We start from the raw sequence: 57,671 nt of genomic DNA, 5'->3' as shown, positions 1-57,671 counted from the left end.
GGATTTAAAGCCGCTTGGCTCCTGTCGGATGTGTCTGGTAGAGGTAGATGGAGGGGATACACCGGTCACTTCCTGTAATTTAAAAGTAAAGGATGGAATGAATATCCGGACTGACAGTGAGGAAATTGCCAGACTTCGTATGCTTTCTCTGGAGCTGATCTTAACCGGTCATCCGGAGGATTGTTCCACCTGTCCCAAGTACGGCAATTGTGAACTTCAGACTTTGATCCAGTACATTGGTCCCAAAACAGGCAGGCTGAAAATGCGCATGAAAGGATTTAAGACAGAGGATGAAAATCCACTTCTGATCCATGACATGAACCGATGTGTTTTATGCGGCCGCTGTGTCAGAGCCTGTCAGGAGCTGCGGGGAGTCCACGTTTTGGACTATCAGAAAAAGGGGCTGGAAACTTATGTAGGCACAATTCACGGAAAACTTCTGGCTGATGCGGACTGCCGCTTCTGCGGTGCCTGTGCGGAGGTGTGTCCGACCGGTGCAATTCGTGATAAGTGGAAAGAGGGACAGGAGCAAAGAACAAAACCAGACAGAGTTGTTCCGTGCCGTTATGGCTGCCCTGCTCACATTGATATTCCAAGATATATCCGGTTTGCAGAGGAAGGGCGGTATGATGAAGCGGCTGCCGTAGTCAGGGAGAAGGCTCCATTTCCAGAGATTCTTGGACACATCTGCAGCCATGCCTGTGAACTGGAATGCAAACGGGGAGAGATCAATGAATCTGTTTCCATCCGAAATATAAAACGGGTTGCTGCAGAGCATGATACAGGAAGCTTTTGGAGAGGAAAAGGTAAGCAGCTAAAAGACAGCGGAAAAAAGGTATGTATTGTAGGTGCCGGTCCTGCAGGTCTGACTGCTGCATATTATCTGCGCAAACAGGGGCATGAGATCACAGTTAAGGAGGCACTTCCACAGATTGGAGGTATGATGAATTATGGGATTCCTTCTTATCGGCTGCCCAGAGAGGTTATAAGAAAAGAAATGTCCTTGATTACAGAAGCTGATGTCAGAATTGAAACATCTGTAAAAGTAGAAAATTCGTCACTGCTGTTAAAAGAATATGATGCTGTGCTGATGGCGGTGGGAAGCCATAAGGGAATCCGTCTTTCAATGGAAGGGGATCATCTTCCGGGTGTAGTTTTAAATACTGATTTTCTCAGACAGGTAAATCTGGGTAATCCGGTTGATACCGGCAGCCGGGTGATTGTTCTGGGCGGCGGAAACGTAGCATTTGACTGTGCCAGAACAGCAAGACGCCTGGGGGCAGAACAGGTTTATCTTGCCTGTCTGGAAGCCAGAGAGGATATGCCGGCGGATGAAGAGGAAATTCTTCAGGCCCAGGAGGAAGGGATTGAAATCTATCCTTCCCGCACCTTTGAGCGGATCACAGGAACAAACAAGGTTTCAGGAGTTGATTTCATGAAGGTGAAATCCTTTACCTTTGATGAGCACAGGAGGGCTGTGATCGAAAAAGAGGAAGGAACAAAGCTGCATCTGGAAGCTGACACAGTGATATTTGCTGTGGGGCAGAGACCTGATCTTGATGAAGCGTCAGGTGTGCAGCTGGGAAGAGGAAACTGTATACAGGTAAAAGAGCATTCCCTTAAGACTTCCACAGATGGCATCTTTGCCGCGGGTGATGTGGTATATGGGACAAAATCAGTGATTGCAGCCATTGCATCCGGAAGGGAAGCAGCTAAAGAAATAGACCGTTACCTTGGAGGAGATGGTGATATCTCGGAAAAACTGGCACCAGAAGATCTGGCATCTCCTTATCTCGGACCATGCCCTGGATTTGCTTACAGGGAGCGGGTATCGTGTGAAAACGGCCGCTGTCTGCAGTGCGATTTGCGTCTGCAGATTGCACAGCCCAGGCTTTGGGGAGATTATTCCGGACAGGAGGCGGAGAACGTATGAGCAGCCGTCGAGAAGAAGTGATAAAGGTACTTTCTGATTTCAATTTAAAGGATTATGGTACAAATGGCATTTCCCTTTCAGAACGTTTGGCAGAGGCACAAACCCAATGTCTGGCAGTGGGTCTGCGAAACAGTGATCAATTCGGCGTGCTGCTTCAGCTTATTGATACAGAGGAGGGCTTAAGACGGCTGATAATCGGAATGGAAGCGGCTGCTCTGGTTCTTGGGGCAGGGAAAAAACTTCTTTATATTCCTGAATATGCGCTCAAAGAGAAGGAATGGATTGAAAAAAGTTTGAATGCAGCCGGAATTGAATTGAGAACCGGTTTGATCGATGTAAGAGAACATGAGGATTCTGTTATCTGTCATCTGGTTACCATGCTTGCGCTTGCTGACTGTCTGGACGGTACCTACGAGGAGGGTATTTACATCTCTGTAAATGGCGGACCATTAAAGAAAGCAGCCCCTGATACCCTCATTGGAGATTTAACCGATCCTGACGTGGGTAAAGGTGTCCTTGCTGGAAATCATGTCTATAGCAACGGCGAATGGAATAAGACGCTTAAGGAAACAGAAGCATACAATGGAGTGCTGAGGATTCTTGCGGGAAATGAATGCATGGTTCAGCTGGCTCAAAAAGACCTTTTGAAAAACAGGGAAAGAAGCTGTGGGAAATGTGTGTTCTGCAGGGAAGGACTGCTGCAGCTGCAAGCCATGTTTAAAGATACTGCCGAAGGGAAGGGAAGAACCGAATACCCGGAGCTGATTAAGGAAATTGGTCTGGCGATGAAATATGGCTGCCTTTGTTCTCTGGGACAGAATGCAGCGGAACTTGCCTTGGGAGTTATTGAACAGTTTTCCGATGAATTCAGCGCTCATAATAAAAGAAAAAAATGCCCTGCAGGAGTTTGCTTTGTATCGACTGCGCTTTTCATCGATCCGGCTGTCTGCACAGGCTGCATGGAATGTATGGATCAGTGTGTTGCAGACTGCATCGAAGGTAAGTCAGGGTATATACATATGATAGACACCTCCGAATGTACCAGGTGCAGAGCCTGTATGAAGGTTTGTAAGGCAGGAGCAATTATTGAAACAGATGGAAAACTGCCGAAATTGCCTGAAAGACTGATTAGATGTGGAAAGTTTAAAAAAAGATAGAGAAACTGTTTGTGCAGTTATGAATAAAAAAGAGAAAAAACGCTTCATATTTGTTGCAATAAGGAGAAAATACCAGCAGTACCTTGTTGAATATTTCGCATAATGATAAAATAGCTGTGAAGTATATAATAAGGAAGTGTTTAATATGAAACGAATTATAAAAAACTATTGGCTCGGCTGGGTAAAATGTGCAGAAATTATGAAGCAGGGCGTTTATTCCATGAATCATTGTGCTTATGTACCTGATAAAAAAGCAAGATAATAAAAATCACCTTTCGTCTGTTTCGAAAGGTGATTTTTATATATAAGCTTACATTTCTTTTTTTACAAACTGCTTGTCAAATTCCGGATTGTAATAATAGAAGTTCTTAGGATTCAGCGTAGTCTTTATTTTTTCCAGTGCTTCACCGAATCTCTGGAAGTGAACCACTTCCCTTGCCCGCAAAAATTTTAGTGGTTCCCGTATATCAGGGTCTGGAATGATACGGATTAGATTATCATAGGTGGTTCTTGCTTTCTGTTCTGCTGCCAGATCTTCTACCAGATCGGTGATGGCATCGCCTTTTGACTGGAATTCACAGGCATTAAAAGGAACTCCTGCAGCAGCTGTTGGCCAGAGTGCTGTGGTATGATCCACATAATAAACATCAAAACCTGCAGTTTTAGCCTGCTCTGCCGTCAGATTTTTCGTCAGCTGATAGATAATGGAACAAACCATTTCCAAATGCCCAAGTTCTTCCGTACCAATATCGGTTAAAAGTCCTCCCACTTCCTTGCATGGCATGGAATACCTTTGGGAAAGATAACGCATGGAAGCTGCCATTTCTCCATCCGGACCGCCAAACTGACTGATAATCAGAGAAGCAGTTTTTGGACAGACATTTTTAATATTAACTGGAAATTGAAGCCTTTTTTCATAAGTCCACATCAGAATGCACCTCCTTCCCATGGAAGAGGACCGTCGCACCAGGTAAAATGCCTCTGGTCCGGATATTTAGTCAGGGTTTTTGTTTTGTTGTTGGAATCAGGGCAGATACAATTCATGGTAAGTGGCTCAAAATTATCTGCATAGGTCTGCAATAGCTGTTTCCTCTGTGTCATTGCATCCTTAAATGCATTCAGCGCATTTTCATCCAGAGGATGGGTGTCCAGATAAAGATTTAAATCATTTACGGTAAAACTGATTTCTGTTATTTGGTTGAGGAGACTTTTTTGATCGATCATGGCTGTTCCCCTCCTGTTACATAAAATGGCAAGTCCAGGCTGGGAAATATTGTTCCGTGTTTTAAGGCTGTCTTTGGATCAAAAGGCTGTTCCCAAGGCTGCATGGGAATGGTCGCAATGGCTAATACTACAGTTTGACTGGGTGTTGCAGTTTCACATCCGTTTACAGCTACTGAATTCATTTTAACACTCCCTTCTGTTGATGAATCATTAACTCTTTTTTATTATGATACAAATACAAATAAATACGCTGCAAAAATTATCCCAGTTAACCCAATGCGATGTTATTGTAATAAATGGAAAAATGAAATATAATAGATACAAAGTCAATGAATTGACAGAAAATGTAAAACAATATGACGGGAGAGCAGAGGATTGAGTGATAAAAAATTTGCAGTATTGATTGATTCGGATAATATATCCGCAAAGTACATTACGTGTATACTGGATGAGATGACCCGATATGGAGTAATTACCTACAAAAGAATTTACGGTGACTGGACAAGCGCCCAGATGGGCAAATGGAAGATGGAACTGCTTGAGAATTCTATTACACCGATTCAGCAGTTTTCCAATACAGTAGGAAAGAATGCAACCGATTCCGCTATGATTATCGATGCCATGGATTTACTATATACCGATAACGTAGATGGATTCTGTATTGTATCCAGTGACAGTGATTTTACCCGTCTTGCAAGCCGTTTACGGGAGTCCGGTAAGGAGGTCATTGGAATGGGAGAGGAAAAGACTCCCAAATCGTTTCGTGCTGCCTGCACTGTTTTTACCAATTTAGAGATTTTACTGGACCAGGATGAAGAGGGAACCGGAGGCGGAGCTATCGGCAAAGAGGTGATTGAGCAGGATATTGCTTCGATTATTCTGGAAAATGAGGATAAGAACAAAGCAACCGGTCTGGGAGAAATCGGGAACCGGCTTGTTAAGAAATATTCAGATTTTGACGTAAGAAATTATGGATACAGTTCTTTATCTAAATTTCTGGAGGAGATGGAAAGTTTCGAACTGAGAAAGACAAGCAATGTAGTTACTGTGCGGATCAAGGACAACCGGACCAGAAAACAGGAACTGGACGATTACGCAGTGAAACTGGTAAAAGGAAGCGGAAAGAATGGCATGGAGCTGGCTGCTCTTGGCAACGGCATGCATCGAAAATTTACAGATTTTAAGGTTAAGGATTACGGCTATTCTACATTTTCCAAGTTTGTACACAGTATTTCACAGCTAGAGGTCCGGGAGAATAAAAATAATAGTAAATCCGTTTATGTAAAATAATAAACAGGCTGTGACTGGGTGGCTTTTCTGCTCCCATCACAGCCTTTATGAATTTATACGAAATTACCAGATTCCAAGTACCTTTTGCAGGGTAAGGCTGACGGCTGAAATTCCTGCCCAGCAGCAAAAACCAAGGATAATTGGTTTTTTCCCCGTTTTCAGAAGATGGGGCAGATTTGTATTGGTTCCGATGGCAGCCATGGCGAGTATAATAAAAAATTTGCTTAATTCCCTGATCTGGTCTGTAATGGAATGAGGAAGGGAGAAGATAGTGGTAACAATGGAGGCCAGTAGAAAATACAGCACGAAAAATGGAAATATCTTAGCAAGCCCTGCTTTTTGCCCAGAACCATTTTGTTCTTTTCTGGTCCTGTGAAAGGCCAGAAACAGAGTTATGGGTATAATGGCAAGTGTACGTGTCAGTTTTACGATGGTTGCAGCCTCCAGAGTATTGCTTTTGTAGATTCCATCCCAGGCAGATGCGGCGGCTGTAACAGAAGAAGTATCATTAATGGCAGTTCCTGCAAACATACCGAAACCTTCATTACTAAGACCAAGTGCGCTGCCAAGAGCCGGAAATAAAAGGGCAGCGGCAATGTTAAATAAGAAAATAACGGAAATTGCCTGAGCTATCTCGTGATCGTCGGCATCAATGACAGGCGCTGCAGCTGCAATTGCGGAGCCGCCGCAGATGGAAGATCCGATTCCGATTAAGATGGCACTTTTTTCAGGAACCTTTAATTTGTGAAACAGCACATAGGCGATCACAAGGGAGACGGTAATAGTGGAGGCGATAATGGGCAGGGATTGTCTGCCTTTTTGCAGTACAGTGGATAAATTCATGCCAAAGCCCAGTAAAATCACAGCATACTGAAGAATTTTTTTGGAAGTAAAGGTGACACCTGGCCGGAACTGTTCCTTTCCGGTGATAAATGGTGCGGCTCCCATACCAAGAAGTATGGCAAAAACCGGCCCTCCCACAATAGGAACCAGTTTTCCAAGAAACCATGCGGGGATTGCAATTATCAGGCACATAAGAAGGCCTGGAACATATTTTTTCATTAGTGAATTCCTCCTTTTCAATCTGAAGCAATTATAAAGGAGATGTGCGATAAAATAAAATTATAAATATTTATTAAATGATAAAGATATGTTATGATTTGACTAATACTACCAAGGAGGATACAAGATGCTGGATTTTCGTATGGATACGTTTCTTGTTGTCTGCAAACATATGAATTTTACAAAAGCTGCAGGAGAACTGAATATTACCCAGCCTGCAGTATCCCATCACATCAGACATCTGGAGGAAGAGTACAAGGTCCGCCTGTTTGAGTTCAGCGGAAAGAAGATCAGCCTTACAGACAGCGGGAAAATGCTTCTGTCGGCAGCCATTACCATGAAAGATGATGAACTTCATTTGAAAAAGGTGATGAAACAGCAATCGGAGAGGAGCAGACAGCTGGTATTCGGAGCGACGATGACCATCGGTGAATATAAGATGCCCAATGCGCTGATAAAATTTTTAGAGATATATCCCGAATCAGCGGTTCACATGATTGTGGCGGATACGAAGGAGCTATTGCAGAGGCTGAATGAAGGTGAAATTGAATTTGCTCTTGTGGAAGGCTTCTTTCAAAAGAGAGAGTATGATTTTCTGGTTTATGATTCCCAGCCATTTGCAGCTGTGTGTGCGGTGGATTACGAGTTTCATAGGGAAGTTAAAAAGATGGAGGATCTTTTGGCTGAGCGTATATTTATCAGAGAATCCGGTTCAGGCACCCGTTATGTATTAGAACGGTATCTGGAGGGGAAAAATCTGCTTCTCCAGGATTTTACCAGCCGGGTGGAGGTCAACAACATCGGTGCCATAAAGCAGATGACTGCAAAAGGGCAGGGAATTACCTTTTTGTATGAGACTGCTGTGAAACGGGAATTGGAGGAAGGAATTTTAAGAAAAATACAACTGGAAGATTTTGATTTGTCTCATGATTTTTCTTTTATCTGGAGAAAGGGAAGTATCTATAAAAATTACTATAAAGATATTTTTGACTTGTTCCGAACAGAGGGATAAGAGGCGAAAACCACGCAGGAATCAGGGTTTTACAGGACCTGGTAAAAAAAGAAAATAATTGACAAAAAAGTGTTGACAATTGATACAATTCATATTATACTAATGAGGCAGTCGGGAACGAGAGAGAATAAAAGCCCCTGACAAGCACTGGGATCTTAGCTCAGCTGGGAGAGCATCTGCCTTACAAGCAGAGGGTCACAGGTTCGAGCCCTGTAGGTCCCACTGGTAAGCATAAGCTTATCGAAGAATTGAATATGGCGGAATAGCTCAGTTGGCCAGAGCACACGGTTCATACCCGTGGTGTCGAGAGTTCGAATCTCCCTTCCGCTACTTTAAAAACACATGAAAGTCTGATATTTAAGTCAGATCTGATGTGTTTTTTTGTTTGCAGGAATTGTACAGATTAAAAAAACTGACCAGCATCAGTGACACTGGCCAATCGTACCAGGCTTTTAAACCTGGTTAAAATCGTCTTGATATGCATTGGTAATATCTGTTTTTTCTACATCATAAAATTTGATCCAGTAAAAGTTGTTGTGATATACTGCGCCAAGCTCTTCTTTGCTTCCAAACCAGTCAACATATTTAATCCAGCCGCCGTAAGGAGCGCCAGCCGGATTCTGGGTAGCTGGATCGATGGGATTTTGACAGATTCCGTAGTCATTTAACTCATACCAGCCGGTATCAAGCTGTACCCAGCCTGTTTGGGCGTATCCGGATTCGTTGAAATAGTACCAGTATTCACCAGCTTTTTCCAGCTTGTTTGCAGGATAGGTACCGTCATCATTCTGATACCACCATCCCTGGTCGTTACTTTTCCAGTCGGCTGCATACGCAGTCATGCTGAATGCTGCGGCTAATAGCGCAGCAACGAGAAATAATTGTACTTTTCTCATGTAAAATACCCCCGTTAATTATATTTACTTGTAGTAGGTCTTAGACCTGACTGACAAATCTAAGAATATTATATAAAAAGTGTGGAAGAAACGCAATGAAAAATTAATATTAGTATAACAAAAGTTATAAAATACACGATTCGATCTATTTCGGCAGGAACCACGGACCATTTTCCTTTTTTTTTATATTCATTTCTGTTGTTTTATGTTATACTTACTAATAGCAAAAAGCGGAGGGATTCCATGTACTATTTTATTGTTAACCCAAACTCCTGTTGTGGACGGGGTAAAATTATCTGGGAAAAACTGGAACGGACTTTAAAAGATTCTGGCGTGGAATATCAGGCATATGTAACGGAACAACCGGGAGACGCAAAGATATTTGCAAAAAAAATAACAGACGGCTGTAAGGAATCCAATGTGATTATTGCAGTTGGAGGAGATGGGACAGTGAATGAGGTCCTTGACGGATTTTCCATGTGCAGCTGTGTTACACTTGGGTATATTCCAGCAGGATCGGGCAATGATCTGGCAAGAAGCTTAAAACTTCCCCATAATCCGGTCCGGTGTCTGAACAAGATCCTGCACCCCAAATATTATAAATTGATGGACTATGGTGTATTATCCTATGGAGACAGTGAGATCTCCCACCGCCGTTTCATGGTCAGTGCCGGAATCGGTATGGATGCGGCAGTATGCCATAATCTGCTGTATTCCAGAACCAAAGGGCTGCTTCACAGGCTTCGGATCGGGAAGCTGGCTTATCTGCTTGCAGGTGTCAGGCAGCTGATATCGGCTAAGCCATGTAAGGGATATGTACTCATAAATGGTGTGCAGAAGATAGAATTTAACCATGCTTATTTTATTTCCGCTCATATTCATCCATATGAAGGCGGCGGATTTAAATTTGCACCGGATGCAGATTTTGAAGATGGCAGACTGTCGGTTTGTGTGATGAATAACCGGAAGAAGAGAAAGCTGGTTCATGTGCTGCTTAATTCCCTGATGGGAAGAAAATCTATAAACAAAGGAATCAGGTTTTATCACTGCGAAGAGATTCGCATTCATATGGACCGTCCCATGGCAGTTCATGTAGATGGAGAAAGCTGCTTTTGTCAGAGAGATGTGGAGATTCGGTGTATTGGTAAGAAACTTCGTATGATCGTATAAGATCTGATTATTTATATAGGAAAGGAAAAATAATGAGAGTTGGACAGGGATATGATGTTCATAAATTTGCAGAAGGCAGGGATTTAATCCTGGGAGGAGTAACGATTCCTTATGAGAAGGGGCTTTTGGGCCATTCCGATGCAGATGTGCTTGCCCATGCAATTATAGATGCTTTATTGGGAGCTGCTGCGCTTGGCGATATCGGGGAACATTTCCCGGATACGGATCCCAGATTTAAAGATGTTTCCAGCATAGAGCTGTTAAAGCATGTTGCTGGTATGCTTGAAGAAAAAGGGTATGTAGTGGAGAACATTGATTCCACAGTTATTGCCCAGAAACCAAAGCTTTTATCATACAGACCCCAGATGGCGGAGAATATCGCCGCTGCTCTTGGTCTGCCTGCTGATAAGGTGAGTGTGAAAGCAACCACAGAGGAAGGACTTGGATTTACAGGAAGAGGAGAAGGAATTTCCGCTCAGGCCGTTGCTCTTTTAACTTCTGTTGGGGATTACTGTTATGATGACAGAATGATGGAAAATGATTGTCAGGGCTGTAAAGGCTGCTGCAAACATGAATAACAGGAGAATGGAGGGAGCAAGATGAAGATTTTTAATACATTATCCAGACAAAAAGAAGAATTCATACCATTAGAGGCCGGAAAGGTTAAGATGTATGTCTGCGGTCCTACGGTCTATAATCTGATACACATTGGTAATGCGCGTCCCATGATCGTATTTGATACTGTACGGAGATATTTTGAATACAAAGATTATGAGGTGAATTTTGTTTCCAATTTTACCGATGTGGATGATAAGATCATCAAAAAGGCCATAGAAGAAGGCGTTGATGCAGACACCATATCCAGACGTTATATTGAGGAGTGCAAAAAGGATATGGAAGCCATGAATGTGAAACCGGCTACTATGAATCCTCTTGCTACAGAAGAAATCTGCGGCATGCTTGACATGATAAAGGATTTAATTGTATCCGGGCATGCATATCCTGCAGCCGATGGGACCGTTTATTTCCGGACTAAGTCCTTTTCCCAGTATGGAAAGCTGTCTCATAAAAACCTGGAGGATTTACAGTCAGGATTTCGTGAACTGAAGGTTACCGGAGAAGAGGAAAAGGAAGATCCTTCTGATTTCGTACTCTGGAAACCCAAAAAGGAAGGGGAGCCTTACTGGGAGTCCCCATGGTGTGACGGAAGGCCTGGCTGGCATATCGAGTGCTCGGTTATGTCTAAGAAATATTTAGGAGACCAGATTGATATCCATGCAGGCGGTGAGGATTTAATCTTTCCGCATCATGAGAATGAGATCGCCCAGAGTGAGGCAGCAAACGGAAAAGAGTTTGCCAGATACTGGATGCATAATGCATTTCTTAATATTGACAATAAGAAGATGTCGAAATCACTGGGCAACTTCTTTACTGTCCGTGACATCAGTGAAAAATATGATCTTCAGGTGCTTCGTTTCTTTATGCTCAGTGCCCATTACAGAAGCCCGTTAAATTTCAGTGCGGATTTAATGGAATCATCGAAAAATGGACTGGAGCGTATTCTGACCGCAGTTGATAAGTTAAAAGGCCTGAAACAGGCAGGGAAGACAGAAGGTCTGCTTGAGAAGGAAGACCGGAGTCCGATCGATGCGCTTGTAGAGAAATATGAAACTGCAATGGATGACGATTTTAATACGGCAGATGCCATTTCTGCTATTTTTGAACTGGTAAAATTAAGCAATACTACTACAGATGAGGAAAGTTCCCTGGAATATATTTCCTTATTACTGGATACCATAGAAAAGCTTTGCTGCATTTTAGGCATTATCACAGAAAAGGAAGAAGTAATTCTTGCTGAAGAGATTGAAGCCATGATTGCAGCAAGACAGCAGGCCAGAAAAGACAAAGACTTTGCACTGGCTGATGAAATAAGGGGTAAGCTCCTTAATCAGGGCATTGTACTGGAGGACACCAGGGAAGGTGTGAAATGGAAGAGAATATAAATTCACTGTCTGCATTTGCTGATTTTTTTGCAGACACGCTTCAGTTAAAGGATGTGGATATTACCAGCTATTCCCCTCTTGCACTGGCCTATATCGGAGATGCGGTGTATGAACTCATAATCCGGACGAAAATTATGAACTATGGCAGTACACAGGTGAATAATATGCATAAAAAAAGTGCCAGACTTGTGAATGCGAAGGCTCAGGCTGATCTTATCCGTGGACTGATTGAAGGGGAAGAGCTGACTCCTGAGGAGATCGCCGTTTACAAACGAGGACGCAATGCCAAATCTGCTACAACAGCAAAGCATGCCACAGTGGCAGATTATAGAACTGCAACAGGTTTTGAGGCATTATGCGGTTATCTCTATTTAAGCGGAAGGCTGGAACGTTTGATTTGGGTGGTAAGCAGGGGGCTTAACAGAATAGGAGAACTAGAATGATAGAAGAATTTACGATAGAAGGAAGGAATGCGGTACTTGAAGCATTCCGTTCCGGTAAGACCATTGATAAGCTGTTTGTGTTAAAAGGAGTATCTGATGGTCCCATTGGGTCCATATTGCGGGAAGCCAAAAAGTCAGATACTATCGTTAACTTTGTGGAGAGAGAACGTCTGGACCAGATGTCTGAGGAAGGCCGCCATCAGGGTGTGATCGCTCATGCCGCTGCATATGAATATGCAGAAGTGGAAGATCTGTTAAAGGCAGCTGAGGAAAAGGGAGAACCGCCGTTTTTATTTCTGCTTGACGGAATTGAAGATCCCCACAATCTGGGAGCGATTATCCGTACAGCCAACTTAGCAGGCGCCCATGGTGTTATTATACCGAAGAGAAGAGCAGTAGGTTTAACAGCCACAGTGGCCAAGACTTCTGCAGGCGCTCTTAACTATACACCGGTTGCTAAAGTGACGAATTTAACTGCTGTAATGGAAGATTTAAAGAAAAAGGGAATGTGGTTTGTATGTGCTGATATGGATGGAGAGAGCATGTACCGGCTGGATTTAAAGGGACCGATTGGTCTTGTAATCGGCAGTGAGGGAAGCGGTGTCGGAAGACTTGTAAAAGAAACCTGCGATATGGTCGCCTCTATTCCTATGAAGGGAAATATCGATTCTCTCAATGCCTCAGTAGCTGCAGGAGTGCTGGCTTATGAGATAGTAAGGCAGCGTTTGGGATAACCATTTAGGAGATGATAAGCATGAGAAAAAAAGGTATGGCTGCTGCGGCTGTCTGTACAGCCCTTGCAGTTTCCTTAAACGGCTGTGCTCCGGCAAACCGGATCGCATCTGCTGGTGAGACGGCAGAATCCACACAGTGGACAACGGTTGTGACTATTAAAGATGAGGCGGTTCCGCTTTATTCAAAACCTGCCGGAAGCAGTGTTAAGGTTCCGCAGGCATCAGGGACGGTAACATATAGCAGCAATTCGGTTCTTGTGGATGCCTCCAATACCAGTCATGGATATGTGATGGTACAGTATACAGGCAGTTCAGCCAAAATAAAGGTGCAGGTTTTAAAAAGCGGGGGAGAGACTTATACATATGATTTAAATGCCAGATCATCATATGAGGTATTTCCGCTGACGGAAGGAAATGGAACCTATACTGTCCGGGTTTTGGAACAGGTGACCGGAAACCAGTATGCGGTAAAATCAAACAATAGCTTTAACGTAACTCTTTCTAATGAGTTTGAGCCGTTTCTTTATCCAAACCAGTATGTTAATTTCAGTGCAGGCAGTGCAGTGGTTTTAAAAGGTGCAGAGGTTGCGGCTCCGGCGGCAGATGCCCTTGGCGTTGTAAGCAATGTATATAACTACGTGGTACAAAATTTCACATACGATACGGCGCTTGCCAACACGGTTCAGACCGGTTATCTGCCGGATGTGGATCATGTTCTGGCAGTGAACAAGGGAATCTGCTTTGATTATGCAGCAGTTATGACAGCCATGCTTCGTTCTCAGAATATTCCCACGAAACTAATCGTCGGATACACAGGAAGCCTTTATCATGCATGGGTGAGTGTTTACATAGACGGACAGGGCTGGGTGGATAACATGATTTATTTCGATGGCTATCAGTGGAAGCTGATGGATCCCACCTTTGCTTCTTCGGGGAAGAATGATCCCTCTGTTAAGGATTACATTACAAACAGTTCGAATTATAAAGCAAAATATACGTACTAAAGAATTAAATGAAAAGGGAGAAAGGACAGATGGCAAAAACAGAGATAAAACAGTACTCTGCCCAGGAACTTTCAGTATTCTGTCTTCAGATTTCCATTCTTCTGCATGCAGCGGTCCCTCTTGATGAGGGATTGTCTGTTATGGCGGAGGATGCCAGACAGAAGGAAGAAAAGAAGCTGCTTTTATCCATGGCAGAGGAGGCAGAACTGGGAAATCCGTTTTCAAAAGTACTGAAGGAAACCGGTGTTTATCCGGCTTATATGATCCGAATGACAAAGCTTGGCGAAGAAACCGGAACTCTGGACCAGATCATGGAGTCCCTTGCCGGATATTACGAAAAAGAGCATATTATGAGGAAGAACTTAAAAAATGCGGTTACTTATCCGGCCATGATGACCGGTATGCTTTTAATTGTTCTCTTTGTACTCTTTACCAGGGTAATGCCTGTATTTGAGAAGGTATATAAACAGCTGGGGGCCCAGATGCCGCCGGTATCCGTTGCTGCAACAAGACTGGGAGGAATATTTTGCGCCGCTGCGCTGATAATCGTTCTTCTGCTTGGAATTGCGGCTTTTTTTGTCTGGATTATGGGAAGATACGGTAAAAGGCTATCACTGGCGGAAGGCGTTATAAACTGGCTGAAACGAAGAAACAAAATTGCAAGATCTATAGCAAACCGCCGTTTTACCGCAGTTCTTTCCCTGACGTTAAAAAGCGGTCTGGATCTGGAAAAAGGAATGGAGCTTGCTGGAGAGCTGGTTGAAAATCCGGCAGTGGAAGAGAAGATCCGCCAATGCGCCAGTCAGTTAGAGGCAGGAAGTGATTATTACACAGCCATGAAAGATACCGGTCTTTTCAGTGGTTTTTATATTCAGATGATTAAGGTAGGGGTGAGAAGCGGGCGTCTGGACAATGTGATGTCGGAAATATCAAGAAGCTACGAGGAAGAAGCCGATCTTTTCACGGAACAGATGATTAGCCGCTTTGAACCTACGGTGATAGCGGTTCTGGCCGTTTCTGTGGGGATGATTCTGTTATCCGTCATGCTGCCGTTAATAGGCGTACTGTCTGCCATCGGCTAGGAGGTGTCTATGAAAAAACAAAGACAGTGGGGGAAAGATCTGGCAGGTCAGCTGGTGTCCCTGATTGCTTTTTTTCTGGTAGTTGCACTTTTTGTCTCATCCGCATTGACTTTTTCCAGACGTTCTGGTGAACGGGGAGCTGAGACTTTACGGGATGCCATTCGCAGGGCATCGGTTCAGTGCTATGCCATAGAAGGAAGATATCCTCCCAGTGTGGAATACTTAGAAGAATATTACGGAATTAAAATTGACAGGGACCGTTACGATGTATTTTACAGCGGATTTGCCTCCAATTTCATGCCGGATATCACGGTTCAGTTACAAAACCCATAGGAAGGTGTACCATGACAGGAAAAGAATTATCAAAAAGCCGGTTGGGAACAGTCGTTTTTCCTCTCCTTTTGTTTCTGGTGTTTGTTATGTGCGCCCTGTTTCTTATACTAATCGGCGGCAGAGTCTACGAAAACATCAGTCACAGATCGGAGCTGGCCTATCAGAAAGAGATTGCGTTCAGCTATATTGCTAATAAGGTCCGGCAGGCAGATGAGGCAGGTGCCGTATCACTGACAGAAAGCGGAGGCGTTCAGGTTCTTGAATTAAAGCAGACCATAGAGGGAACGGTATATGTGACACAGATTTATTACCTTGACGGAAGCTTATATGAGCTGTTTGCGGATCAAAACAGCGGACTCTCCGTTTCTGACGGAAATCAGATACTGGAATGCGGGAAGATTACCATGGAGATTTCTGATCATCTTCTGCATCTGAAATCAGTAAACGATTCAGGTGGAGAGCTCTTTCTTTCTTTACGAAGCGGAGGGGCTTAAGATGAATAGAAAAAACAGATCCAATGTAATGATGATGGAGATGATTGCCGCCGTATTTTTCTTCCTTCTGTGTGCAGCCGTCTGTATTCAGGCTTTTGTAAAGGCGGATCTGCTGAGCAAAAGAGCTGCTGATTTAAATCAGAGTGTGCTGATTGCCCAAAGTACAGCCGAGATCTGGAAGGCGGAAGGGGAAGCGGGGTTAAAAAGCCATTCGTACAGTTTGATAGAGGATGTTTCTGTTCAGACTTATACTCGTCAGTATGATAAAAAAGGAAACACCGCTGACCCGATTCACGCTGTTTATGATGGGGAGATCAAAATTATAAACCGGCTGGAAGCAGAAGTGAGTGTGTCAAAGGCTGGAAACACTCTGTATTCCCTGACCGTCAGCCGCCATGAGACGGATTGAGGAAAGGAGGAGCATATGGCAAAACGGGAAATTGGCTACAAAGCCAATATCGGAACGCCCACTCTGATCTTAATATTCATGATACTCTGCCTGGTTACATTTGGGATGCTTTCTCTCAGTACAGCTAAGAGCGAGTGGAATCTGGCTCAGAGAAGCGCAGAATCTGTTACGGAATATTACAGAGCAGATCAGGAGGGGGAGGCTTTTTACCAGATGGTCTTACAGGCGATGGATCATAATACTCTTTCCCTGGAACTGGGGGATTATTATGACGCCAAAACCGGGGCAATATCAACCCGGATTCCAATGAAACGGTCCCAGGCCCTTTCCATAAAGCTGATACCAATGCCCCAAAAGGCTGAAATGATTGCAGTATCCCAGTGGAAAGTGATTCAGACAGAAGATTATGAAATAGATCAATCCATGCCCGTATGGAAGGGCGGAAATTGACAGAGCAGGAGACAGGAACATGAAGGTTGTAGATTTATTAAGTGCTGCTGTGGCACAGAAGGCATCTGATATATTTCTTGTGCCAGGCATGCCCTTTTCGTATAAGATTGGAAGCAGAATTGTTTATCAAAGTGAGGAAAAACTGTTTCCGGCCCAGATGGAGGAATTGATTACAGAACTTTACCATCTGGCAGGAGAAAGAAGCATGGGGAAAGTAAAGGAGCATGGTGATGATGATTTTTCCTTTGCAATTCCCGGAATCTCCCGGTTTCGTTCCAGTGTGTTCCGGCAAAGAGGTTCTCTGGCAGCGGTAATCCGCGTGGTAAACTTCGATCTTCCCGATTTTAAGGAGCTTCATATTCCAGAGACCGTGATGGAGGCAGCCAGGCTGACAAAAGGTTTTGTGCTGGTGACTGGTCCTGCCGGAAGCGGTAAGACCACTACACTTGCCTGCATCATTGATAAAATTAATAATACGCGCAATGCCCATGTTATCACATTGGAAGACCCCCTGGAATACCTGCACCGTCATAAACAGAGTGTGGTAACACAGAGGGAAGTGACTACAGATACCGACAGCTATGTAACCGGGCTGAGATCTGCTCTCCGCCAGGCGCCGGATGTTATCCTGGTGGGTGAGATGAGGGATTATGAGACAATCCGGATTGCCATGACAGCGGCTGAGACCGGTCATCTGGTAATTTCTACACTTCATACGGTAGGAGCAGCCAATACCATTGACCGAATTATTGACAGTTTTCCCCCAAATCAGCAGCAACAGATCCGGATGCAGCTGTCCATGGTTATGCAGGCAGTCATATCCCAGCAGCTGATTCCAACGATCGACGGAGGGGTTTATCCGGCATTTGAAATTATGTTTTTTAACAATGCAATCCGCAATATGATTCGGGAATCCAAGACTCATCAGATCGATTCGGTTATTGCCACAGGTCAGGCAGAAGGAATGCGTTCCATGGATTCCAGTCTTTTAAATCTTTATAAGGAGGGGAAGATATCAAAAGAAAATGCAGTCATTTACAGCAGTAATGGTGAGTTAATGTCGAAAAAAATCGATCGGGGAATATCAAACGCATAGTTTCCATTTCATGCAGTAACACTATCTATAATAAGAATAGGAGAGTGGCATAAAATATGAGAACAGATAAAAGAAAAGTTGCGCTTGTAGGTACAGGAATGGTGGGAATGAGTTATGCTTATTCCATGCTGAATCAGGGGGTTTGTGATGAGCTTGTTTTAATTGATATTAACCGCAAGAGGGCAGAAGGGGAAGCCATGGATTTAAATCATGGACTGGCTTTTTCCGGATATCATATGAAGATTTATGCAGGAGAGTACAGAGACTGTTCGGATGCGGATATTGTAGTCATCTGTGCAGGTGTGGCACAGAAACAGGGAGAAACCAGACTTGACTTGTTAAAACGCAATGCTTCCGTTTTTGAGTCTATTGTACAGCCTGTGACAGAGTCGGGATTTAACGGAATCTTTCTGGTGGCAACCAACCCGGTTGATATTATGACCAGAATCACTTATTCGCTTTCCGGTTTCAATCCAAAGCGTGTCCTTGGAAGCGGTACAGCCTTAGATACCGCAAGACTGCGGTATCTGCTTGGAGAATCCATCCATGTGGATCCGAGGAATGTACATGCCTACGTAATGGGAGAACATGGAGACAGTGAATTTGTACCGTGGAGTCAGGCTATGGTTGCCACCAAACCAATTCTGTCTCTCTGTGGAAATGGTGGGGAAGACGACATCGTCTGCAGAGAAGAATTAAAGCGGGTTGAGGAGGAAGTAAGGGGAGCTGCTTACCGGATTATTGATGCGAAGCAGGCGACTTACTACGGAATCGGAATGGCACTGACCAGAATCACAAAAGCCATTCTTGGAGATGAGAACAGCGTATTTACCGTATCTACCATGCTGAGAGGTGAGTACGGTCAGACAGATGTATATGCCGGCGTTCCCTGCATTATAAATAAGAACGGAATTCAGAGAGTTTTATCCCTTTCTCTTACAGAAGAAGAGATGAAGCAGTTTGGAAAATCCTGCGATATGTTACGAAAGAGCTTTGAAGGAATTTTATAAAAAATTCAGGAAAGGATGGGTAATTCCATTCTTTCCTGGTCTGTTTCAGCCTGAATCAGGAGCATTTTCACTAAGTATTTGTAGAATTTTTGCAGTTTTATGTGTATTATAAAAAACTTATAAAAATCGTTGACAAATAGATTTTCCCATGCTATGATATACGAGGTTCGAGCGACGAACCAGAATGCTGATGTGGCACAGGTGGTAGCGCACCTCATTGGTAGTGAGGAGGTCACGGGTCCGAGTCCCGTCATCAGCTTATAACAAACGGGAAGTCTTAATTTAAGAGACTTCCCGTTTTTGTTATATCAAAAAAAGAAAAAGGAGGCAGGTTTGTTATGGGGAAGAAAAGAAAGAAACGAAAAAGTGCCTGGATTATATTTTTTCGTCCCATAAAGATCATACTCTTTGTATTTCTGCTGGCATTGGCGATAGGGTGTCTGGCCGGAGGCGCCATATTTTTTAAATATCAGGATGAGATCATGGCATGCAGGGAAAAGGCTGATTCAATTATCAGTCAGACTACCAAAGCCGATTTCTCACAGCCAACGGATACAAAAGTCTATGATTCAGAGGGAAATTTAATCGGAACCATCAATTCCGGTCACTACGAATATGTGCCTTTTAAGGAAATCAGCGAAAATCTTCAGAATGCTTATGTGGCTCAGGAAGACAGAAGATTCTATAAACATCATGGAATTGATTACAAAGGGCTTTTAAGAGCTGGCGTGGTTTTTATTAAAAATAAAGGAGTGGCTACCCAGGGCGGCAGCACCATTACCCAGCAGGTGATAAAAAACACCTATTTAACCCAGGAACGGACCATTCAGAGAAAGATCACGGAGTTTTTTGCTGCTCCCCGGATTGAGGACAAGTATTCCAAACAGGATATTCTGGAATTTTACTGCAATACCAATTTCTATGCCAACCGGTGTTACGGTGTATCTGAGGCGAGCCGTTATTATTTTGATAAAGCTGCTAAGGATTTAACGGTCTGGGAGGCAGCGACTCTTGCCGGAATCAGCAACAATCCATCTAAGTATGATCCGGTGGCCCACCCCGAGACTTCCAAATGGAAGAGGGATCAGATTATCGACAATATGGCATTTTGTAAATTCATTACAAAGGAAGAACAGGAAAATGCAAAGGCGCAGCCTCTGACTGTTGCAAAGGTTTATGAAGGCGGTACCAGGGAAAATTATCAGACCAGCTATGCCATCCATTCTGCAGTGCTGGAGATGATGAAAAATGACGGTTTTGTATTTCAGTATGTATTCCAAAGTAAGTCGTCCTACGATTCCTATAAGGAAGAATATCAGGAACTGTATCAGGCAAAGAGTGATATGGTGCGTAAGGGCGGATTTGAAATACATACCAGTCTGGACTCTAAGCTGCAGTCCATGCTTCAGGAAAATATTGACTCCCATCTAAAGGGATTTACTGAAGTGCAGGACAATGGAAAATTTGCTTTGCAGGGTGCGGCAGTCTGTGTTGATAACCGGACAGGATATGTGGTGGCAATTGTAGGGGGAAGAGGAACGGATGATGAATATAACCGTGGATTTTTAAGCAGACGGCAGCCGGGCTCTACCATCAAGCCGCTGATCGATTATGCTCCAGCCTTTGAAACCGGTTTTTATTATCCATCCAGGCTGGTCAATGACCACTTATTTGAGGGGGGTCCGAAAAACAGCAGCGGCAAGTATTTCGGGGAGATTTCCGTCAGGGAAGCTTTAAACCGAAGCTTAAATACCGTGGCGTGGCAGATACTGTCCGATATAGGTGTGGATAAAGGGATCAGTTATTTAGGCAAAATGCACTTTGCAGGCTTAAGCTATATGGACAATGGAAACAGCAGTATGAGTATAGGCGGTTTTACCGAGGGAGCTAGAGTTGTGGATATGGCGAAAGGCTACTCCGTTCTTGCTAATCAGGGAAGATACAGCAATAAAACCTGCATAACAAGCATCAAAAGCCAGTATGATGGGGAGATTTATAAGGGAAGCTCTGCAGATGAAAGAATCTTTACAGAAGACATCGCCTATATGGTCACCGATGTATTAAAGGGAACTCTGGATAAACCTTACGGAACAGGTTCCGGACTGGGTCTTAAGATTCCGGCAGCTGGTAAAACCGGAACGACAAACAGCAGTAAGGATACCTGGTTCTGCGGCTATACCAAATATTATACCACTGCGGTCTGGGTGGGGTATGATACACCAAGAGCGATGCCTGGTGTCTATGGTAAGACGTATTCCGGAAAAATGTGGCATGATTTTATGTCAGAAATCAATAAAGATCTGCCGCCTCAGGACTGGGATATGCCGCCAACCGTATCCCTTTATCCTGTGGACGCCAGAGGAGAAAAAACAGATCAGGAAACAGGGAATAAAGATTTGTTCTCATCTGTGGCAGAAGCGGCGGCGAGAGCAGATTCCATAAAATGGAAAGAGGAAGAAGCACGTAAGCTGCATGAATCACAGGCACAGATGGTACAGGCTGCTTCAGAAGCGGCCAGGCAGGCGAAAGAGCAGGCAGCGGTCTCTCTGCAGGAGCTTATTACAGAATTGAATGCATTGGACCATCGTGACAGCTCTACAGATGATAAAATTACTTCTGCCAAGACTTTTTTAGAGCAGTTAAATGGAACTGAAAATTATGACAGCCTTAAGCAGGCACTGGATAATGCCGTCAGCCATGCGCTGTCTCTGCCCAAACAGGATAATTCGGGGAAACCTCAGGAAATCGGACCGGGTATGGGAAGACCGGGAGAGTCCACAGCCCCTGCTTTTCCAGGCGATGATTTACCCCAGTCAGACGGGACAGATGGTTCCCAGGCGGAGGCTCGTGCACCTGGAATGGAATAAAAATACAGGGAAGTCATTGTTTTTTCCAATTGTTCGTTATATAATGAAGTTTGTCTGAAACATCACGAGAATGAAGATATAGGAGTGTGTTTATAATGAATCGAATTAGAACCAGATATGCCCCAAGCCCCACAGGTCGTATGCATGTAGGGAATTTAAGAACTGCCATGTATGCGTACCTGATTGCAAAGCATGAAGGAGGAGATTTCCTTCTTCGTATCGAGGACACCGATCAGGAACGGTTTGTCGAAGGTGCTGTGGAGATTATTTATAGAACGTTGGAAGAGACCGGACTTGTTCATGATGAAGGACCGGATAAGGATGGTGGAGTTGGTCCTTACGTCCAGAGTGAGCGCCATGCTCTTGGAATGTATCTTGAATACGCAAAGATGCTGGTGGAAAAAGGGGAAGCATATTACTGCTTCTGCAGCCAGGAGCGTCTGGACAGCTTAAAGAAAACGGTCGACGGCCAGGAGATCATGTTTTACGACAAGCATTGCCTTCATCTTTCAAAGGAGGAGGTTCAGGCGAATCTGGAGGCTGGAATGCCTTATGTCATCCGCCAGAACAACCCGGTAGATGGAACCACCACATTCCACGATGAGATTTACGGAGATATCACCGTTGATAATTCAGAGCTAGATGATATGGTTCTGATTAAGTCCGATGGATATCCAACCTATAATTTTGCCAATGTAGTGGATGATCATCTGATGGGAATTACCCATGTGGTAAGAGGAAACGAATACTTATCCTCTTCTCCCAAGTACAACCGCCTGTATGACGCATTTGGCTGGGAAGTCCCTGTATATGTGCATTGCCCGCTGATTACCAACGAGGAGCACAAAAAACTGAGCAAAAGAAGCGGACATGCTTCTTATGAAGATCTGATCGAACAGGGATTCGTCTCTGAGGCAGTAGTTAATTATGTGGCTTTACTGGGCTGGTCACCGGTTGGCAACCAGGAGATTTTTTCCCTGGAAGAACTGGTTTCAGAATTTGACTATAGAAATATCAGCAAGTCACCTGCTGTGTTCGATATGACTAAATTAAAGTGGATGAACAGCGAGTATGTAAAATCCATGGACTCTGAGCGTTTCTATCAGATGGCAGAGCCTTATCTGAAAGCAGTTATTAAAAAGGATCTGGATTTAAGAAAGATCGCTGCTATGGTTAAGACGAGAATTGAAGTATTCCCTGATATAGAGAATCACATTGATTTCTTTGAGGAGCTGCCGGAATATGATTTAGTAATGTATTCCAACAAAAAGATGAAGACGGACAGCCAAACATCTCTTACACTGCTGACGGAGATACTTCCTATTCTGGAGAAGCAGGAAGATTACAGCAACGATGCGCTTTATGCTGCACTTTCTGCATATGTTGCAGAGAAAGGCTGCAAAACCGGTTTTGTGATGTGGCCCATCCGCACTGCAGTTTCAGGTAAGCAGATGACTCCCGCAGGTGCAACTGAAATCATGGAGGTCCTTGGAAAAGAAGAATCCTTAAAACGAATCAGAAGAGGAATCGAACTTTTGAGCAAAGGGACTTTATAGATAAGAAGAAAGAAGCAGGGGGAAGGCCGGAGGCCGGACTCCTGTTTCTTCGTTTCAGACGGAGGATAACATGAAACAACAAGTGACTTATGAAGGTGCCCAGAATGAAGCAATTCTTCACCGTGATGGACCGATGCTGGTGCTGGCAGGGCCGGGATCCGGAAAAACTTTTACCATCACACATCGGGTCTGTCATCTGATTGAGGAGTACAAAGTGGACCCGAATAGCATTCTGGTGATCACATTTACCAAGGCAGCAGCCACGGAGATGAAAGAGCGGTTTGATGCCTTGATGGGAGATCCTGCGCCGTTTGTCAGTTTTGGAACATTTCATTCCGTATTTTTCCGTATTCTTAAATTTGCCTACCACTATGATGCCAGGAATATCATAAGGGAAGACCAGAAAGTCCGGTTTGTTAAGGAAGAGATGGACCGGTGCGAGGTGGAGGTGGAGGATGAGAGTGAGTTTGTGACCTCCATTCTGACGGAAATCAGTTCCGTGAAAGGGGATATGATTCCGCTGGATTATTATTATTCCAAAAACTGTTCTGAGGAGACGTTTAAACAGCTTTATCAGGGCTATGAGAACAGGCTGAGAAAAGCCAATTTAATTGATTTTGATGATATGCTTGTTATGTGCCATGAGTTATTTACCCAGAGAAAGGATATCCTTTCGGCATGGCAGAGGAAATACCGATATATTCTGATTGACGAGTTCCAGGATATTAACCGGGTACAGTATGAAATTGTCCGCATGCTTGCGGCTCCTGAAGACAATCTATTTATTGTGGGAGATGATGATCAGTCCATCTACCGGTTTCGGGGAGCAAAGCCGGAAATTATGCTGGGATTTGAAAAGGATTATAAAAATACGAAAAAGGTACTTTTGAATATCAATTACAGGAGCACCAGTAATATCGTGGAAACCGCAGGAAAACTGATTGCCCACAATGAGATGCGTTTTACTAAAAAAATCATCACCAAACAAGGACAGGGAAAGCCGGTGGTTACCAGAATATGGACAGATCCTCAGGAAGAAACCATGGAAATTGTCAGGGAGATTCTGGACTATGTAAAAGCAGGATATGGACTGAGCGATATCGCTGTGTTATACCGGACGAATCTGGGACCAAGATTGTTAATTGAGAAATTTATGGAATACAATGTACCGTTTACTACCAGGGACTCTGTTCCAAATCTATATGATCACTGGATTGCCGGGAACCTGGTTTCCTACATGAAAACTGCCTGGGGAGACTGCCAGAGGGCCAACGTTCTCCAGATCATCAACAGGCCTAACCGCTACATCAGCAGGGATTCCCTGGAGGGCAATCCTGTAAACTGGGAGTCGGTAAAATCTTTCTATCAGGACCGGGGCTTTATGGTGGAGCGGGTGGAACAACTGGAATATGATTTGCGAATGATTAAAAATATGGCACCTGTTGCAGCCGTTAATTACATCAGGAAAGCGGTGGGGTACGATGATTATCTGAAAGAATATGCCCAGTACCGGAGAATGAAGCCGGAGGAGCTTTTAGAGGTGGCAGACCAGCTTCAGGAAAGTGCCGCAGGTTTTGCTTCGTTTGAACAATGGCTTCTGCATATGAAGGAATATGGAGAAGAGCTGAATAACCGCGCAAAGTCAGGACATACAAAGGGAGAAGGTGTGGCGCTGATGACGATGCACAGCTCCAAGGGACTGGAATACAAAATAGTTTATATTCCAGATGCCAATGAAGGGGTGACGCCTCATCAAAAAGCGGTTCTTACTGCTGATTTAGAAGAGGAGCGGCGCATGTTTTATGTGGCCATGACAAGAGCAAAGGAACGGCTTCATATTAATTATGTAAGGGAACGATATGGCAAGAAGCAGGAGGTATCCCGCTTTATAAGAGAGTATCTGGAGAAAAATTAAGGAGGATACGGATTTTATGGAATCTTGTGTACACATTTACTGCGGAGATGGAAAAGGGAAAACCACCGCTGCTGTTGGTCTGGCAGTCCGCGCCAGCGGCTGTGGTAAAAAGGTGCTGATCGCCCGTTTTCTGAAGACGGATCATTCTGGTGAGGTTATTGCACTTGGCGCACTGCCTGGTATCACAGTTATTCCCTGTGAACAGAGCTTTGGCTTTTTTACCAACATGACAGAGGAACAAAAAATAGCTGCCGGTACTTATTATTCCGGACTTCTTGATACCACGCTTAAGAAAGCGGCAGATGAGTCCTTTGATCTGCTGGTGCTGGATGAGATTATGGCTGTGTGCAATTATGGACTGGTAAATGAGGATCAGGTGCTTTGCTTCCTAACTGACAGATCAGAGAAACTGGAGGTAGTACTCACTGGGAGAAATCCTTCTGAAAGGCTGCTTTTACAGGCGGATTATGTATCAGAGATTAAAAAGATAAAGCATCCGTATGACCGGGGCATAAATGCCAGAAGGGGAATTGAATATTAACTACAAAATCCCTTGATTTTTGTCAGATTGTCTGATAGAGTGGAGAAAGGTGTTAACATACACCATAATATTAAGACAGAAAAAGAGAGGTAACAGGATGGCACAGGATCCTAATTTAGAGCGCGATGATATGGAACCCCAGGAGGAGATGACAGTGACACTGACCCTGGATGATGGATCGGAACTGGAGTGCGTCGTACTTACAATTTTCACAGCAGCTGAGAGAGATTATATCGCTCTGCTCCCTATGGAAGGCGCTGAAGCAGAAGAAGGAGAAGTTTATCTGTATCGCTATTCCGAAAAAGAAGACGGACAGCCAAATCTTGAAAATATCGAAGATGACGATGAATATGAGATCGTAGCAGACGCGTTTGATCAGTTGCTAGATGAAGCAGAATACGATGAACTGGTTGGCGAAGACGAAGAAGAGTAATAAGAAAATGAAGAATGAAAAGTCGGGAAAGGTCCGGGATATGGAGCCGGTCCCGGCTTTTGATTTTACTGTATAGAAGAATAGGAGATGGAAGTATGGACAAGACAGTTGATGCCAGAGGTCTTACGTGTCCCCAGCCGGTAATAAGGACTAAGGAAGCCATGAAGGGGATGACTCAGGGGACTCTGACCATTCTTGTTGATAATGAAATTGCAGTTCAGAATGTAGTGAAACTAGGGAATTATTCCGGTGTGAAGCCTGAATCCTGGAAGCTATCAGAAAATGAATATCAGATACTGTTTCATATGGAAAACGGGGAACTCCATGAAGATGATACTGTATCGCAGGACGAATGCATTCCAGACAGCCGCAAAAAAGGTCTGGTAGCTGTGCTGTCCTCTGATCAGATGGGTGCCGGGAGTGAAGAACTTGGCCGCATCCTGATGAAAGGTTTTGTATATGCCTTAACTCAGCTGGAGGAACTGCCTGAAACCATACTGCTTTATAATGGAGGAGCCAGGCTTTCAACTGAGGGGTCCCAGTCTCTGGAGGATTTAAAGATGCTAAAAGCGCAGGGGGTTGAGATCTTAACCTGTGGAACGTGTCTGAATTTTTATGGTTTATCAGAGAAACTGGAGGTTGGATCAGTAACAAACATGTATGAGATAACAGAAAAAATGGCGGGTGCACGTTCTGTTCTCAGACCGTGATAACAGAGGATCCGTAAGATACAAAAATGCCCGTAAGAGATTGTTTGTCTTACGGACATTTCCGTTTATTGTCATAACCTTTGGTATTTCCACAGGATACGCGGACTGCATACTTTCCCATAAAGCCTGTGAAGTAAGAAGGTGCTTGACAGTACAAAGAAGATCTCCAAAGCGGTGCTGACAATACCGGTCAGGAAGAAAAGGACTGCAGAGACCCCGGTGATTAACAGCAGACTTATGAAATAAGGACGATAGACGGTCTGATTCATACAGTAAAGCTTCCAGATCACCAGATACAGACTTAGAAGCAGGGAGATAGAAGCTGCAAACGACAACACTACGTGAAGTACTGCATGAAAAGGCTGGGTATCGGGCAGATAGGGAATTGTGACGGCCATAGCCAGAAGCATAAGTGCTAAAGTTGTACATACCTTCTCCTTTTTATTTCTGGGAAGTGTGCGGATAATCCGTTTTAGTACATAATAGAAATACGTACCAACAACAATACCCCAAAGAAGAAATAAGTTTTTTCTGTCTGCCAGACTTCCGAGAATAGAAAAATTAAGCGTGAACCAGTTGGTTCCCCAGGCAAACAGTATGGTATATACAGGGATGATAAAATAAGCGGTTATGGTTAAAACAGTCATATGGCACCTCCCGGTGTTTCTCCCATTAGTTTGCCACAAACTTAAAAAAATAACAGAAAATTATGAGGAATAAATATGATTCAGTTACCGGAAACATTTATGGAAAAGATGAAAGGACTGCTGTCGCGGATGTGCTCTATGGAGCAAATCAGGGACAAAGGCGCTTAAAAAAGGTTCTTGCCGGATCACCATGAACCGTGTCCACACACCGTTCTATTGTAGAATCATGTGCCCTGGCAATGGGGAAATCGATGGTGCCTTCCATAGGTAATTCTCCTGAAACGACGGCCAGATACCGTCTGTGGATCTCATGCTTTTTCACCATTTCAGACAGAATACATGCGCTTAAAGGGTTTTTCGCGATAATTAAAAGACCGGTGGTATCCCGATCAAGCCGGTTGATTGCACGATAGGTAAATGGCACCTGCTTCTTTTGAAAATAGTAAGCCAGACCATTGGCCAGAGTATTGTCGTAATTCCCCTGTGACGGGTGAATAGGAACGCCGGCTGCTTTGCTGATAACCAAAAGATGATCATCTTCAAACACAATATCAATGGGCAGATTATTTGGTATAATATTTTCTGAGTTCTTCTCTTCTGGAAAGGAGATGGTAAGTACTTCCCCCGGTATCAGTCTGTGGGTGGTATATACTGCCAGGCCTCCGGCTGTAATTGCATTCTCCGTATTGCGTAAGTGCCGGATCAGACTCTGGGAGTATCCCTGCTCTAAGAGATAGCGTTCTATGGTTGTATCGTTTGATGTCTCAGTAATCAAGTAATTCATGGTCATTTTCATAAGCAGATTCTATCATGGAGGGACATGATTGACAAGAAGGAACTTGTGAGTATAATTAATTTGTGAAAGCGGAAAGGGGGTTAATAAGATGTTTAATGAAGAGTTGTATGAGGAATTGGAAGCAGAGTTTGAGAAGAATCACATCGAAGAAGAGGTAGAAGAGGTTTTGCTTGATTTAGCAGAAGCGCTGGCAGATAAGAGAATTCTGGATAAAGAAGTGAATTTGACGGAATCCTATGGTAAGACACAGATCTTTGCAGCAGGTATCTGCACGGAGGAAGATGGAGAGAGCAGTGTCCTGATTAAGCGCATAAGGATAGGAAGAAAAGAATTTGAGATTAACGATTATTTTTTATAAAGTAATTGGAAGAAAGAAACGGAGGCAGTATAAACATGAAGGGAGACCGTGAGAAATATCCCCCCAGGGAACTTGGAATCGATCTGTTGTGTGATCTGGTGGGAGCATTTTTATTTAATGTGGGAATCTATAACTTTGCTGTAAATGCACAGTTTGCGCCGGTAGGAGTATCGGGTATTGCGCTGATTCTGCGCTATATGTTCGGACTTCCCATGGGTATCACCAGCATCGTATTAAACATTCCCATTGTACTGGTCAGTTATAAACTGCTTGGACGAAGTTTCCTTCTGCGGTCCATGAAAAGCATGCTGATCTTTGCACTGGTTCTGGATTATATTGTCCCCATGCTGCCGGCTTATCAGGGAAATCCCTTATATGCATCCGCCTGTACGGGTATTTTTTCCGGATTGGGATTAACTATAGTATATTTGAGAAACTGTTCTACCGGAGGAACAGACTTCCTGGTTATGGCAATCAGAAAGCTGTTTCCCCATATCACCATCGGAAAGATCTCTCTTATTGTGGATTCAGTCGTAATTTTAACCGGCGGACTGGTATTTCGAAATATTGACGCTGTTATTCTGGGTCTGGTATCTTCCATCGTAACAACCATGGTAATCGATAAAATCATGTACGGATTAGGTGCAGGTAAGCTGGTGTTTGTTGTCACTTCCCATGAAGCAGATGTTGCTTTAAAAATTGAAGAGGCAACCGGCAGAGGCAGTACCTTTCTAAAGGGACAGGGCTCTTTTTCCAAAGACGAAAAGAATGTGGTGATGTGTGCATGCAATAATGCTCAGGTGGTCTCAATCAGAAGGGCGATCCATGAGACGGACAAGGCTGCGTTCCTGATTATCACCGATTCCAATGAAGTTTATGGGGAGGGCTTTAAGTCCATCAACGGTCAGCTTTAGCTGTCATCAGGCCGGGAGGGAAGGAAAGCACTAGTTTTTCATATGCTTTTCCTTTCCTGCAGCATGATCCACCATTCGGTCCTTTTGTAAAAAACTAGCTCTTTTTACGCTGTCAGTACCGAATTTATTTCGAATATGATCCACTGCTTTTTCCATCTCTTTCATCTTCTTTGATTGTTCTGATTCAAATAAGCTCATCTGCAAATAACTCTCATCCGAAATCTTGGTTGTGCGGACTCCGATCAGACGCAGCGGTGTCCTGTCCCAGAACTCTTCCAGAAGCCTGCATGCTTGCTCATAAATAACAGTTGTGGAATCTGTAGGATTGTTCAGTGTAGTCTGATGAGTCTGGGTATGGAAGTCCCAATCCTTGATCTCAACACAGACGCAGTCGCACATCACGTGATCTCTCCGCAGCCTGGCGCCCACTGTCTCGCTTAAGGACAAAAGAATGTAGCGGGCAGTTTCCATGTCGTCAACATCCTTTGCTAAAGTGGTGCTGTTGCCGTAACCTTTATTTGCCGGTTCTCGTGAGGCCACCGGGGAAGAATCGATACCGCAGGCATAGTCGTGAATTAAAACGGCATACTTTTCCCCAAGAAGGCGCTTTAAATACATCACATCGCAGCCGGCCAGCTGTCCGATGGTATGAATGCCGATTCGCTCCAGCTTCTGTCTGGCGGAATGTCCTACGAAAAACAGCTCTCCGATAGGAAGAGGCCACATCTTTGTCTGAATCTCATGAGTGAACAGGGTATGGCATAGATTCGGTTTTTTAAAATCGGAGGCCATCTTGGCTAACAGCTTATTAGGGGCTATTCCGATGTTCACTGTAAAATGAAGTTCCTGCCAGACTCTCTCTCGTATCTGATTGGCTACAGTCAGGGGAGACCCGAATAAATGGATTGTAGACGTCATATCGAGAAAGGCCTCATCGATGCTGAACTGCTCAATATCCGGAGTATAATCGGAAAGGAGAGCCATAAGCGTTCTTGAATATTCCAGATAGATATCAAAGCGGGCGGGTACAACAGTGAGTCCCGGACACTTGCGAAGTGCCTGGGCGATGGGTTCTCCGGTTGTTATTCCATATTCTTTTGCCGGTGTGGACTTTGCCAGTACGATACCGTGTCTTAACTGGGCATCGCCTCCAACTGCAGAGACTACGGTCCGTAAATCAAGTGCATTTGGATCCTGCCTTAAGCGGTCTGCAGATTCCCAGCTTAAAAATGCTGAGTTCACATCAATATGGAAAATGAGTGGCTCCCTTGACATATCCGATTCTCCTTTTTTCTTTTTATTATACCGAAAATACGTTCGGAAAGTAAAGGGGAATAATTAAAAAATCCGCGGAATAGGATAAAATAAAGTCAAGGGGGAGGCTCTTTTATGAGGCATGCCAAAGGAAGACTCCTGGCAGCAGCAGGAACCGCAGCGTTTATCTTTTTTGCAGCAGTGGCGGGAACGCTGGCAGAAAAAGAGACCATTATAAACCATACATCAGTGACTTCAGAAAAAGCGGATCAAAAGTCACCAATTGAAATAACCGATGAGTTGAATCTTCATGCTCAGTCAGCAGTATTGATGGATGCCTCTTCCAACCGTGTCTTATACGGGAAAAATGAAGATCTGGTACGGCCGATGGCCAGCACCACAAAAATTATGACATGTATTATTGCACTGGAAAACGGTAATCTGTCCGACCCGGTAACTGCTACCCAGAATGCAGCAAACCAGCCAAAGGTTCATCTGGGGGTCTATAAGGGAGAAACAATCTATCTAAAAGACTTGCTCTACAGTCTGATGCTTGAGTCCCACAACGATGCTGCCATGATGATTGCAGAGCATGTAGGAGGAAGCAGAGAAGGATTTGCAAAGCTCATGAACCAAAAGGCGAAGGAGCTGGGGTGCACCAATACATATTTTATTACGCCTAACGGACTGGATGCAAAGGAAGAAATAGGCGGAGAAATCAAAGAACATGCTACCACTGCGTCTGATTTAGCCAGAATTATGAATTACTGCATTGGAGCATCTCAAAAAAGCAGGGAATTTTTGGAAATTACCGGCACTCAGAACTATTCTTTTACAGATGTAAATGGAAAGAGATCCTATCATTGCACAAATCACAATGCACTTCTCACCTCCATGAGCGGCGCTTTTTCCGGAAAAACGGGGTTTACCGGAGGAGCAGGCTACTCTTATGTTGGAGCAGTCAAAAGCGACGGAAGGATCTTTACCATCGCTCTTCTTGGCTGCGGCTGGCCTCCCCATAAAACCTATAAATGGTCTGATGCCAGAAAGCTGTTTCAGTACGGCATGGACCGGTTCCATTACAGGGACGTTTATCAGGAAGTCCAGCTTCCCCAGGTGCTGATCACGGATGCAGTTCCCTTATCAGGCGGTCTTGACCAGCCTGTCATGATCTCCTGTTCCATGGCAGAGGACCGAAAAAAAAGTATAAAGCTTTTGCTGGCTGATGATGAGAATGTCACAGTTAAAACCAGTATTGCGAAAGAGCTGAAAGCACCTGTGAAAAAAGGGCAGGCGGCAGGTGCTGTTACATACAAGCTCAATGGTGAGACTGTAAAAGAATTTCCGGTTTATTTAACAGAAGGAACGAAACGCCTGACGGTTCTTTGGTGTTTAAAAAATATTCTTTCCCATTATCTGTCAATGCCGGGGATCATGGAAATACTCGCTTCCTCTTAACGGGAAATTATGATATACTTGACAAAAATACAATTCCCTCTTTTAACAGAAGACGTGCAGTAGGGAATGGGAGGATATGATAAAAATGAATGAGAGAGATACCGGTTTTATTGGTAGAATTGAGCTTGAGAAGCTGCATAATACCAGAGATCTGGGCGGTTTTAAAACTCAGGACGGGAGAAAGATACTGCAAAACAGGCTGATCAGAAGCGGCACTTTATATGAGGCAACCGGTGATGATATCCGTATATTGTCCGATGAGTGCGGCCTTGGCACCATCATTGATTTCAGAACAGCCACGGAACGAATGCAGAAACCAGATCCGGATATGCCGGGTGTGTGTAATATATTTAATCCCATCCTGGATGAGAAAACAGTGGGGATTACCTTTGAAGAGGAAGAACAGGAAGCAGAGGAAGGGGAGAGGGATGCATTGAAATCAATTATTCTTCATGCCTCTTCCTTAGACGGAAAACCGCAATTGTATGTGGACAGGCTTTATGAAGACCTGGTTTTAAATGACCATGCCGCTGATTCCTATTCCCGTTTTTTCAACCTGTTGCTGGAAGCAGATGACAGGGCAGTATTATGGCACTGCACAGCAGGGAAGGACCGGGTTGGTATTGGAACTGCGCTGCTTCTTTTCGCACTTGGTGTCCGAAGGGAAACCATTATAAGAGATTTTGTGAAAACCAATGATTACGTAATAGAGCAGGTCAATCAGGTTTGCGCGCAGATTGAAAAGAAGACAGGAGATAAAGGTCTTGCGGACTGTGTCAGGGTATTATTCACTGTTTCAGAGACTTATATTCTCCGTGCTTTTTCTGCAATCGAACTGTCCTTTGGATCTATAGACCATTACTTAAGTACCCGGCTGTCCGTGACTCCGGAGAAAAGGGATGAGCTTAGGGCAAAGTTTTTAACAGAGTAAGTACATGAAAGGAAGTTACTAAAGTATGAATTGGAAGAAAATAGCGGCGGTGCTGGCAGGTAACACCGTATATGCGCTTGCTGTTTCCCTGTTTATTCTCCCAGGCGGGCTGATTACAGGAGGTACCACAGGTCTTGCTTTGGTTGCCAATGCGAAGTTTGGGATTCCGGTTGCTCTTTTTATCGGAATTTTTAATATTGTAATGTTTATTGCAGGTGCGTTTGTGCTGGGGAAAGCTTTTGCACTTACAACGATGATCAGTACCTTTTATTTCCCCTTCATTTTGGGGATTTTTGAGAATCTGCTGGGGAGTACGGTTATCACTCACGACCGTATGCTGGCTACTGTTTTTTCCGGTCTTCTTATCGGTGCAGGAATCGGTATGGTTATACGTGCAGGTGCGTCTACCGGTGGCATGGACATACCTCCTCTGATTCTGAATAAAAAGTGGAACTTATCAATTTCCCTTACATTATCATTATTTGACTGTCTTATTCTTCTGTCTCAGATGATTTTTTCCAACCTCGAACAGATACTGTACGGAATCCTGCTTGTTCTTTTGTACACCCTTGTTCTGGATAAAGTGCTTATGACGGGACGAAATCAGATGCAGGTAAAAATTGTCAGCAAAAAATATGACGAGATCAGCCGGGAGATACAAAAGCGTATGGACCGTGGTACTACGCTGCTTGCCAGTGAGGGCGGTTATTTAAGGGAATCCTCCTTTGCTGTTCTTACAGTGATTTCCGGAAGGCAGCTGTCAAAGCTCAATGAGCTGGTTCTTCAAATGGATCCTCACGCCTTTATGATTATCAATCAGGTTACCGAAGTGCGGGGAAGAGGTTTTACACTCCATAAGGAATATAAATAATTAAAAATGCGGACAAATATCTTACGGAAAAATGACTAAGGTTTACGGTTTTGGAAACTCTATTGACTTCCAATCTTTACCGGTGCTATACTGTGCCCGAAGCAGTAAAAGGACGCAGGGAGGAAGTTAAATGCTCAGGAAAAGATTCGGTTTCATAAGTTTTGTCATTGTGCTGGCTGTATTTTTTGCAGTTGGATGCGGAAAAAAGGGAGATCCTGCCGCAGGTTTAAAAACTACGAAGATGACAGAGTCGGAGACTGCGGCCAGTATTATGGAAAATGCCTTATCAGAAGAAGATATAACGGAACAAGGCATAACAGAAGACAGCTCAGAAAGTACAGATATGGCTGATGATCAGACCGCTGAGGGACCAGGAAAACAGGCGGAAGCCTTTGCGGAAAAAATACAGGAAGCAGTTTCAGACCGGAGTCTGGAAACGCTGGCAGAACTTATTACCTATCCCTGTGTGTTTATCACCGGTGATCAGGAAAAGATAATTTTAAAAACGCAGGAGGATCTGTTAAAACAGAATCCGGATATGGTATTTGGTGACGATTTAATGGTTGCAGTGGCCAAAGTTGATACGGCCATGCTGAAGAAAACAGCCGAAGGAGTCGCCATGGGAGAAGGAGATTCCAGGATTGTGTTTCAGGAATCACCGGAGGGCAGCATAGGTATTACAGAAATTAAAGAATAACATTGGATACAACTCACAAATTTATTCGACAAAAATATACAATATGCCGGAAAAATCTACACGAATCGATATAATGACAACGATGATTAGGAGCAATAGACCATGGATTGTAAGAAATCCATAGTTTTTTGCTCTTTTTTTACTAAATAGAGCTTGAAATAAGTTGAGATTAATTATACAATTATAATTGGCAGAAATTGGTGTTATTATATAGTCTTATCGTTATTTTTATAACGGGGCTATGCAAATATTACAAAATGGAGGATTGCAAAATGAGTAATTCAACACAAACATCAGCAGGTAATCGGATTCATGCTTTGCTTGATGAAAACAGTTTTGTTGAAGTCGGCGGCTACGTAACAGCGAGAAATACAGACTTTAACATGACAGCAAGGGAAACTCCTTCTGACGGTGTTGTTACCGGCTACGGTACCATCGGGGGCTGCCTTGTGTATGTGTACAGCCAGGACTCTTCTGTTTTCGGAGGGGCTGTAGGAGAGATGCATGCTAAAAAAATTACACGACTTTACACCATGGCTATGAAAATGGGAGCGCCGGTAATTGGTCTGGTTGACTGTGCCGGATTACGGCTTCAGGAGGCAACAGATTCCTTGAATGGCTTTGGTGAGTTTTATATGAGCCAGACTTTAGCATCAGGAGTGGTACCACAGATTATGGCGGTTTTCGGCACCTGTGGCGGCGGCATGGCTGTTTCAGCAGCTATGGCAGATTTTATTTTTATGGAAGGAACGTCTGCAAAGCTGTTTGTGAATTCTCCTAACGCCATTGAGAATAACTATACAGAAAAATTAAATACGGCTTCTGCTGACTTCCAGAGCAGGGAAGCAGGTCTGGTAGATTTTGTTGGAGATGAAGAGGAGATTCTGAGTAATATCAGAACCCTGGTCACAATTTTGCCTGCTAATAGTGAGGACGATATGTCTTACGATGAGTGCACAGATGATTTAAACCGCGTATGTTCTGATTTAGCCAACTATGTAGGAGATACGAAGATTGCACTCACGCAGATTTCTGATAATCATTTCTTTATGGAGACCGGAAAAGAATATGGCTCCTCTATGGTTACCGGCTTTATCCGTTTAAATGGAATTACCGTGGGCTGCGTTGCCAATCGTACAGAATCCTATGATGATAATGGATTAAAGACTATGTCCTATGAAGCAAAATTAACGGGACAAGGCTGTGAGAAGGCTGCAGAATTTGTTGGATTCTGTGATGCATTTGATATCCCGCTGCTCACGCTGGTGAATGTTACCGGATATGAAAGTACAGCTGGATCAGAAAAAAGGATTGCAAAGGCAGCTGCTAAGCTGACTTATGCATTTGCCAATGCAACTGTGCCAAAAGTTACTGTTGTGATTGGTCAGGCGCTAGGTAGTGCTTATCTGACTATGAGCAGCAAATCCATCGGTGCAGATATGGTCTATGCATGGCCGGAGGCAACAATTGGAATGATGGACCCGGTACAGGCGGCAAAGATTATGTATGCCGATGAGATCGCAAAGGGAGAAGATGGAAAGGCAGTGATGGAAGAGAAGGCGGAAAGTTACCGTGCTCTTCAGTCCAGTGCACTTTCTGCTGCAAAAAGGGGATATGTTGATGATATCATCGATGCCAGTGAGACAAGAGCCAGAGTCATCGCTGCATTTGAGATGTTATTCACAAAGAGAGAGGATCGTCCGGCAAAAAAACATGGCACGATATAGAATGAGGTGACAGGCATATGAAATTAAATTTGAAACGAGTAGTAGTGGGTCTTACTATGGCAGTCTGCCTCTTTTCATTATCTGCATGCAGCAAAGCAGGGTCTGAGGCCGGAGCTATCGATGCAGATATGAGAGCGCAGCTTGAGCAGATTCCCGTCGCCTCGTATCTGGAGCTGTACACCGGTCTTGAGGACAAAGATACCGAGCAGATGAGAAAGAGCCTGGTAAAAAAGGATGAGGTTGCTGCCCTGGCGGAGGGAATCGATTCCTGGGAGAATGTAAAGGATGAATTAGGCGGCTTTATCTCTGCTTCGGATTCTGTGAAATTAGAAGAGGGCAAGGAAGGTTACAGTGCTACGGTTAATACTGTATTTGAAAAAAGAAATATGGATTTTACCGTAACATTTGACCACAAGCTTTCCAAGATAACCGGCGTGGCATTTATTCCCCAGTATACGTTTGGTGAAAAGATGGAAAAAGCAGCTTTGAATACGCTGATGGGAATGGGTACCGTTTTTCTGGTATTAATCGCTATTAGTTTGCTGATCAGCTGTTTTCGCTACATCAGCGTTCTGGAAGCAAAGGCTGTTAATAAAAACAAACCGGCAGTTCCTGCTGCAGAGCCGGCGGTTCCTGCTGTAAAAGAGGAAGTGGAAGAGGAACTTTCAGACGATTTAGAACTGGTGGCTGTCATAACGGCAGCAATCGCAGCATCTACAGGAAGCTCCCCAAGCGGTCTGGTGGTACGTTCCATTAAACGTGCATCAGCCGGAAAATGGAAAAAAGCATAAATAATCAGGAGGATTTTCATCATGAAAAATTATACAATTACAGTGAATGGTAATGTTTACGATGTAACCGTTGAAGAAAGCACAGGTGCAGCAGCTCCGGCAGCAGTGTCAGCTCCGTCACCGGTTAAGAAGGAAGCTGCTCCGGCACCGAAGAAGGCAGCAGCAACAGGAGCTGAAGGCTCTGTAAAGGTAACTGCTCCCATGCCTGGAAAGATCCTCGGCGTAAAGGTAAGCGCAGGACAGGCAGTGAAAAAAGGTGAAGTCCTTGTCGTTCTGGAAGCGATGAAGATGGAAAATGAAATCATAGCACCTTCCGATGGAACAGTTGCCAGCATTCATGCAGCAGTGGGTGATTCCGTAGAAGCAGGCGCAACATTAGCTACATTAAACTAGTACGGAAAGATCCGCTAAAACGATAAATAGCGCGGATTCCTTATGGAGGGATTAACATGAATTATATCAGTAATACATTCACCAATCTTCTTCAGCAGACCGCATTCTTTAACTTGACTGCAGGAAATTTGTTAATGATTCTGGTTGCCTTTATTTTTCTGTATCTGGCAATTCGGAAAGGCTTTGAACCTCTGCTTCTGGTTCCGATTTCCTTTGGTATGCTGTTGGTAAATATCTATCCGGATATTATGAAAGAGGTTGGAGCGGATGGTTCCGGCGGCGGACTGCTGCAATATTTCTTTAAACTGGATGAATGGGGGATTCTGCCTCCGCTTATCTTCATGGGCGTAGGTGCGATGACCGATTTCGGTCCTTTAATTGCAAACCCAAAGAGCTTTCTTCTGGGTGCAGCGGCGCAGTTTGGTATCTATTCTGCCTATTTTATGGCGATTCTTATAGGATTTAATGACAAAGCGGCAGCTGCCATTTCCATTATCGGAGGAGCGGACGGCCCGACTTCCATTTTCCTGGCAGGAAAACTGGGTATGACATCCCTTATGGGTCCCATTGCGGTAGCTGCTTACTCCTATATGGCACTTGTTCCCATTATACAGCCGCCGATTATGAAGCTTCTTACCACAGAGAAAGAACGTAAAATCAAAATGGAGCAGCTCCGTCCGGTTTCAAAACTGGAACGCATCCTGTTTCCGATCATTGTTACTACCGTTGTATGTATGATTCTTCCCACCACAGCACCTTTAGTGGGCATGCTGATGCTGGGTAATTTATTCAAAGAATCCGGTGTTGTGAAACAGCTGGCTGAGACGGCAGGAAATGCACTCATGTATATTGTAGTAATTTTACTTGGAACATCTGTTGGAGCGTCAACCAGTGCAGAAGCATTTTTAAATTTAGATACGCTTAAAATTGTTGTGTTAGGTCTGATTGCATTCTCAATCGGAACAGCAGCAGGCGTTCTCTTTGGAAAGCTGATGTGCAAGGTTACCGGCGGCAAGGTTAACCCACTCATCGGTTCAGCCGGTGTATCCGCAGTTCCCATGTCAGCCCGTGTATCCCAGAAGGTGGGGGCAGAAGCAGATCCTACAAACTTCCTGCTGATGCATGCTATGGGACCAAACGTAGCCGGTGTTATCGGTACTGCAGTTGCAGCCGGTACATTCATGGCTATTTTCGGAGTAAGATAGTCTGACCGGAGACATTGATAGTTCCGGGAGCAAAGTAAATGAACAATAACCAGGAGGTAAGAAAATGGCAGATATAGAAAAAAAGCCGGTTAAGATTGTTGAGACAGTTCTTCGTGATGCACATCAATCTTTGCTTGCTACAAGAATGACAACTGAACAGATGCTTCCGATCGTGGAGAAGATGGACCAGGTTGGTTATTATGCAGTTGAGTGCTGGGGCGGTGCAACCTTTGATGCATGCCTGCGCTTCTTAAAAGAGGATCCCTGGGTAAGACTGAGAAAACTGAGAGATGGTTTTAAAAATACAAAACTGCAGATGCTGTTCCGTGGTCAGAATATTCTGGGTTACAATCATTACGCAGATGACGTAGTGGAATATTTTGTACAGAAGTCTTTATCAAACGGAGTTGATATCATACGTATCTTTGACTGTCTCAATGATATCCGTAACTTACAGACTGCAGTATCAGCCTGTAATAAAGAAAAAGGGCATGCTCAGGTAGCTTTATGCTACACACTGGGTGATGCTTATACTCTGGAATACTGGAAAGATATTGCAAAGAGAATTGAGGATATGGGGGCAGACTCCATCTGCATTAAGGATATGGCAGGACTTCTGACACCATATAAAGCGGATGAGCTGGTTCGTGCGTTAAAAGAATCAACAAAGCTTCCGATTGATCTTCATACCCATTATACATCTGGTGTTGCATCCATGACCTATTTAAAGGCAGTGGAAGCAGGCTGCGATATCATTGATACCGCAATGTCTCCTCTTGCTTTAGGTACCAGCCAGCCTGCAACTGAGGTTATGGTTGAGACCTTCAGGGGTACACCTTATGACACCGGTTATGACCAGACACTTCTGGCAGAGATTGCTGCTTATTTCCAGCCAGTCAGAGAAGAGGCGTTAAAGAGCGGACGGTTAAATCCAAAGGTTCTGGGTGTAAATATCAAGACACTTCAGTATCAGGTACCAGGCGGTATGCTATCCAATCTGGTTAGCCAGTTAAAGGAAGCAGGCCAGGAGGATAAATATTTACAGGTGCTGGAAGAGGTTCCAAGAGTAAGAAAGGATTTCGGAGAACCGCCGTTAGTTACTCCTTCTTCTCAGATTGTTGGAACACAGGCTGTTTTAAATGTTATCAGCGGAGAGCGTTATAAGATGGTAACCAAGGAATCCAAAAAGATTCTGATGGGTGAGTTCGGACAGACAGTAAAACCGTTTAATCCGGAAGTTCAGAAGAAGATTATCGGTGATGAAACTCCCATTACCTGCCGTCCGGCTGATTTAATTGCACCTCAGCTTCCACAGTTCGAGAAAGAGTGTGCACCGTGGAAACAGCAGGAAGAGGATGTGCTTTCCTATGCATTATTCCCAGCTGTTGCAAAGGATTTCTTTGAATACCGTGCAGCACAGCAGACTGGAGTGGATTCCACTCTGGCAGATAAGCAAAATAAAACTTATCCGGTATAAGAGTCAAATATTAGAAGTTAAAATAATAAATTAAATAAGAGATCAGGCCTTAAATCCCCTTTGAGGGAATGCAGGCCTGATTTTTTTTATACGGGAAAATATTAATTGACATTTCCGGCAGAGAGAATATAATTGTTGTATAGTCAATAGTTGCAAATACAACTGTTGTAATATCAATATGGAGAATAAAAAATGAACAGTCTGCTGCATTATGCAAAGAAGTACAGAAAAGAATTCATTATCGCAATCCTATGCATCGAAGCTGAGACAGTATTTGAACTGATTATACCTATGATAATGGCAGATATTATTGATGTGGGCGTTGCAAACGGTAACAGAAGCTATATCTTAATGAAGGGAGGACAGATGATTGCATTTGCTGCAACTGCTCTTTTGCTGGGGCATGTATGTGCGCGATTTACTGCAATCTGCGGCAATGGAATTGGAGCGGAGATCCGTAAGGCAGAATTTAAGAAGATGCAGACCTATTCCTTTGCCAATACCGATCATTTCAGCACTTCCTCCCTGGTAACAAGGCTGACCAGTGATGTTACTACCATTCAGAATTCCATTACCAATGGAATGCGTCCGGGATTCAGATCTCCGGTGATGATGTTGACAGCTTTGGTTGTTTCCTTCCGGCTGAATGCCCGACTTGCAATGGTATTCTTTATTGCGGCGCCCCTGCTTGCAGTAATTCTGATTCTTATCATTAAGAATGTCAGACCCCTTTATGGGAGAATGCAGGGGGCAATGGATCTTGTAAACCGTACCATACAGGAGAACTTAAGAGCGGTCAGGGTGGTAAAAGCGTATGTCAGGGGTGATTATGAGACGGAAAAATTCGGAGAGGTCAATGATTCGTTAAAAAATGCTTCGGAGCGTTCCTTTTCACTGGCAGCACTTAACATGCCTGCCATGCAGTTTGTGATGTACGGTACGATTTTAAGTATTCTGTGGTTTGGAGGGAACCTGGTGATCGGAGAGGGGATGAAGGTGGGAGCACTTACCAGCTTTTTAAGCTATGTGCTCCAGGTTCTGAATTCTCTTATGATGTTTTCCAATGTATTTCTCTTATTCACCAGATCCCTGACTTCCTGGAGAAGAATCTCAGAAGTTCTTGTGGAAGAACCGGCCATTCGTGACGATCAGGCATCGGACATTGAGATTACACAGGGAAGCATTTGCTTTGATCATGTATACTTTAAATACAAGGATACTGCAAAAGAGTATGTGCTCTCAGACATATCTTTTCAGATTCTGCCTGGACAGACGATTGGAATCATCGGGCAGACAGGTGCTGCGAAAAGTACACTGGTACAGCTCATTCAGCGTCTGTATGAAATAAACTCCGGAGAGATTCTGATAGATGATCAACCCATTCGTCACTATACGCAGGATCATTTGAGGGAAGCCATTGGCATGGTACTTCAGAAAAATACTTTGTTTTCAGGGACAGTGAAGGAAAATATTTGCTGGGGAAAGGAGAATGCTTCTGATGAGGAGATCACAGAGGCATGCCGGATTGCCTGTGTTGACGAATTCATTGACCGGCTGGATAATGGTTATGATACCGTTCTCGGTCAGGGAGGAGTTAATCTTTCCGGCGGCCAGAAGCAGAGGCTCTGTATCGCAAGGGCAGTTTTAAAAAAGCCCAGAATCCTGATTCTGGACGATTCCACAAGTGCTCTTGACACAGCGACGGAACAGAAGATCAATGAAGCTTTAAAAGAGTCCCTTCCCGATATGACGAAGATAATTATCAGTCAGAGAATCTCTTCGGTTTCCCATGGGGACCAGATCATTGTTTTGGGTGACGGCAGAGTGAATGCAGCAGGCACCCATGAAGAATTGTTAGAGAACAATGAAATCTATCGGGATATTTTTGAATCCCAGCAGAAGGGAGGAGGACTTTCGGCATGAAACCCACAGGACATACAAGACCAAAGAATACAAAAAAGACCCTGCTCCATCTTCTGAATTATCTTGGGCATTACAGACGTTCCTTATTTCTGATTGCGGTTCTGGTATGCATCAGTGCAAGTTCGGGAATTGCCGGAACCTATCTTTTAAAGCCGGTGATAAACCGTTATATTCTTCCGGGAGATATTCCGGGGCTTATACGAATGATTCTGATCATGGGCTGCCTGTATCTGGCAGGTGCTCTTTCCTGTCTGGTATACAGCAGAATGATGGTTCATGTATCCCAGCAGGTAGTGAGTGATATCAGAATGGATTTGTTTCGCCATACCCAGAAGCTGCCCCTTGTATTTTTTGATACTCATACCCACGGCGAGCTGATGAGTCATTTTACCAACGATGTGGACACCATATCGGAGGCGTTAAACAACAGCTTTACGCTGCTGATTCAAAGCTTTATTACATCAACCGGAACGATTATCATGCTGCTTGTCCTGGATGTGCGTCTATCCATGATCGTTGTTTTCTTTCTTACAGTCATGCTGCTTTATATCCGTTATAACGGAAGTATGAGTAAAAAATATTTTGCAAAGCAGCAGAGGAATCTTGGAAGTGTCAATGGATTTGTGGAAGAAATGGTGGAGGGTCAGAAAGAGGAAAAGATTTTTCGCCATGAAAAACAGAATTTTGAAAAGTTTTGTGAATTAAACGAAGCACTCCGGATCTCTTCCACAAAAGCATCTGTCTATACTGGAATCACGGTACCTACAATTGTTGCGCTGTCTTATTTCAACTATGCAGTTTCCGCCTGCGTGGGAGGATTATTTGCAATCTCAGGTCTGATTAATCTGGGGACTCTGGCATCTTATCTGGTGTATGTAAGGCAGAGCGCCATGCCGATGAACCAATTTACCATGCAGATTAATTTCCTGATGGTAGCACTGGCCAGCGCTGAGAAGATCTTTCTGATGATGGAGCAGGAACAGGAAGTGGATGAAGGAAATGTTACTCTGGTAAAGGCAGAGAAAAAGGAGAACGGCGTTTATAAGGAATCTGACGTCTATACAGGAAACTTCGCCTGGAAGATCCCCGATGAGAGAGAAGGATATCGTCTGGTTCCTCTAAAGGGGGATGTGCGATTTCATGAGGTGGTTTTCGGCTACAGGCAGAAGTACTCCATCTTGAATGGAATCAGTTTATACGCAAAACCAGGCCAGAAGATTGCATTTGTAGGATCAACCGGGGCTGGGAAGACCACGATTATCAATCTGATCAACCGGTTCTACGAATTAAATGAAGGATTGATTACTTATGATGGAATTGATATCCGCCAGATAAAAAAGGACGAATTAAGACGCTCTATTTCACTGATTGTTCAGGATACTCATTTATTTACCGGAACAATTGCCGATAATATCCGGTATGGAAGGCTGAATGCCACTGAGGAGGATGTACTGGAAGCGGCAAAAATTGCAAATGCAGATTCCTTTATCAGAAGACTTCCTGCGGGCTACAATACCATGCTTGAAAATGACGGCAGTAATTTATCACAGGGCCAGAGACAGCTGATTGCCATAGCACGGGCCGCCATCTCCCGTCCGCCGGTACTGGTAATGGATGAGGCGACCAGTTCCATCGATACACGGACGGAAAAGCTGATTGAAAAGGGAATGGATACACTGATGAATGGGCGGACTGTTTTTGTCATTGCCCATAGACTTTCAACTGTCCGCAATTCCCAGGCTATTTTAGTTCTGGAGCGGGGAGAGATTATTGAACGTGGAAATCATGAGGAACTGCTTGCACAGCAGGGCAGGTATTATAAGCTTTATACAGGGCAGTTTGAACTGGAATAAATAAGAAGGAGGCAGATTGTGAATAAAGAAACGATCAGGGAAATGCTGGTGCGGGGGGAAAAAGCCAGGAAGCAGGCTTTATTCCCGCTGTTGTCTGAAATGGGTCTGACACCAGGGCAGGGGCAGGCAAAAATATTATACCGTCTTTTGCTAAAGGACCGTGTTACTCAAAAAGATCTGGCAGACCAATGCAGAATTGATGCAGCAGCCATGTCAAGAAATATTGATAAGCTGGAGGGACTTGGACTTCTTGTCAGAGAGAGCAACCCGGACTGCAGAAGATCCTTTTTAATCTGCCTGACTGAAAAGGGGTATACAGAGGCAAAGCAGATCCAAAAGGTGTTTGAACAGTTTGAAGACATAGTCAGTGAGGGGATTGCTCCGGAGGAGATTGAAGTTTTTTTCCGTGTCATGGAGCACATGTGTACCAATCTGGAACGTTTTAATGCTGCAGAAAGCCAGACGTAATGCAGACATTATCTCTCCCATCATTATATGTCAAAATATTCTCTGATGTAAAAAGCCATTAACAGATCAAATTTAATTTTGGAATCATCCAATTCTGTTCCTAACAATTCTTTGATTTTTTTCATTCGGTATATGACCGTGTTCCGGTGGGTGTGCAGTTTGCCCGCAGTTTTAAGCAGATTGCAGTCAGACAGGAGGAAGACTTTTAAGGTACTCATGTAATCGGTATCATGGGCTGAATCAAAGTCTTCCAGCACCCCTAAACTGTTTTGGTACACAGACTGCAGCAGTTCCGGGTCAGAGGAGGAAAAAAGAATCTGAAAAATCCCAAGCTCATCAAAATTAACAGAAGGTATACTCCAGAACAAGGACGCGGCCAGGGCAAAACGGGCGCGTTTATAACAGATTCCTATTTTGGCGAGGGAATGAAATTCATTACCAATACCCAGTGTTATGCCGTCATAATACATAAGGATATCCATGATTTCACTCAGTGATGGGGTGGACTGGCAAGTAAGATAAAGGAGGATCTGCAGATTATCGTGTTCAAAAAGATGATATTTTAACGAGAGACGGTTTAAGGTAAATGTAATTCTGGTAATATTGCGCAGATTTTGGATTACTATAATCCGGTAGTCGGCTGCGGTTGGAAAACCGTTCTGGTTTAAGGTCATAAGAGTGGTATCGTGAATCGGGTCCTGATAAAGGGCCGTCTGAAATGCAGCGTTTAAATGGTCTGCGTTCTGAGTATCGTGAAGGAGTGTTTTGCAATAGTCCTGCATGATATCTACCAGATGAACTTTCCATGGCATGGTGATTAAAGGGAATTTATTTATTTTGCAAAAGTCCAGAATTTCAGGGGACAGATCGGCTGTTTCCAGATATTTTCCTACATTGATAAGAAGTCCGCTGCAGTTGTAAGTCACCAGTGAACGGATAAAATCAGACAGACAGGTTCCGCTTTGTGTAAACAGTCCAGTGGTAATAACCAGCTCTCCTCCCTTTAAAAAGGATATATTCTGTATGTCCTCTGCCAGGTAAATCCAGGAGACAGAGTTTGAAAGTCCGTTTTCACCGCTGTGAAGGACAAGGCTGTATTTTTCAGATCCAGAATGATACAAATCAGAAACTTTAGTTCTCATAATCGCTGCCTCCTCTCAGATTGAGGGTAAGTATACCACAAATTGTACTTAAAGTACAATAACTAAAAAAAAGATTGGAATCTGCAGACATTGCAGGGGTAACCGGGAAGGGATATAATGAATGCTATAACAAATCCTTCAGAAGAGAGGTGCACCATATGAAAGAAAAGTTTGTTGTTACGATTACAAGGCAGTTTGGAAGTCTGGGGAGACCCATAGCCAGAATGGTCAGCGAGAACCTTGGAATCGAATATTATGACCGGGATATTGTAGAGATGACTTCCAAAGATTTAAATCTTCCAGTCTCTGCTGTAAGCGATGTGGAAGAAAGTGCAAAATCAGCATTCTTTAACATGAACTATCCTCTTGGTATGGGAACCACAAACATTCAGGATTCAGTCTTTGCAGCCCAGAAAAAGATCATTATTGATCTGGCAGAGAAGGAATCATGCATTATCGTAGGCAGATGCGCGGATCATATTTTGGAGGATTATAAAAATACGATCCACATTTTTATCTATGCGCCCTATGAGGCAAGGTTGAAAAACTGTGTGGAACGTCTAAACATGAGACCAGATGAGGCGAAGAGGATGATTGCTTCGGTTGATAAGGCGAGAGAGTCCTATCACAGACATTACTGCGGTTATGTGATGTCAGACAAGGAACATAAACATATCATGATTGATTCCAGTCTGTTAGGTGTAGAAGGAACCTGTGAAATCTTAACTGAAATAATTCGTAAAAAATTCAAGAATATGTTTTAAAAATGCATATATATAGAATATTCCAGGCAATGAAGCTTTTGAAAAAAAGACATTGCCTTTTTGTTGTATAAAAAGAGCGAAAAGGAGGTTAATCATGCTGCAAATTAAGAATCTGTCAAAATGCTTTGAAGATCTGGAAGTTTTAAAAGATGTGAACCTGTCAGTAGAAAAGGGTGAAGTAGTGGTGATTATAGGGCCTTCCGGATCAGGGAAAAGTACACTTCTGCGCTGTGTAAACTTACTGGAGAACCCAACAGGGGGAGAGATCCTGTATCAGGGAGAGGATATTACACATCTGGGAAAAAAGGTCACAGATTACAGGAAGCAGGTAGGCATGGTATTTCAGAGGTTCAATTTATTTCCGTTAAAAAACGCACTGGAAAACGTAATGTATGCGCCGGTCAAATTGAACAAGGTTCCTGTAAAAGAGGCAAAAGAGCAGGCACTGGACCTTTTGAGGAAGGTAGGTCTGGAAAACAGAGCCCATGCATATCCAACCGCATTATCGGGAGGGCAGCAGCAGCGGGTTGCCATTGCCAGAGCACTGGCAATGAAACCGGAGATACTTCTCTTTGATGAACCCACATCAGCTTTAGACCCTGAACTGGTAGGAGATGTTCTGGAGGTAATGAAGCAGCTGGCAAAAGAGGGTATGACCATGATTGTGGTCACCCATGAAATGGGATTTGCCAAAGATGTGGCAGACCGTGTGATCTTTATGGATGGCGGGTATGTAATTGAGGAAGGCGCACCCCAGGAGATATTTACTAATCCTAAAAATGAAAGAACCAGGACATTTCTGTCCAGAGTGTTATAAGGAGGTGAAGGGATGGAATTAAATTTTGGAAAAACGATTCACACACTGGGACCCAGCCTGTGGGGAGGAGTAGGTATTGTTTTGTATATTACCCTTTCTGGTTTTTTCTTTGCATTAATGGCAGCACTTCTTATTGCAATCGGGCGTCTCTCCAAAAACAGGATGCTCAGCCGGGTTCTTTCGGTTTTCATTGAGCTGGTCAGGGGAACTCCTCTGCTCGTGCAGCTTTTTTACATCTATTATGTTATTCCTACGTTGTTAAACGGGGTACTCTTAATGGCGGGATATGAGACCAATATACAGTTAAAGGCATCTACCTGCGGAATCATTGGATTTGCAGTTAATTACGGATGTTACATGTCGGAAGTCATTCGTTCTGCAATACTTGCAGTGGATCCGGGACAGAGAGAGGCGGGGCTTGCACTGGGATTTTCGGAAGGAAAGGTAATGCTTCATTTCATTATACCTCCGGCACTGAGAAATTCGGTACCGGTATTTGGAAATTATCTGGTTATGCTCATAAAGGATACGTCCCTGCTGGCAATGATCTCGGTGCAGGAACTGCTTCTGCGCACAAAAACCTATGCATCTCAGACGTTTCTCACAGTAGAAGCGTATACTCTGCTGGCAGTTGTTTACCTACTGCTGAGCATTCCCCTTTCCCAGATAACCGGAATTCTGGAACGGAGACTGAAACGTATGCCGTAACCCTTAAAATTATCATATAAAAAGAAAGGCAGGAGAATTATGAAAAAAATATCAGGATTAAAAATGGCTGTACTGGGAGTGCTGGCTGTAGTTTTATTAGCAGGCTGTGGTGTTTTAAGTGACGGGCCAGGTCAAAAGCAGGCGGCCTCCACACAGCAGGGAGCAGGAGAATCTGCCATGCTGAATAAGATAAAGGAGAAAGGATATATACAGATTGGTTCTTCCAATGACGCTCCATTCTGCTATAAAGATGTGGAAAGCGGACAGTTAAAAGGAATTGATATTGAAATATTAAAAGAACTGTGCAGCCGCCTGGGTATTGGGGATATTAAAATGAAGGAAATTGATTTTTCCAATCTTCTGGTGGAATTGAATAATAGCAATATTGATATGGTTGTGGATGGGATGTATGTAAAGGACGAGAGACTGGAAATAGCGGCATTTACTGATAAATGGTATCAGGAGGGAGAGGCAGTGGTAATTCCCGCTGATTCTGCTGTGAAAAGCAAAGAGGATTTAAAAGGCAAGACAATTGGTGCGCAGCCAGGTACCGCATTTTATGAGACAGCACAAAAATGGCTGGCTGAAGGAAAAATAGGCGAACTTCTGGCTTATGACAATCAGGCAACGCTGATGACAGCGGTTAACACAGGAAAGGTCGACGCAGTCGTAACAGATGGTATTGTTGCCGGCTATACGCTTTCAGCGGACAGCTCTTTAAAGCTTAAACTTCTGGCACCCTATGAGGCAGAGGCCAGCGGACAGATCGGAGCTGCAGTCCGTTTCCAGGATAAGGATTTCCTGAATGAAGTAAATCAGTGCCTGAATGAAATGAAGGAAGACGGTACGCTGTTAAAAATATTAAAATCCTATGGGCTGACGGATGATTATTTTGTTAACGCAGAGGACGGGAAAACTGAAAACGTAAAATAGTGCAAATACAAAGAAGAGAGGCATTTATATGGAGTTTCAATATTACCTGCCGGTTAATCTGGTATTTGGAAGGGGAACGGCGGATTTAATCGGAGAAAAGGCAGCCAGACTTGGAAAGCGGGCTCTTATCGTGACGGGTGGCAGGAGTACCAGGGAGTCCGGTCTTCTTGCCAGAACAGAAGAATTGCTTAAAAGGCAGGGAGTATCGTCTGTATTGTTTGATAAAGTAGAGCCTAACCCCATGACAACTACGGTCTGTGAAGGGGCCGGTATTGCAGTGGAGGAAGCATGTGACCTTGTTGTTGCTCTTGGAGGAGGAAGCAGTCTGGATGCAGCGAAGGGAATTGCTTTCCAGGCAGTAAATGGCGGAGATATTAATGAGTATATTTTTGGAAAGAAGGTCAGCGATAAGGCACTGCCGGTACTGGCAGTTCCAACGACCTGCGGAACCGGAAGTGAAGGCAATGGATTTGCGGTAATGACAAATCCTGATACGCTTGATAAAAAATCACTCCGGTGCAGTGCCATTGTACCGAAATGCTCCATCATTGATCCGCTGCTGATGACCACCATGCCGCAGAGAGTTCTGGCATCGGTAGGCTTTGACGCTCTTTGCCATAATATAGATGGATATCTGTCATCCATAGCTCAGCCGCTTACCGATATGATGGCTTTGGAAGGAATCCGGCTGGCTGCTGACAGCTTAAAAAAAGTCTATCATAACAGGGAAGATTTAGACAGCTGGGAGAAGCTCTGTCTTGCAAGTACACTGGGCGGAATGGTTATCAACACAGCAGGAGTGACCGCACTTCATGGGCTGGAACACCCGGTCAGCGGACTTAAAAATGCAGTACATGGCAGAGGGCTGGCGGCGCTTGCTCCTTATGTTTATGAAGCATCCATAAAAGGTTCTCCTGATAAATTTGCAGCCATGTCAAAGCTGCTTGGAGGAAAAGATGAATCTGACTTTGTCAGTCAGATCAGGGAGCTGATTGCAGAACTTCATTTGACAGAAACACTGGGGGAGATGGGAATCAGTAAAGCAGATGTACCATGGCTGACGGAAAACTGCATGAAGATCTCAGCAGCCAGTATTGCCAGTCATCCGGTCATTTTGAATCCGGAAGAGATCAGCCGTATTTATACAAAATCAATTTAGATGCCGCACCATGGCAAAAAGGAGGATAATATGCTGAGAGATGCATTGCCAGAAATAAAGATGCCCCTGCCGGGGCCGAAAGCTGAGGCCGTTTTAAAACGGAGAGAGGAAGCTGTGCCAGGTGCCATTAAATCGGTATACCCCTGCGTGATCAAAAGAGGAGAGGGGGCTATGCTGGAGGATCTGGATGGTAACAGGTTTCTTGACTGGGTAGGCGGAGTAGGTGTATTAAATATTGGTTACAGCCATCCGGAGATTATAGAAGCGGTGAAAGAACAGGCAGATCAGTATTTTCATGGTATGATGAATATTGTCACACACGAAGGATACATAAAACTTGCTGAGAAAATGAATGAAATTGTTCCTCTCAAAGCAGAAAAAAAGAAAACCATGTTCGCCAATTCTGGCGCCGAGGCAATAGAAAATGCAGTAAAAATTGCAAAGTCCTATACAGGAAGGCCTAATATTATTGTATTTTCAGGGGCATTTCATGGAAGAACGCTTCTTGCTGCGACGATGACGGCAAAAAAAGCATACGCGCTGGGAATCGGACCGTTTCCAGATGGAGTTTACCGCGCGGAATTCCCATATCTCTACAGAAATCCAGAGGGATTAAGCGATGAATCAGCTATTGGATATTATATGGAAAAGCTTCAGAAGGTATTTGAAGAAGCCTCTCCTTCAGAATATGTGGCAGGTATTGTGGTAGAACCGGTGCAGGGCGAGGGCGGCTTTGTTCCCGCTCCCATAGAATGGGTTAAGGCTTTAAGAACCATTTGTGATGAGAAAGGAATTCTGCTGATTGCAGATGAGGTTCAGACCGGATTTGCACGTTCCGGCAGGATGTTTGTATCCGATTACTGGAAGGATGCCGGCTGTGCTCCGGATATTCTGGCATCAGCCAAATCTATTGCAGGAGGATTGCCCTTAAGTGCAGTCACTGCGGCGGCTGACATCTTTGATGGTGTAAAAGGCGGAATTATAGGCGGAACCTTCGGAGGAAATGCGCTGGCCTGCGCATCTGCATTAAAGGTAATAGAGCTTATGGAACGAGAGAATCTGTGTTCCCGTTCTGTTGAGATATCAAACTTATGCAGAAGCAGGTTTGAATTATGGAAAAACAGATTTAAAGAAGTAGGTGACGTCAGAGGAATCGGCTGTATGATGGGGATTGAATTTGTAACGGATAAGCAAAGTAAACAGCCAAGTGCAGGACTGGTTCGTAATATTGTTGATTACTGTGTCCGTCATGGCTTAATTGTGGAAAGTGCAGGTGCCTATTCCAATGTGATTCGCTTTTTATGTCCGTTAGTGGTAACCGATACACAGCTTGAAAGCGGGCTATCTATTTTAGAATCTGCAATTGAGGCATGCACAGAAATCGCCTAAAAGTAAATATATGTAATTTATGCAGCAGGGTGTTTCATCATCCTGCTGCTTTTGTGTCCGAATAAAATGAAAGATTTTCTTACAAATATTTCCAAATGGGTAAAGATTGACTGATTCAGATTGACACATGGTATCATTTGTCATTATAATAAAATAATGTATGCTTTACATATAACTGGAAATAAAAATACCGAAGTGTATTATGGGAGAAACAGATGAAAAAGTATAAAAAAGCTGGTAAGTGGGCAGTAGTACTTGCCAGTATTCTGGTGATTGAATCGTTTACAGGAGCGGTATCGCCATACATAGATACGTATGCTTATACAAATAAGACGGCAACGGTGAATGCCACAACTTTGAATGTGAGAAGCGGGCCGGGGACTTCTTATTCCATTGTTACGAAACTGGCCAATGGAGCATCCGTTACCGTAGTCAATGAAAAGAACGGATCTGACGGAGGGCTCTGGTATGAAATACGGTTTAACAATTCCAATGGACAGACTGTGACAGGTTATGTTACAAAAAGTTATCTGAAATTTTCGGCGGTTTATACCAGTGATGCGGATTTTGAATCAAAATTGTCGGCTCAGGGTTTCCCTGAAAGTTATAAGGTACGTTTAAGAGCGCTGCATGCCCAATATCCCAACTGGGTGTTTACTGCCCAGAAGACCAATCTGGACTGGAATACTGCTATTAAGGAAGAAAGTCTGGTAGGAAAAACTCTTGTACATACAAATAGCATGTCATCTTGGAAATCTACGGAAAATGGGGCTTATGACTGGAACAGCAGTACCTGGGTGGGATTTGACGGAAGTACCTGGGTTACGGCATCAGAGGATATTGTCAAGTATTTTATGGATCCCAGAAATTTTCTGGATGAAACCAATGTATTTCAATTTTTGACGCATACATATGACAGCAATAAGCATACACTGGAAGGATTAAATACCATGGTCAGGGGGACATTCCTGTCAGGAAGCACTGACAATACCGGTACTTCCCAGGGAACCTCACTCACTCCGCCGGATGGCGGATCAGCCACGGATCCAGGAAATGCGGTGGGTCCAGGAGCCAATATTGGTCCAGGAGCAAAAACAGAGACTCAAGGATCCTCTTCCGGTAATGTAAGCCTGGAATCACCTCAGGCATCTATTACGCCTAATCATGCATTTATACTTATGGAATATGGTCCTGGAGCAAGTCTTACCGGACCATCTGCCAATTCACCTGCGGGCGGAACCACAACAGGAACCACAACAGGCAGCCCTGCCTATACCAATATGATTATGAATGCGGCAACCCAGTCAGGAGTGAATCCATATGTACTGGCAGCCATGATCATTCAGGAACAGGGTTCTGCAGGAACAGGCAAGAGTATATCCGGCACAGAATCAGGATATGCAGGAGTCTATAATTTCTTTAATATAGAAGCATACCAGTCCGGAAGCATGACCGCAGTACAGAGAGGCCTGTGGTGGGCATCTCAGACAGGCAATTACGAGCGCCCCTGGAGTACTCCGGAAAAATCAATTTTAGGCGGTGCGCTATATTATGGTAATAACTATGTAAAAGTTGGGCAGGATACATTTTATCTGAAGAAATATAATGTACAGGGTGCGAATCTGTATAAGCATCAGTATATGACCAATGTACAGGGTGCGGCATCTGAGGCAGCTGTATATTCAAAAGCATATAACAATGAGATGAAGCAGACCGGACTTGAATTTAAAATACCGGTTTATAATAATATGCCCGAAAATCCCTGCAGCCAGCCAACGGGTGACGGCAATCCCAATAATAAGCTGTCAGGGCTTAGCGTAGATGGATTTGTTATGACGCCCAGTTTTGACCGTGATACCAGAGAATACAATCTGATTGTGGATTCAGGTGTGACTAACATTAAAGTGAATGCTTCTGCGTTATATGCTGCTTCTTCCATAAAAGGAACCGGAACAATAGCGCTTCAAAGCGGAAATAATGATATAAAAGTTTCAGTTACTGCGCAGAATGGTAATGTAAGAGAGTATATCCTTCATGTGGTCCGACAGGCCAATGGACCTACCTATAGCTCCGGAAATAATAACCAGCCAGGTTCTGGTTCTTCAAACGGAAACAACTCTTCGGGTGGCAGCAGTTCTTCAGGCGGCAGCTGGGGACCAGGAGCTTCCGGTTCCAACTCAGGTAATGACGCAGGAACTCCAGGCGGAAGTAATATCACCATTGCGCCGGATGGTTCTACCCAGACATCAACACAGACTGGTTCTACAACAGCAGCACAGTCAACTGCCGGAGCAGGACAGCAGGGTTCGGAATATGGCCCGGGTGTTAAAAACCCTGCACAGACCGAGGCTCAGACGCAGGCGCAAACTCAGGCCCAGGAACAGACCCAGGCACAGCAGCCGGCTTCTTCCGGCACCACTTCAAAAGGAAGCGGTGATATAAACGGAGACGGGAAAGTTAACAGTCTGGACGTGCTGAAGCTGCAGCGATATCTACTGGGTCTGGAGAAATTGCCGGAAGCAGGAAAAGCCGCAGCCGATTTAAATGGAGACGGAAAAGTTAATGCTCAGGATCTTCTTCTTCTGCAGAAGAAAGTACTTAACATGTAAGTTTATTAAATAGGAGACAATATGAACAGGAAACTAAAAAAAATAATCACCAGCCTTATACTGGTTTGTATGATGGCTGTAATAAGCCCTTGGGGCCACATTGTATCCTTTGCATCGGATGCTAAGATCTCATTTTCCGATCCTTCCGTTATGGTAGGCAATGATGTGACCGTGAATATGAAAGTGACCAGCGATACCGCGCTGGGAACTGCGGAGATCATGCTGTCTTATGACCCGGGAATTCTGGAATTTGTAAGCGGAACCAGCGCAAACGGCGGAGCCGGAGCCATTAAGATACTTGGAACTATGAATTCCGCTGATCAGAAATCGTTTCAGTTTACGCTGAAATTTAAAACGCTGAAAGCAGGAAACGGAAAGATTACAGTTACTTCACAGGAAATCTATGATGTCAATTCCGGAGCTGTTACCGTATCAAAACAGGGCAGCTCCACGGTAAAGGTTACATCACCTGCAACGTATTCAAAGGATGCAACACTGAAATCCTTAAAGATTTCACCCGGAACCTTATCCCCTGATTTTTCTTCAAAGGTAGACAGCTATACGGCCGAGGTTGATGCCAACACAGCGGATCTGGTTGTCAACGCAGTGGCTTCCAATGCAGGAGCACAAGTAACGCTTACTGGAGAAAAGGGCTTAAAAGCGGGAGAGAATCAGGTTGTAGTAAAGGTGACCGCGGAAGATGGCCAGACAATCAAGAACTATACCATAAAGGTAACAAAACCGGAAGGCGGGGAGACAACTCCGACAGCTAACCCAGGCGGAGAGACTGGTGAAGCAGAGTTTAGCTCCGCTTCCGTAACAATTCATGATATTGTGTACCGCATCGCATCTTCCTTTGATGAGTCCACACTTCCCGAAGGCTTTGAAGCCGCAAACTATCAGTATAAGGGAACGGAAGTGATGGCTGGTAAAGGGCTTGAAAAAGATATTCTTTTATTATACTTAAAGGATGAAGGCGGCAACGGCGGTTTCTTTATCTATAATGAAGGAGCGGATAGCTGGTCCCAGTTTGTTGAAGTAAAAACTACGGAAAAAGCGGTTGTAATTATCCCTCTGGATGGAGATGCAGCTGTTCCCGAGGGCTTTAAAGAACAGCAGATTGAAATTGATGGCATAAAGGTTACCGGCTGGGTTGCCAATACAGAATCAAAGGCAGAGTATTGTCTGTTCTATGGTATGAACTGGAACGGAGAAAAGAATTTTTACCGGTATGATCTTACTGAAAAGACGGTGCAGAGATATTTTGCAACCGGTGTTACCAATGACAAATATGTGGAGCTGGCGCAAACTTACAGTGACCTGCTTAAGGATTACCATCTGCAGTTCTATATTTTGATTGCAGTCAGCGTACTAGCCCTTGCATTACTGGTTATTGTCATTTTCCTGATTAAACGAGGCGGCGGACCGGATTTAAGACCTGATAAACCCCTGCATGATAATCATAGGAAGGACGAGCCCAAGAGCCGCGGAGAAAGCCGCGCAGAGGCAGCACCGCCTGTGACAGTGAGACGCTACAGCAGAGAGGAGTTCAAAGAAAGAGAACGGACCGGCAGACTGGATTCCGGTTTTGAAGATGATATCATGGACGAGCCTGATACGTTCATACCCAAGACCACTTCTTATGAGGAAGAGGACGATTTTATGGAAGAGTCCAGCCTGGAAGAGATGGAGCAGAATTTAATACCTGGGGGAAGGGCAGTCAATTCCCGAAGAAATCCAAAGATGAATGAGAATGAGGATGATGACTTTGAATTCATGGATCTGGATGACTGATCAATTATATAAATTAAAATAATAACGAAAGCCGCCTTTTATAGGCGCTTTCGTTTTATTTTTAAAAAAGATATATTCATTTTCTTACTAAATCCTGTCATCCATAAAACTGATCGATTCATGAAGATATCTGATGTTTCTTATCCTATCTTTGTTATAAATGCAGCCAAACAAAACATCCAACATATATTGCAATGCTATATGAGAACTAAACTGGGATATTCTGTCCTGCAAATTTTCTTTATCGCTGATAGGAAGGTGGTAGGTTACATAATTAGGGTATAAATTGCTCCCCGCTTTTCCGATAAAGACAACAGGAATTTTTCTTACGTAAAGCTCTTTTAGTATTGGAAAAATAAAAGAGGCTTTTCCAGAATAGGAAAGAACCATGGCAACATGAGTTTTTGTTGAGGATAATACAGTCATACGCTGCTTATAGAAGGAGCTGGGACAGTTTACAGTTCTTCCGATTGTCAGCATTTTATCGAGAAAACTCTCTGCCGGGTTTAAATTGTGCGCATGTGTATAGATATCAATTACCTCAGCATTATAAAGCAATGTTGAGATCTTTTCCAATTCTAAAGCATCTATATAATTGAATGTATCACGTACTGTGGTTTCATATAATTTCATCAGTTTACTTGCAATCATATTTGGGCTGTCATGCTGTTCAAACGGATAGTTGACGTCAATCACTTCCTGGCCTTTCTCGATATCTGCTAAATCCTGAGCCAGTTTTACTTTCAATTCATTAAAACCCTTTAATCCCAATTTCCGGCATAATCTGTGAACCGCTGATTTGGAAACAGAAATGTTAATGGAAAGCTGCTGTATGGTCATTTCCACAACTAAATTCTTGTTTGCCAAAATATATTTTACAATATCATTCTCAACAGGAGTCAATGAATCACATAGTTTTATAGTATTTTCTAGAAGCATGGTCTTATTCACCCTTTCTATTTATCTAATTTTTGCTAATTATGTGTACTGATCTATCGTTCCATTGTACAAGTTAATTATACCATAGGTGAAGAAATAAATAAAAGTATCAAAAAGTTTCATAAAAATCAATTAAATCGTTGTTTTTTTGGAAAAAAGAGCCTGAAAGGCCTGCTTATATTGAATAAATAATAGAAAGCAGATAAGATACAAATAAATCATAATTAATCAGTTGCTAAGTTTACAGGAGGTACGTAATGAATAAATCTATTAAAATAGTAACAATCGGAGGCGGAAGCAGTTATACACCTGAATTAATGGAAGGTTTTATTAAAAGGTATAAAGAATTGCCTATAAGTGAAATCTGGTTAGTAGATATTGAAGATGGAAAAGAAAAGCTTGAAATAGTTGGGCAATTAGCCAAGCGTATGTGGGATGCCACACCATACCCGGTAAAGGTTATAACAACTTTAAATCGGAGAGATGCTTTAAAAGGAGCTGATTTTGTAACAACACAGTTTAGGGTGGGATTGTTGGATGCAAGAATTAAAGATGAAAGAATCCCGCTGCTTCATGGGATGCTGGGACAAGAAACTAATGGAGCCGGCGGAATGTTCAAGGCATTTAGGACAATTCCGGTAATGAGAGATATTATTGAGGAAATGAAGGAATTGTGTCCGGAAGCATGGCTGATTAATTTTACGAATCCCAGCGGAATTATTACAGAAGCGGTCATCAAGCATTTTGGATGGAAGAAGTGCATCGGATTGTGTAATGTACCTGTGATTTCTATGATGAATGAGCCAAAGGTAATAGGAAAACAGACATCA

Annotated in this window: 56 protein-coding genes and 3 tRNA genes (2 of these 59 cut by a window edge); 49 read left to right on the top strand and 10 right to left on the bottom strand. The window is 43.7% G+C overall.

What is annotated here, in order from left to right; genetic code table 11:
* Together RZO55_RS02000 and RZO55_RS01995 are read left to right on the top strand one after the other, a co-directional pair.
* Positions 1-1,933, top strand: the 3' portion of a protein-coding gene (locus RZO55_RS02000) for an FAD-dependent oxidoreductase (protein WP_318062627.1). Its footprint begins 110 nt before the window's first position; only the last 1,933 of its 2,043 coding nucleotides appear in the window; the start codon falls outside the window, past its left edge; the stop codon is at positions 1,931-1,933.
* Positions 1,930-3,090 (top strand): NADH-ubiquinone oxidoreductase-F iron-sulfur binding region domain-containing protein, encoded by a 1,161-nt coding sequence (locus RZO55_RS01995; protein ID WP_318062626.1) that lies wholly within the window; start codon positions 1,930-1,932, stop codon positions 3,088-3,090. Before RZO55_RS02000 ends, RZO55_RS01995 begins: the two co-directional genes overlap by 4 nt.
* Before the next feature lie 310 nt (positions 3,091-3,400).
* Here the strand turns inward: RZO55_RS01995 and RZO55_RS01990 are convergent, their stop codons facing one another.
* Genes RZO55_RS01990 through RZO55_RS01980 form a run of 3 tightly spaced genes read right to left on the bottom strand, consistent with a single transcriptional unit; the run spans position 3,401 to position 4,496 of the window.
* On the bottom strand, positions 3,401-4,018 hold the full coding sequence (locus RZO55_RS01990) for a manganese catalase family protein (RefSeq protein ID WP_318062625.1): 618 nt from the start codon (positions 4,016-4,018) through the stop codon (positions 3,401-3,403).
* Complete coding sequence (locus RZO55_RS01985) at positions 4,018-4,314, bottom strand: spore coat protein CotJB (protein WP_318062624.1); 297 nt, start codon at positions 4,312-4,314, stop codon at positions 4,018-4,020. Before RZO55_RS01985 ends, RZO55_RS01990 begins: the two co-directional genes overlap by 1 nt.
* The gene (locus RZO55_RS01980; protein ID WP_318062623.1) at positions 4,311-4,496 is read right to left on the bottom strand and encodes a spore coat associated protein CotJA; all 186 of its coding nucleotides are present in this window, start codon (positions 4,494-4,496) and stop codon (positions 4,311-4,313) included. The genes RZO55_RS01985 and RZO55_RS01980 overlap by 4 nt, the downstream gene beginning before the upstream one ends.
* Positions 4,497-4,689: 193 nt before the next feature.
* On the opposite strand from RZO55_RS01980, the gene RZO55_RS01975 reads away from it, so the two are divergent.
* Complete coding sequence (locus RZO55_RS01975; protein WP_318062622.1) at positions 4,690-5,604, top strand: NYN domain-containing protein; 915 nt, start codon at positions 4,690-4,692, stop codon at positions 5,602-5,604.
* A 63-nt stretch (positions 5,605-5,667) separates the two neighbouring features.
* Here RZO55_RS01975 and RZO55_RS01970 read toward each other — a convergent pair whose 3' ends face one another.
* Positions 5,668-6,666 (bottom strand): YeiH family protein, encoded by a 999-nt coding sequence (locus RZO55_RS01970; RefSeq protein WP_318062621.1) that lies wholly within the window; start codon positions 6,664-6,666, stop codon positions 5,668-5,670.
* Positions 6,667-6,793: 127 nt separating this feature from the next.
* On the opposite strand from RZO55_RS01970, the gene RZO55_RS01965 reads away from it, so the two are divergent.
* From RZO55_RS01965 to RZO55_RS01955, 3 genes are all read left to right on the top strand, one after another.
* On the top strand, positions 6,794-7,678 hold the full coding sequence (locus RZO55_RS01965; protein WP_318062620.1) for a LysR family transcriptional regulator: 885 nt from the start codon (positions 6,794-6,796) through the stop codon (positions 7,676-7,678).
* Positions 7,679-7,827: 149 nt separating this feature from the next.
* Positions 7,828-7,900, top strand: a tRNA-Val gene (locus tag RZO55_RS01960).
* A 34-nt stretch (positions 7,901-7,934) separates the two neighbouring features.
* Positions 7,935-8,008: transfer RNA gene (locus RZO55_RS01955), tRNA-Met, on the top strand.
* A 122-nt stretch (positions 8,009-8,130) separates the two neighbouring features.
* Here the strand turns inward: RZO55_RS01955 and RZO55_RS01950 are convergent.
* A complete protein-coding gene (locus tag RZO55_RS01950) occupies positions 8,131-8,574 on the bottom strand; it encodes a hypothetical protein (RefSeq protein ID WP_318062619.1) in 444 nt (147 codons plus the stop codon).
* 243 nt (positions 8,575-8,817) lie between these two features.
* On the opposite strand from RZO55_RS01950, the gene RZO55_RS01945 reads away from it, so the two are divergent.
* The 20 genes from RZO55_RS01945 to yedF all read left to right on the top strand — a co-directional run bounded on the left by RZO55_RS01945 (position 8,818) and on the right by yedF (position 26,824).
* Positions 8,818-9,744 carry a diacylglycerol/lipid kinase family protein gene (locus RZO55_RS01945; RefSeq protein ID WP_318062618.1) on the top strand — a complete coding sequence of 309 codons (927 nt, stop codon included), beginning with the start codon at positions 8,818-8,820 and terminating at the stop codon, positions 9,742-9,744.
* Between the two features lie 32 nt (positions 9,745-9,776).
* Complete coding sequence (ispF, locus tag RZO55_RS01940; protein ID WP_318062617.1) at positions 9,777-10,322, top strand: 2-C-methyl-D-erythritol 2,4-cyclodiphosphate synthase; 546 nt, start codon at positions 9,777-9,779, stop codon at positions 10,320-10,322.
* A 21-nt stretch (positions 10,323-10,343) separates the two neighbouring features.
* Positions 10,344-11,747, top strand: a complete 1,404-nt coding sequence (gene cysS, locus RZO55_RS01935) for a cysteine--tRNA ligase (protein WP_318062615.1) — start codon at positions 10,344-10,346, stop codon at positions 11,745-11,747.
* Entirely contained in the window at positions 11,732-12,190 is a 459-nt protein-coding gene (locus RZO55_RS01930) for a Mini-ribonuclease 3 (RefSeq protein ID WP_318062614.1), read from the top strand. Before cysS ends, RZO55_RS01930 begins: the two co-directional genes overlap by 16 nt.
* On the top strand, positions 12,187-12,924 hold the full coding sequence (gene rlmB, locus RZO55_RS01925; protein WP_318062613.1) for a 23S rRNA (guanosine(2251)-2'-O)-methyltransferase RlmB: 738 nt from the start codon (positions 12,187-12,189) through the stop codon (positions 12,922-12,924). Before RZO55_RS01930 ends, rlmB begins: the two co-directional genes overlap by 4 nt.
* Before the next feature lie 20 nt (positions 12,925-12,944).
* Positions 12,945-13,928: a transglutaminase-like domain-containing protein gene (locus tag RZO55_RS01920; RefSeq protein ID WP_318062612.1), complete on the top strand. Its 984-nt coding sequence runs from the start codon at positions 12,945-12,947 to the stop codon at positions 13,926-13,928.
* A gap of 29 nt (positions 13,929-13,957) precedes the next feature.
* Complete coding sequence (locus RZO55_RS01915; protein ID WP_318062611.1) at positions 13,958-15,010, top strand: type II secretion system F family protein; 1,053 nt, start codon at positions 13,958-13,960, stop codon at positions 15,008-15,010.
* Between the two features lie 9 nt (positions 15,011-15,019).
* The gene (locus tag RZO55_RS01910; protein WP_318062610.1) at positions 15,020-15,343 is read left to right on the top strand and encodes a hypothetical protein; all 324 of its coding nucleotides are present in this window, start codon (positions 15,020-15,022) and stop codon (positions 15,341-15,343) included.
* 11 nt (positions 15,344-15,354) lie between these two features.
* Entirely contained in the window at positions 15,355-15,837 is a 483-nt protein-coding gene (locus RZO55_RS01905) for a DUF4860 domain-containing protein (protein ID WP_318062609.1), read from the top strand.
* Between the two features lies 1 nt (position 15,838).
* Positions 15,839-16,246: a hypothetical protein gene (locus tag RZO55_RS01900; protein WP_318062608.1), complete on the top strand. Its 408-nt coding sequence runs from the start codon at positions 15,839-15,841 to the stop codon at positions 16,244-16,246.
* A gap of 15 nt (positions 16,247-16,261) precedes the next feature.
* Positions 16,262-16,696: a short-chain dehydrogenase gene (locus RZO55_RS01895; RefSeq protein WP_318062607.1), complete on the top strand. Its 435-nt coding sequence runs from the start codon at positions 16,262-16,264 to the stop codon at positions 16,694-16,696.
* 19 nt (positions 16,697-16,715) lie between these two features.
* The gene (locus RZO55_RS01890) at positions 16,716-17,792 is read left to right on the top strand and encodes a type IV pilus twitching motility protein PilT (RefSeq protein ID WP_318062606.1); all 1,077 of its coding nucleotides are present in this window, start codon (positions 16,716-16,718) and stop codon (positions 17,790-17,792) included.
* Positions 17,793-17,848: 56 nt separating this feature from the next.
* Positions 17,849-18,802, top strand: a complete 954-nt coding sequence (locus RZO55_RS01885) for an L-lactate dehydrogenase (protein WP_318062605.1) — start codon at positions 17,849-17,851, stop codon at positions 18,800-18,802.
* Positions 18,803-18,988: 186 nt separating this feature from the next.
* Positions 18,989-19,061 (top strand) — tRNA-Thr (locus tag RZO55_RS01880).
* A 79-nt stretch (positions 19,062-19,140) separates the two neighbouring features.
* Complete coding sequence (locus RZO55_RS01875; RefSeq protein ID WP_318062604.1) at positions 19,141-21,669, top strand: transglycosylase domain-containing protein; 2,529 nt, start codon at positions 19,141-19,143, stop codon at positions 21,667-21,669.
* A 95-nt stretch (positions 21,670-21,764) separates the two neighbouring features.
* On the top strand, positions 21,765-23,225 hold the full coding sequence (gene gltX / locus RZO55_RS01870) for a glutamate--tRNA ligase (RefSeq protein WP_318062603.1): 1,461 nt from the start codon (positions 21,765-21,767) through the stop codon (positions 23,223-23,225).
* Between the two features lie 70 nt (positions 23,226-23,295).
* Positions 23,296-25,140, top strand: coding sequence for an ATP-dependent helicase (locus RZO55_RS01865; protein WP_318062602.1), 1,845 nt, complete (start codon positions 23,296-23,298; stop codon positions 25,138-25,140).
* Positions 25,141-25,156: 16 nt separating this feature from the next.
* The gene (locus RZO55_RS01860; protein ID WP_318062601.1) at positions 25,157-25,681 is read left to right on the top strand and encodes a cob(I)yrinic acid a,c-diamide adenosyltransferase; all 525 of its coding nucleotides are present in this window, start codon (positions 25,157-25,159) and stop codon (positions 25,679-25,681) included.
* Between the two features lie 97 nt (positions 25,682-25,778).
* Positions 25,779-26,114 carry a DUF1292 domain-containing protein gene (locus RZO55_RS01855; RefSeq protein WP_097003664.1) on the top strand — a complete coding sequence of 112 codons (336 nt, stop codon included), beginning with the start codon at positions 25,779-25,781 and terminating at the stop codon, positions 26,112-26,114.
* A 95-nt stretch (positions 26,115-26,209) separates the two neighbouring features.
* The gene (gene yedF / locus RZO55_RS01850) at positions 26,210-26,824 is read left to right on the top strand and encodes a sulfurtransferase-like selenium metabolism protein YedF (protein ID WP_318062600.1); all 615 of its coding nucleotides are present in this window, start codon (positions 26,210-26,212) and stop codon (positions 26,822-26,824) included.
* Positions 26,825-26,895: 71 nt separating this feature from the next.
* On the opposite strand, the gene RZO55_RS01845 is transcribed toward yedF, so the two are convergent.
* Both RZO55_RS01845 and RZO55_RS01840 read right to left on the bottom strand, forming a co-directional pair.
* Positions 26,896-27,471 carry a hypothetical protein gene (locus RZO55_RS01845; RefSeq protein ID WP_318062599.1) on the bottom strand — a complete coding sequence of 192 codons (576 nt, stop codon included), beginning with the start codon at positions 27,469-27,471 and terminating at the stop codon, positions 26,896-26,898.
* A 148-nt stretch (positions 27,472-27,619) separates the two neighbouring features.
* The gene (locus RZO55_RS01840) at positions 27,620-28,255 is read right to left on the bottom strand and encodes an RluA family pseudouridine synthase (RefSeq protein WP_318062598.1); all 636 of its coding nucleotides are present in this window, start codon (positions 28,253-28,255) and stop codon (positions 27,620-27,622) included.
* Between the two features lie 100 nt (positions 28,256-28,355).
* Between RZO55_RS01840 and RZO55_RS01835 the strand changes: the two genes are divergently transcribed.
* Both RZO55_RS01835 and RZO55_RS01830 read left to right on the top strand, forming a co-directional pair.
* On the top strand, positions 28,356-28,625 hold the full coding sequence (locus tag RZO55_RS01835; protein WP_318062597.1) for a U-box domain-containing protein 56: 270 nt from the start codon (positions 28,356-28,358) through the stop codon (positions 28,623-28,625).
* A gap of 35 nt (positions 28,626-28,660) precedes the next feature.
* Positions 28,661-29,539 (top strand): YitT family protein, encoded by an 879-nt coding sequence (locus RZO55_RS01830; protein ID WP_318062596.1) that lies wholly within the window; start codon positions 28,661-28,663, stop codon positions 29,537-29,539.
* Between the two features lie 30 nt (positions 29,540-29,569).
* Here RZO55_RS01830 and RZO55_RS01825 read toward each other — a convergent pair whose 3' ends face one another.
* A complete protein-coding gene (locus RZO55_RS01825; protein WP_318062595.1) occupies positions 29,570-30,814 on the bottom strand; it encodes a DNA polymerase Y family protein in 1,245 nt (414 codons plus the stop codon).
* Between the two features lie 114 nt (positions 30,815-30,928).
* Between RZO55_RS01825 and RZO55_RS01820 the strand changes: the two genes are divergently transcribed.
* The 12 genes from RZO55_RS01820 to RZO55_RS01765 all read left to right on the top strand — a co-directional run bounded on the left by RZO55_RS01820 (position 30,929) and on the right by RZO55_RS01765 (position 44,587).
* On the top strand, positions 30,929-32,251 hold the full coding sequence (locus RZO55_RS01820; RefSeq protein WP_318062594.1) for a D-alanyl-D-alanine carboxypeptidase family protein: 1,323 nt from the start codon (positions 30,929-30,931) through the stop codon (positions 32,249-32,251).
* A gap of 85 nt (positions 32,252-32,336) precedes the next feature.
* Entirely contained in the window at positions 32,337-33,182 is an 846-nt protein-coding gene (locus RZO55_RS01815) for a tyrosine-protein phosphatase (RefSeq protein ID WP_318062593.1), read from the top strand.
* A gap of 25 nt (positions 33,183-33,207) precedes the next feature.
* Positions 33,208-34,053 carry a YitT family protein gene (locus RZO55_RS01810; RefSeq protein WP_318062592.1) on the top strand — a complete coding sequence of 282 codons (846 nt, stop codon included), beginning with the start codon at positions 33,208-33,210 and terminating at the stop codon, positions 34,051-34,053.
* A 130-nt stretch (positions 34,054-34,183) separates the two neighbouring features.
* Entirely contained in the window at positions 34,184-34,750 is a 567-nt protein-coding gene (locus RZO55_RS01805; protein ID WP_318062591.1) for a hypothetical protein, read from the top strand.
* 272 nt (positions 34,751-35,022) lie between these two features.
* On the top strand, positions 35,023-36,477 hold the full coding sequence (locus RZO55_RS01800; protein ID WP_318062590.1) for an acyl-CoA carboxylase subunit beta: 1,455 nt from the start codon (positions 35,023-35,025) through the stop codon (positions 36,475-36,477).
* A gap of 17 nt (positions 36,478-36,494) precedes the next feature.
* A complete protein-coding gene (locus tag RZO55_RS01795; protein WP_318062589.1) occupies positions 36,495-37,268 on the top strand; it encodes an OadG family transporter subunit in 774 nt (257 codons plus the stop codon).
* Between the two features lie 21 nt (positions 37,269-37,289).
* Positions 37,290-37,661: a biotin/lipoyl-containing protein gene (locus tag RZO55_RS01790; protein ID WP_318062588.1), complete on the top strand. Its 372-nt coding sequence runs from the start codon at positions 37,290-37,292 to the stop codon at positions 37,659-37,661.
* Between the two features lie 56 nt (positions 37,662-37,717).
* Positions 37,718-38,866 (top strand): sodium ion-translocating decarboxylase subunit beta, encoded by a 1,149-nt coding sequence (locus RZO55_RS01785; RefSeq protein ID WP_318062587.1) that lies wholly within the window; start codon positions 37,718-37,720, stop codon positions 38,864-38,866.
* Between the two features lie 64 nt (positions 38,867-38,930).
* Positions 38,931-40,343 carry an oxaloacetate decarboxylase subunit alpha gene (locus RZO55_RS01780; protein ID WP_318062586.1) on the top strand — a complete coding sequence of 471 codons (1,413 nt, stop codon included), beginning with the start codon at positions 38,931-38,933 and terminating at the stop codon, positions 40,341-40,343.
* Positions 40,344-40,535: 192 nt separating this feature from the next.
* A complete protein-coding gene (locus tag RZO55_RS01775) occupies positions 40,536-42,266 on the top strand; it encodes an ABC transporter ATP-binding protein (protein WP_318062585.1) in 1,731 nt (576 codons plus the stop codon).
* Positions 42,263-44,119: an ABC transporter ATP-binding protein gene (locus RZO55_RS01770; protein ID WP_318062584.1), complete on the top strand. Its 1,857-nt coding sequence runs from the start codon at positions 42,263-42,265 to the stop codon at positions 44,117-44,119. The genes RZO55_RS01775 and RZO55_RS01770 overlap by 4 nt, the downstream gene beginning before the upstream one ends.
* Before the next feature lie 18 nt (positions 44,120-44,137).
* Complete coding sequence (locus RZO55_RS01765) at positions 44,138-44,587, top strand: MarR family winged helix-turn-helix transcriptional regulator (protein WP_318062583.1); 450 nt, start codon at positions 44,138-44,140, stop codon at positions 44,585-44,587.
* 23 nt (positions 44,588-44,610) lie between these two features.
* Here RZO55_RS01765 and RZO55_RS01760 read toward each other — a convergent pair whose 3' ends face one another.
* Positions 44,611-45,729: a PucR family transcriptional regulator ligand-binding domain-containing protein gene (locus RZO55_RS01760; protein ID WP_318062582.1), complete on the bottom strand. Its 1,119-nt coding sequence runs from the start codon at positions 45,727-45,729 to the stop codon at positions 44,611-44,613.
* A gap of 158 nt (positions 45,730-45,887) precedes the next feature.
* Here RZO55_RS01760 and RZO55_RS01755 point away from each other — a divergent pair, with 158 nt between their 5' ends.
* The 8 genes from RZO55_RS01755 to RZO55_RS01720 all read left to right on the top strand — a co-directional run bounded on the left by RZO55_RS01755 (position 45,888) and on the right by RZO55_RS01720 (position 55,902).
* Positions 45,888-46,493 (top strand): cytidylate kinase-like family protein, encoded by a 606-nt coding sequence (locus tag RZO55_RS01755; protein WP_318062581.1) that lies wholly within the window; start codon positions 45,888-45,890, stop codon positions 46,491-46,493.
* Between the two features lie 94 nt (positions 46,494-46,587).
* Positions 46,588-47,310, top strand: a complete 723-nt coding sequence (locus RZO55_RS01750) for an amino acid ABC transporter ATP-binding protein (protein WP_318062580.1) — start codon at positions 46,588-46,590, stop codon at positions 47,308-47,310.
* Positions 47,311-47,322: 12 nt separating this feature from the next.
* The gene (locus RZO55_RS01745) at positions 47,323-48,018 is read left to right on the top strand and encodes an amino acid ABC transporter permease (protein ID WP_318062579.1); all 696 of its coding nucleotides are present in this window, start codon (positions 47,323-47,325) and stop codon (positions 48,016-48,018) included.
* Positions 48,019-48,057: 39 nt separating this feature from the next.
* The gene (locus RZO55_RS01740) at positions 48,058-48,951 is read left to right on the top strand and encodes a substrate-binding periplasmic protein (RefSeq protein ID WP_318062578.1); all 894 of its coding nucleotides are present in this window, start codon (positions 48,058-48,060) and stop codon (positions 48,949-48,951) included.
* 28 nt (positions 48,952-48,979) lie between these two features.
* A complete protein-coding gene (locus tag RZO55_RS01735) occupies positions 48,980-50,110 on the top strand; it encodes an iron-containing alcohol dehydrogenase (protein WP_318062577.1) in 1,131 nt (376 codons plus the stop codon).
* Positions 50,111-50,140: 30 nt separating this feature from the next.
* Entirely contained in the window at positions 50,141-51,499 is a 1,359-nt protein-coding gene (locus tag RZO55_RS01730) for an aspartate aminotransferase family protein (protein ID WP_318062576.1), read from the top strand.
* 215 nt (positions 51,500-51,714) lie between these two features.
* Complete coding sequence (locus RZO55_RS01725; protein ID WP_318062575.1) at positions 51,715-54,108, top strand: dockerin type I domain-containing protein; 2,394 nt, start codon at positions 51,715-51,717, stop codon at positions 54,106-54,108.
* 21 nt (positions 54,109-54,129) lie between these two features.
* Complete coding sequence (locus RZO55_RS01720) at positions 54,130-55,902, top strand: cadherin-like beta sandwich domain-containing protein (protein WP_318062574.1); 1,773 nt, start codon at positions 54,130-54,132, stop codon at positions 55,900-55,902.
* An 87-nt stretch (positions 55,903-55,989) separates the two neighbouring features.
* On the opposite strand, the gene RZO55_RS01715 is transcribed toward RZO55_RS01720, so the two are convergent.
* Positions 55,990-56,841 (bottom strand): MurR/RpiR family transcriptional regulator, encoded by an 852-nt coding sequence (locus RZO55_RS01715; protein WP_318062573.1) that lies wholly within the window; start codon positions 56,839-56,841, stop codon positions 55,990-55,992.
* A gap of 257 nt (positions 56,842-57,098) precedes the next feature.
* On the opposite strand from RZO55_RS01715, the gene RZO55_RS01710 reads away from it, so the two are divergent.
* Positions 57,099-57,671, top strand: partial view of a 6-phospho-beta-glucosidase gene (locus RZO55_RS01710; protein ID WP_318062572.1) — the 5' portion only. It continues 816 nt past the right edge of the window; the window shows 573 of its 1,389 coding nt (coding positions 1-573); its start codon is at positions 57,099-57,101; the stop codon falls past the right edge of the window.

The sequence above is a fragment of the Clostridium boliviensis genome, assembly GCF_033342255.1.
GTDB classification, from domain to species: domain Bacteria; phylum Bacillota; class Clostridia; order Lachnospirales; family Lachnospiraceae; genus Lacrimispora; species Lacrimispora boliviensis.
The sequence above is the reverse complement of the archived record's forward strand: the minus strand, read 5'-3'. Positions and strand labels throughout refer to the sequence as shown.

What these genes read in the sequence shown, in the direction of transcription:
- RZO55_RS01790 (WP_318062588.1), top strand. Translation starts at nt 37,290, where the DNA reads ATGAAAAATTATACAATTACAGTGAATGGTAATGTTTACGATGTAACC.
- RZO55_RS01785 (WP_318062587.1), top strand. Translation starts at nt 37,718, where the DNA reads ATGAATTATATCAGTAATACATTCACCAATCTTCTTCAGCAGACCGCA.
- RZO55_RS01840 (WP_318062598.1), bottom strand. Translation starts at nt 28,255, where the DNA reads ATGAATTACTTGATTACTGAGACATCAAACGATACAACCATAGAACGC.
- RZO55_RS01855 (WP_097003664.1), top strand. Translation starts at nt 25,779, where the DNA reads ATGGCACAGGATCCTAATTTAGAGCGCGATGATATGGAACCCCAGGAG.
- RZO55_RS01830 (WP_318062596.1), top strand. Translation starts at nt 28,661, where the DNA reads ATGAAGGGAGACCGTGAGAAATATCCCCCCAGGGAACTTGGAATCGAT.
- RZO55_RS01730 (WP_318062576.1), top strand. Translation starts at nt 50,141, where the DNA reads ATGCTGAGAGATGCATTGCCAGAAATAAAGATGCCCCTGCCGGGGCCG.
- RZO55_RS01915 (WP_318062611.1), top strand. Translation starts at nt 13,958, where the DNA reads ATGGCAAAAACAGAGATAAAACAGTACTCTGCCCAGGAACTTTCAGTA.
- RZO55_RS01745 (WP_318062579.1), top strand. Translation starts at nt 47,323, where the DNA reads ATGGAATTAAATTTTGGAAAAACGATTCACACACTGGGACCCAGCCTG.
- rlmB (WP_318062613.1), top strand. Translation starts at nt 12,187, where the DNA reads ATGATAGAAGAATTTACGATAGAAGGAAGGAATGCGGTACTTGAAGCA.
- RZO55_RS01985 (WP_318062624.1), bottom strand. Translation starts at nt 4,314, where the DNA reads ATGATCGATCAAAAAAGTCTCCTCAACCAAATAACAGAAATCAGTTTT.
- RZO55_RS01825 (WP_318062595.1), bottom strand. Translation starts at nt 30,814, where the DNA reads ATGTCAAGGGAGCCACTCATTTTCCATATTGATGTGAACTCAGCATTT.
- RZO55_RS01950 (WP_318062619.1), bottom strand. Translation starts at nt 8,574, where the DNA reads ATGAGAAAAGTACAATTATTTCTCGTTGCTGCGCTATTAGCCGCAGCA.
- RZO55_RS01740 (WP_318062578.1), top strand. Translation starts at nt 48,058, where the DNA reads ATGAAAAAAATATCAGGATTAAAAATGGCTGTACTGGGAGTGCTGGCT.
- gltX (WP_318062603.1), top strand. Translation starts at nt 21,765, where the DNA reads ATGAATCGAATTAGAACCAGATATGCCCCAAGCCCCACAGGTCGTATG.
- RZO55_RS01900 (WP_318062608.1), top strand. Translation starts at nt 15,839, where the DNA reads ATGAATAGAAAAAACAGATCCAATGTAATGATGATGGAGATGATTGCC.
- RZO55_RS01980 (WP_318062623.1), bottom strand. Translation starts at nt 4,496, where the DNA reads ATGAATTCAGTAGCTGTAAACGGATGTGAAACTGCAACACCCAGTCAA.
- RZO55_RS01965 (WP_318062620.1), top strand. Translation starts at nt 6,794, where the DNA reads ATGCTGGATTTTCGTATGGATACGTTTCTTGTTGTCTGCAAACATATG.
- RZO55_RS01780 (WP_318062586.1), top strand. Translation starts at nt 38,931, where the DNA reads ATGGCAGATATAGAAAAAAAGCCGGTTAAGATTGTTGAGACAGTTCTT.
- RZO55_RS01760 (WP_318062582.1), bottom strand. Translation starts at nt 45,729, where the DNA reads ATGAGAACTAAAGTTTCTGATTTGTATCATTCTGGATCTGAAAAATAC.
- RZO55_RS01815 (WP_318062593.1), top strand. Translation starts at nt 32,337, where the DNA reads ATGAATGAGAGAGATACCGGTTTTATTGGTAGAATTGAGCTTGAGAAG.
- RZO55_RS01775 (WP_318062585.1), top strand. Translation starts at nt 40,536, where the DNA reads ATGAACAGTCTGCTGCATTATGCAAAGAAGTACAGAAAAGAATTCATT.
- RZO55_RS01770 (WP_318062584.1), top strand. Translation starts at nt 42,263, where the DNA reads ATGAAACCCACAGGACATACAAGACCAAAGAATACAAAAAAGACCCTG.
- RZO55_RS01905 (WP_318062609.1), top strand. Translation starts at nt 15,355, where the DNA reads ATGACAGGAAAAGAATTATCAAAAAGCCGGTTGGGAACAGTCGTTTTT.
- RZO55_RS01970 (WP_318062621.1), bottom strand. Translation starts at nt 6,666, where the DNA reads ATGAAAAAATATGTTCCAGGCCTTCTTATGTGCCTGATAATTGCAATC.
- cysS (WP_318062615.1), top strand. Translation starts at nt 10,344, where the DNA reads ATGAAGATTTTTAATACATTATCCAGACAAAAAGAAGAATTCATACCA.
- yedF (WP_318062600.1), top strand. Translation starts at nt 26,210, where the DNA reads ATGGACAAGACAGTTGATGCCAGAGGTCTTACGTGTCCCCAGCCGGTA.
- RZO55_RS01860 (WP_318062601.1), top strand. Translation starts at nt 25,157, where the DNA reads ATGGAATCTTGTGTACACATTTACTGCGGAGATGGAAAAGGGAAAACC.
- RZO55_RS01910 (WP_318062610.1), top strand. Translation starts at nt 15,020, where the DNA reads ATGAAAAAACAAAGACAGTGGGGGAAAGATCTGGCAGGTCAGCTGGTG.
- RZO55_RS01810 (WP_318062592.1), top strand. Translation starts at nt 33,208, where the DNA reads ATGAATTGGAAGAAAATAGCGGCGGTGCTGGCAGGTAACACCGTATAT.
- RZO55_RS01990 (WP_318062625.1), bottom strand. Translation starts at nt 4,018, where the DNA reads ATGTGGACTTATGAAAAAAGGCTTCAATTTCCAGTTAATATTAAAAAT.
- RZO55_RS01890 (WP_318062606.1), top strand. Translation starts at nt 16,716, where the DNA reads ATGAAGGTTGTAGATTTATTAAGTGCTGCTGTGGCACAGAAGGCATCT.
- RZO55_RS01885 (WP_318062605.1), top strand. Translation starts at nt 17,849, where the DNA reads ATGAGAACAGATAAAAGAAAAGTTGCGCTTGTAGGTACAGGAATGGTG.
- ispF (WP_318062617.1), top strand. Translation starts at nt 9,777, where the DNA reads ATGAGAGTTGGACAGGGATATGATGTTCATAAATTTGCAGAAGGCAGG.
- RZO55_RS01920 (WP_318062612.1), top strand. Translation starts at nt 12,945, where the DNA reads ATGAGAAAAAAAGGTATGGCTGCTGCGGCTGTCTGTACAGCCCTTGCA.
- RZO55_RS01835 (WP_318062597.1), top strand. Translation starts at nt 28,356, where the DNA reads ATGTTTAATGAAGAGTTGTATGAGGAATTGGAAGCAGAGTTTGAGAAG.
- RZO55_RS01845 (WP_318062599.1), bottom strand. Translation starts at nt 27,471, where the DNA reads ATGACTGTTTTAACCATAACCGCTTATTTTATCATCCCTGTATATACC.
- RZO55_RS01800 (WP_318062590.1), top strand. Translation starts at nt 35,023, where the DNA reads ATGAGTAATTCAACACAAACATCAGCAGGTAATCGGATTCATGCTTTG.
- RZO55_RS01995 (WP_318062626.1), top strand. Translation starts at nt 1,930, where the DNA reads ATGAGCAGCCGTCGAGAAGAAGTGATAAAGGTACTTTCTGATTTCAAT.
- RZO55_RS01945 (WP_318062618.1), top strand. Translation starts at nt 8,818, where the DNA reads ATGTACTATTTTATTGTTAACCCAAACTCCTGTTGTGGACGGGGTAAA.
- RZO55_RS01735 (WP_318062577.1), top strand. Translation starts at nt 48,980, where the DNA reads ATGGAGTTTCAATATTACCTGCCGGTTAATCTGGTATTTGGAAGGGGA.
- RZO55_RS01930 (WP_318062614.1), top strand. Translation starts at nt 11,732, where the DNA reads ATGGAAGAGAATATAAATTCACTGTCTGCATTTGCTGATTTTTTTGCA.
- RZO55_RS01865 (WP_318062602.1), top strand. Translation starts at nt 23,296, where the DNA reads ATGAAACAACAAGTGACTTATGAAGGTGCCCAGAATGAAGCAATTCTT.
- RZO55_RS01725 (WP_318062575.1), top strand. Translation starts at nt 51,715, where the DNA reads ATGAAAAAGTATAAAAAAGCTGGTAAGTGGGCAGTAGTACTTGCCAGT.
- RZO55_RS01875 (WP_318062604.1), top strand. Translation starts at nt 19,141, where the DNA reads ATGGGGAAGAAAAGAAAGAAACGAAAAAGTGCCTGGATTATATTTTTT.
- RZO55_RS01720 (WP_318062574.1), top strand. Translation starts at nt 54,130, where the DNA reads ATGAACAGGAAACTAAAAAAAATAATCACCAGCCTTATACTGGTTTGT.
- RZO55_RS01895 (WP_318062607.1), top strand. Translation starts at nt 16,262, where the DNA reads ATGGCAAAACGGGAAATTGGCTACAAAGCCAATATCGGAACGCCCACT.
- RZO55_RS01750 (WP_318062580.1), top strand. Translation starts at nt 46,588, where the DNA reads ATGCTGCAAATTAAGAATCTGTCAAAATGCTTTGAAGATCTGGAAGTT.
- RZO55_RS01805 (WP_318062591.1), top strand. Translation starts at nt 34,184, where the DNA reads ATGCTCAGGAAAAGATTCGGTTTCATAAGTTTTGTCATTGTGCTGGCT.
- RZO55_RS01715 (WP_318062573.1), bottom strand. Translation starts at nt 56,841, where the DNA reads ATGCTTCTAGAAAATACTATAAAACTATGTGATTCATTGACTCCTGTT.
- RZO55_RS01795 (WP_318062589.1), top strand. Translation starts at nt 36,495, where the DNA reads ATGAAATTAAATTTGAAACGAGTAGTAGTGGGTCTTACTATGGCAGTC.
- RZO55_RS01755 (WP_318062581.1), top strand. Translation starts at nt 45,888, where the DNA reads ATGAAAGAAAAGTTTGTTGTTACGATTACAAGGCAGTTTGGAAGTCTG.
- RZO55_RS01820 (WP_318062594.1), top strand. Translation starts at nt 30,929, where the DNA reads ATGAGGCATGCCAAAGGAAGACTCCTGGCAGCAGCAGGAACCGCAGCG.